This is a genomic window from Streptomyces sp. NPDC001156, from assembly GCF_053598275.1.
The window spans coordinates 1-46,404 of record NZ_JBSFJX010000063.1; the positions used below are offsets into that span (position 1 = coordinate 1).

Consider the following 46,404-nt stretch of genomic DNA (forward strand, 5'->3'; position numbering starts at 1 on the left):
CTGGTCATGGTGGAGACGTCTCAGCCAGACCCGGGCCCGCAGCAGCCACTACAAACGCCGAGGCCACATCCTGCAACTGTGATTGCAGTACTAGGCGTCCGCGATGCCTCCGGTGTCCCGTGTGCCCTTCGGTTCCTCGTCCCGCCCGGCCTGGGCGTCGGCCTTCGCGTCCCGCGCGGCCTTCTCCTCCTCGGTCAGCGCCTTGAGACTCAGCACCAGTTCGTCCTTCACGACATCGGCGATGACCGTGTCGCCCGGGTTCAGCGTGCCGTCCAGCAGCATGTTCGACAGCCGGTTGTCGAATTCCGACTGGATGGTCCGGCGCAGCGGCCGGGCACCGAACTCGGGCTGGTAGCCGCGGTCGGCCAGCCACTCCTTGGCCGCCTCGGTGACCTCCAGCCGGACCCCCTGCGCATGCAGCCGGCGCCGGGTCCCCTCGAGGAGCAGGTCGACGATCTGCACCAGGTCCTCGCGGCCCAGCGAGTGGAAGACGATCACTTCGTCGATCCGGTTGAGAAACTCGGGGCGGAAGTGCGCGTGCAGCTCCGCCATCAGATCGTCCCTGATCTCCTCGATGTCGCCGGTGTGGTCGAGGATGTGCTTGGAGGCGATGTTGCTGGTCATGATGAAGACGGTGTTGCGGAAGTCGACCGTGCGCCCCTGGGCGTCGGTCAGCCGCCCGTCGTCCAGCACCTGCAGCAGCAGATTGAAGACGTCCGGGTGGGCCTTCTCCACCTCGTCGAACAGCACGACGCTGTACGGCTTGCGGCGCACCGCCTCGGTGAGCTGGCCCGCCTCCTCGTAGCCGACGTAGCCGGGTGGGGAGCCCACGAGCCGGGAGACGGTGTGCTTCTCCTGGAACTCGCTCATGTCGAAGCGGATCATGCGGTCGGGGTCGCCGAAAAGGAGTTCCGCGAGCGCCTTGGCCAGTTCCGTCTTGCCGACTCCGGTGGGGCCGAGGAAGAGGAAGCTGCCGGTGGGGCGGTCGGGGTCGCCCATTCCGGCCCTGCCGCGCCGTACCGCCTGGGCCACTGCGGTCACCGCCTGGTCCTGGCCGATGACGCGCTCGTGCAGGAGCTCCTCCAGCTTCATCAGCCGCTCCCGCTCGGTCTCGGTCAGCTGGGAGACCGGGATACCGGTGCGCGCGGAGAGCACCTCGGCGATGTCGTCGACGGTGACGACGGAAGGCGTCGCCACCCCGCCCTCACCGATCCCGGACAGCTGCTGCTCCGCCTCGGCGATCCGCCGTTTGATCTCACTCGCCCGCTCGTAGTCCTCGGCGTTCACCGCCTCGTCCTTCTCCCGGCGCAGCCGGCTGAGGACTTCCTCCAGTTCCACGGCTTCGGTGTCGCCGACCATGCGCAGCGAGACACGGGCTCCGGCCTGGTCCATGAGGTCGATGGCCTTGTCGGGCAGGAAGCGGTCGCTGATGTAGCGGTCGGAGAGGTTGGCCGCGGCGTCCAACGCCTCGTCCATGTAGCGGACTTGGTGGTGGGCCTCGTAGGAGTCGCGCAGCCCGCGCAGAATCTCGATCGTGTCCTCGACGGTGGGTTCGGGCACCATGACGGGCTGGAAGCGGCGTTCGAGCGCCGCGTCCTTCTCGATGTGCTTGCGGTACTCGTCGAGGGTGGTGGCCCCGACGACGCTGAGGTCGCCCCGTGCGAGCGCGGGCTTGAGGATGTTGCCCGCGTCCATGGAACCCTCACCGGTGGCGCCCGCGCCGACGACCTGGTGCATCTCGTCGATGAAGAGAATGACGCCCTTCTTGGCCTCGGTGACCTCGTCGATCACCTTCTTCAGGCGTTCCTCGAACTGACCGCGGTACTGCGACCCGGCGACCAGGCCCGCCATGTCGAGCGCGACCACCCGGCGGTCCTTCAGCGTCCTGGGCACCTCACCGGCGACGATGCGCTGGGCCAGTCCCTCCACGATGGCCGTCTTGCCGACGCCCGGATCACCGATGAGCACCGGGTTGTTCTTGGTCCGGCGGGAGAGGACCTCGACGGTCTGCTCGATCTCGCTCGCCCGGCCGATCACCGGGTCGAGCCGCCCGCTGCGCGCCTCGTCGGTGAGGTCGCGCCCGTATTCGTCGAGCGTCGGAGTGTCGGGATGTCCGCCTGGCGCCTGCCCTTGCCGGCCGACGCCGCTCAGCGCGCCTGGGGAGGCACCCTCGGACCGGAGGGTCTCGGCGAGCGGGGAGCGAGCGTCGTCGAGCAGCGCCGAGAGGATGTGCTCCGGGCCGATGTAGGAGGAACCGGCCTCTTGGGAGCGGGCATGTGCGGCCAGCAGGGCGCGCTTGGCCGCCGGAGTGAGCGCCGGTTCGCCGGTGCCGGTACCCGAGGGCAGCGACGACTCCAGGTCGGCGGCGAGCCGGTCGGGATCCGCGCCGGCCTGTTGCAGCACCTGGCGCGCGGTGGGCACCTGGGTGGCGGCCCACAGCAGGTGCACCGCGTCGAGATCGGAGCCGTCCTCGGCCGCCCGCGCTCCCGCGGCGGCGAGGAGCTCGTGCGCGGACTCGCTGAGCAGACGTCCGATGGGCACACGTTGCACGGCCGGCGGCGAAGTGGCCGGGCTCGTGCCGAAGAAGCGGTTGAAGAGATCGGAGAACGGGTCACCTGACCCGAAGGGCGAGATCGTCACGATTGACCACCCGTCCGGCAGCGACACACGGCCGCATCGCCGTAGTCGATTTGCCCTTACTCGCCCAGTCTTCGCCAGGTAGCACAGCATGACAAATGGGGAGCAATCGATGAATCGGGGAGATTGAGGAGGATACGGTACTCGGCGGCGCTGTCACGCGGGGCTCCCTCACCGATGAGTTCTCCCGTCCCCGCCGGTCATGCCGGTACAAGGACCGTCGGAAGCGGAGGAACGCATGAACGCGAACGGGCCGCTGGACGAGCGGTTCACCGCCGTCCTGCGCAGGAGCGAGGCCAAAAGCGGCTGGACGTACGTTGTTTGGCCGAGGTCCGTCGAGTTCTTCGGGACGCGTGGACCGGTCAAGGTGCGCGGCACGATCGACGGGCACCCTTTCCGCAGTTCATTCATGGCCCTGGGCGACGGCACCCACAAACTGCCGGTCAAGGCTGACGTCCGCAAGGCGATCGGGAAGGAGGAGGGCGACACCGTGGCCGTCCACCTCGAGGAGCGGCTCAGCCCGTGACGCCGGCCCGCGCAGCGTCCCGGTAGCGCCTGGGCCGTAGCGCCTGGGCGAAGCCCACGGTTCGCTTGAACCGTTGCTGAAGGCGTTCTCGGAGCTGTAGCCGGCTCAGTACGGGCGCCTTGGTCGCGGCGGCCTGCATCCGGACCAGCTCCCGCAGGACCCGGCGCAGCAGGTCGGGGCTGGGCGGCGTCTACGGGGAGAACTGCGGCATCAGCCCGCTGGTGGTCGAGGAAGACGAGACGACCTGGCGGGCCCGGGGCGAGTGGGCAGCGTTCTCGGTTACGCGGTCGACCCGGAGGCGGCCGCCCGCCTCCGGGAGTGAGTGGACGCCTCACGGCTTGATCGCCTCGCGGACTGATCGCCGCACGGACTGATCGCGGAATGAACGCCTCGCGGCGGCCGGGGCCACCGCCCCAGCCGCCGCCAGCATGGCCGCGCCGTACGCCTCGCGGCCTCGCCCCGCGGCGGCCGCGGGGCGATCTGGCCCGGAGCGCTACGCCTTGAGGACCGCGTCGATCCGCGCCAGCTCCTCGTCGTCGAAGTCCAGGTTGCGGGTGGCGGCGACACTGTCCTCCAGCTGCCGAGGGCTGCTCGCCCCCACCAGCGCCGAGGTCACCCGGCCGCCGCGCAGCACCCAGGCCAGGGACATCTGGGCCAGCGACTGGCCGCGGGACCTGGCGATCCCATCGAGCGCACGCAGCTGACCCACCAGGTCCTCGGTGAGCGACTCGGCGGTCAGGGACGGGCTGTCGCTGGCGGCCCGGGACCCCTCCGGGATGCCGTCGAGGTAGCGGTCGGTCAGCAGTCCCTGCTCCAATGGCGAGTAGGCGATGGAGCCGGTCTGGAGCTCGTCGAGCGTGTCCAGCAGCCCGTCCTCGGGGCGGCGGTCGAGCATCGAGTAGCGCGGCTGGTGGATCAGCAGCGGGGTGCCCAGTTCGGCGAGGATGCGGGCCGCCTCGCGGGTCTCCTCGGGCGAGTAGTTGGACACGCCCACGTAGAGCGCCTTGCCCTGCTGGACCGCCGAGTGCAGGGCGCCCATCGTCTCCTCGAGCGGAGTCTGCGGGTCGGGGCGGTGCGAGTAGAAGATGTCGACGTAGTCCAGACCCATCCGCTTCAGGCTCTGGTCGAGGGACGACAGCAGGTACTTGCGGGATCCCCACTCACCGTACGGGCCGGGCCACATCAGGTAACCGGCCTTGGTCGAGATCACCAGCTCGTCGCGGTAGGGCGTGAAGTCCGCATTCAGGGCGTCGCCGAGTGCGCACTCGGCGGCGCCGGGCGGCGGGCCGTAGTTGTTCGCCAGGTCGAAGTGCGTGACCCCGAGATCGAAGGCGCGGCGCAGAATCTGCCGCTGGATCTCCACCGGGCGGTCAGGGCCGAAGTTGTGCCACAGACCGAGGGACAGCGCGGGCAACTGCAGGCCGCTGCGTCCGGTGCGGCGGTAGGGCATGGCCTCGTAACGGGCGGGATCTGCCGTGTACAACGTGCACTCCAGGATGGCGTTCCTCGATGACGCGGTCCACTCTCGCCTGCCCTCGCACCGGCGGTCCAACAGAGGTACCGGATGGAATTCAGCGTCTACGCTTCTCAATCATGGAATTGCGCCATCTACAGCACTTCGTCGCCGTCGCCGAGGACCGGCACTTCACTCGGGCAGCGGAACGCCTGATGGTGTCGCAGTCGGGCCTGTCCGCGTCGGTCCGCGCCCTCGAGCGGGAGCTTCAGGCCCCGCTGTTCGTACGCACCACCCGCAGCGTCACGCTCACGGAGGCGGGCCGTGCCCTGCTGGTGGAGGCCGAGCGGATCCTGGCCCAGGTGCGTGCGGCTCATGAGGCGGTGGCCGCCGTCCAGGGCGTGCTGCGCGGCACGCTGTCCCTCGGCACCGAACAGTGCATCGCCGGGGTGAACGTCGCCGGGCTGCTCGCCGCGTTCCGCCGTCGGCACCCCGACGTGGAGATCCGGCTGCGGCAGGCGGGGTCGGGCGCGCTGGCCGAGGAGGTCGCCGCGGGCCGGCTGGACCTGGCGTTCGCCGTGCGCACACAGGCGGACACCGACCAGCTGCGGTCCGTGTCGCTGACCAGCGAGCCGATGACCGTGCTGTGCCACCCGTCGCACCCGCTGGCGGAGGGTGGCGCCGTGACCCCCGAGGATCTGGGCGGCGAGGCGTTCGTCGACTTCCACCCCGACTGGGGTCCGCGCCGCACCACCGACGCGGCGTTCGGGCAGGCCGGCGTCCAGCGGACCGTGACACTCGAGGTCAACGACGTGCACAGTCTGCTGGACCTCGTCCACGAGGGGCTCGGCGTCGCCGTGGTCCCCCGGCACTTCGGGCAGAAGCGGGAGGCGGCGACCCTCGTGTCGCTTCCGGTCAAGAGCGACGCCCTGTACGAGACCCTCGCCCTGCTGCCGCCGGACGAGGCGACGAGCCCGGCGGCCCGGGCGCTGATGGGCCTTCTCACGGCGGCCGCGCACGAGGCGCCGGAGGCGGCAGGATGACCGGCGCGCGGCGCACGTTCGCCTCACGTCGCCGGCCGCGATGCGCGATGGTGGACCCATGCATGCGAAGGACATCCTCATCGACGCGTACGACCGCATCCAGGAAGAAGTCCATGCCGCCGTCGAGGGTCTGGGCCCGGACGAGCTGAACGCCCGGCCCGCCGATGACGCCAACTCGATCGCGTGGCTCGTCTGGCATCTCACCCGGGTGCAGGACGACCATGTCGCCGACGCCGCCGGCCTGGAGCAGGTCTGGCTCTCACAGGGGTGGGAGAAGCGTTTCGGCCTCGATCACCCGAGCCGGGACACGGGGTACGGCCATACCCCGGGGAAGGTCGCCAAGACGCTGGTGGAGTCGGCCGACCTGCTCACCGGCTACTACGACGCCGTGCACGAGCAGACCCTCGGCTTCCTGCGCGGGCTGGTCGCCAAGGACTTCGAGCGGATCGTGGACGAGAGCTGGGATCCACCGGTCACCCTGGGCGTACGGCTGGTCAGCGTCCTGTCCGACGATCTGCAGCACGTCGGACAGGCCGCCTATGTGCGGGGGCTGCTTCAGAGCGCGGCCTCGTAGCCAGGCAGGATCACGTCCCGGATGAGGGCGTTCCGCTCGTCGAAGGCGATGAACGCGCTCTTGACGGCGTTCACCGTGACCGTGCGCAGATCCTCGACCGTCCAGCCCGCCTCCTCGACCAGCAGGGACATCTCCCGGGTCATCGTGGTGCCTGAGACCAGCCGGTTGTCGGTGTTCAGGGTGACCCGGAAACCGAGGTCCTTCAGCGTCGTGATGGGGTGCCCCGCGATCGAGGAGGCGGCGCCCGTCTGGAGGTTGGAGGTCGGGCACATCTCCAGCGCGATGCGGCGGTCGCGCACCCAGCCGGCGAGCCGGCCGAGCTTGTCGTCGACGATGTCCTCGGTGATACGCACACCGTGGCCGATGCGTTGGGCACCGCAGACCTGGAGGGCCTGGTGGATGCTGGGCAGGCCGTGTGCCTCGCCCGCGTGGATGGTGAACGGCACACTCTCGTCGCGCAGGTACTCGAACGCGGCGAGGTGGTCGGCGGGCGGGAACCCGTCCTCGGCGCCCGCGATGTCGAAGCCGACCACGCCCGCGTCGCGGAAGGCCACCGCGAGGTCGGCGATCTCCCGGGTGCGGTCGAACATGCGCATGCCGCACAGCAGGGTGCCGACGCGGACAGGGGTGCCCGCTGCCGCCGCCTTCGCCATACCGGCCGCGAGACCCTCCTGCACGGTCTCCACGACCTCGGACAGGGTGAGACCGCCCTTCAGCATCAGCTCGGGCGCGTAGCGCACCTCGCCGTAGACCACGCCGTCCGCGGCGAGGTCCAGGACGTACTCCTCGGCGGTGCGCAGCAGGCCCTCGCGGGTCTGCATGACCGCCAGGGTGTGCTCGAAGGTGGCTATGTAGCGCACCAGGTCACCGGAGTTGGCCGCCTCGTAGTACCAGTCGGCGAGCGCCTGCGGATCGGTGGTGGGCAGGACGTGCCCGACCTCGTCGGCGAGCTCCACGAGGGTCGCGGGGCGCAGACCGCCGTCGAGGTGGTCGTGCAGGACGGCCTTCGGGAGGCGGCGGATGGTCTCGATGTCGATGCGCGGGGCGGTCATTGTGCGGTGGTTCCTCGGCAGATGGTTCTGGGGGCGGGTCACGCGGCAGGCTGGAGCAGGTCCCAGCGGTTGCCGTACAGGTCCTGGAAGACGGCCACGGTTCCGTACGGTTCGTGCCGCGGTTCCTCCAGGAAGGTCACGCCGGCGGCGGTCATCCGGGCGTGATCGCGGGCGAAGTCGTCCGTGTGCAGGAAGAGGCCCACGCGCCCGCCGGTCTGGTCGCCGACCCGGGCGCGCTGCGCCTCGTCCTTGGCCCGGGCGAGCAGCAGCCCGGTGCTGTGACCTGCGGCGCCGGGCTCCACGACGACCCACCGGGAGCCGTCCGGCCGCGGCTCGTCGGCGGTGAGCCGGAAGCCGAGTGCTTCGGTGTAGAAACGGATCGCCTCGTCGTAGTCGTCGACGACGAGGGTGACCAGGGCGATACGTCTCATGGGGCCTTCCGGGGAGTGCGGCGGTGCGGGTTATACGTAACACGTAGGGTACGACATTCCGGCACGTGCACTCGTGGGGTGGCGAAGGCGGCGGGGGCTGGCCCAAGTCCTGCCACTCCCGGCCACAGGCCGGGAGTGGCAGGCGGCGCTCCTGGCGATTCGGTGGCGTTCCGCACCCTGGTCGCGCGGGTCGTTTCGGCGGCCCGTCTCGCCCTGGTGGCCCAAGCCCTGTCGGCGGCCGTCCTCGCCCTGGCCGCCCATGCCGTTCAGCGGCCCTAACCGCCTACGTCGTTCGTTGCTCCCGGCCACCGAGGCCGTTCAGCGGGCCGCCTCGCCCTGTGCGACCTCGACCTGGTGATGGAAGCCGATGACTCCGGTCGCCGAGGCGCAGGCGGAGAGCGCGGCGCAGGCGACCAGGAGGGCGGTGATCCAGGAGACGGCCCGGTGCGGCGTGCGGGGGGTCGCCAGCAGGGCGGCGACCCGCTGCGGCACCGGTCCGGTATTCACGGCGGCCGCGAAGGAGGGCCGCTCCCGGTGGCCGGCGCGGGCGGCGAGCGCGGCTCGACCGATGGCACGCGCGGTCAGCCGCCGGTCCCCCACCACCGCGGCGGCGGCCTCGTCCGCCGTCCGCTCGACCGCGAGCCGGATGACCGCGGCCGCGGTACGCAGCGCGGGGTGGCAGTGGGCGGCCAGCTCGGCGAGGGCGAGAAAGTAGTGGTGCCCGCCGGCGTTGTGGGCCCGCTCATGGGCGAAGAGCGCCTCCCGCTCGTCCGGGCCGAGGCTGCGCAGCATGCCGGTGGTGACGACGATGCGGTGCGGCCTGCCGGGAAGAGCGTAGGCCTCCGGGTGCGGGGCGTCGATGACGCAGAGGTCACCCGCCGTGGAGCGGCGGTCCGCCTCGCTGGTGGCGGCGCGGAAGGCCCTGGCCTGGCGCAGCACAGCATGGGCCACGGCCCACAGGCAGACGGCGAGCGCACCCACCGAGAACGCGGCCGCGGGCACCACGAACAGGTCCGACCCGGCGCGGAACGGACGGACCAGTGCGCCGAGCGCGGCGAACAGCGGCAACTGGAGCAGCCCGGTCAGCACGAAGGCGCCGAGCGCGGTCAGGGAACAGAACGCGAGCACGAGCGTGGAGCCCGCCACCAGCCAGAGCGCGGTCGAGGGCGCGAGCCGTGCGAGAGCGCGCCGTGCGAGCGGGGGCGTCGCGAACGGCAGGGCCAGGGGTACGAGCAACAGGAAGGTCACTGCTCACCCGATTCCAGCAGGTCCCGCAGGACACGCTCGTCGTCCTCGCTGAGCTGGGCGACGAACCGGGCCAGCACCGTGTGCCGGTCGCTGTCCCGGTTCAGCTCGGTGTGCATGCGCCGGGCGGTGAGCCCGTGGGCGTCCTGGACCGGGAAGTAGGCGTAGCCGCGGCCCTGGCGCGCGCGGCCGACGACGCCCTTCTCATGCAGCCGGGACAGGATCGTCGTCACCGTCGTACGGGCGAGTCCCGTGCCGAGGCTCAGCTGCACCTCGCCCGGGGTCTGGGGAGCGCCGGCGGCCCAGAGGGCGGCCATGACACTCGCTTCCAGCTCACCTGCCGGGCGGCGCTCGTCCTTCGCTTCGGCCATGGAACCTTCCTCACCCCGCCGTCGTCTACATTGCCGTAGACCGTCTACAAGATTGTAGTCTTTATGTGGTCGGGCCGGGCCCGGACCGCATGTCCATTATGGAAGGGGCTCACCACTATGGGCGCAGCTTCGCGCACCAGGCCGCCGAACGCGCCCGCCGTGAGCAACATGCCGTGGTGAGGCGGCAGGACAGGGCCGACCTCGCCGGTTCGACGGCGGTGGGCGCCCTGGTGGCGTTCGTGTTGCTGGCCCTGAGCGTGAAGGGACGCGGCGGCGCCCCACTCTTCGGTGACCAGGATCTGCTGGCCTGGTCGGTCGGCCACCGCCCGCCGGTCGGAGTCTCGGTGGCAAGGGCGGTGACGTACACGGGGACGGGGCTGGTGCCCTATCTCCTGGCCGCCGTCGCCGGTCTCCTGATCGGACGCACGCTGCGGCAGCGCGTGGTCGCCGTCGCCGCCTGCCTCGCCTGCCTGGCCATGGGACAGACCGTGCGCTACAGCGTGATGTCACTGGCTGCACGCCCCCGCCCCGCGGCAGAGAACTGGGTGACGCACCCGTCGGGCTGGTCGTTCCCCTCGGGCCACACGACGACGTCCGCGATGGCCGCCGGGCTGCTGGCCCTGGCAATCCTGGTGCGCGCGCCGCGGGGCCGGGCCGGCTTCGTGGCCGCTGCCCTCACCTGGGGCGCCCTGGTCGGCCTGAGCCGGGTGTATCTGGGCGTTCACTGGTTCTCCGACGTGCTGGGCGGCTGGCTGCTGGCCCTGTGCTGGCTGAGCCTGTGCACCTACGCCGCCATCCGGTTGGTGCGGCGTACCGGCACCGCCACACCGGAGTCGACCGAGTCCCCGGCCCCCTGAACGACGCCGTGCGCCGCGGTCGCACCCGGCACATGCTCGAACATGCCGAGCGAGAAGTAGGTCATGTTGGCCACCCCGTGCTCGAGTGCGGCTTCACCTCGAACAGAACCAAGGCCGCACAGCCCCCGGCGTCGTCGCCCGCGTCATGCAGCGCTCCTCACGCTGACCACCACCATCTGGCACCACGACCAGAGCGGACAGCCGGCCCTGCGCTCACTGACCGCCTACGACCGCTAACCCTTCGGGCGGATCATCTAGTTGGGCGGTGCCAGGGTGCGCAGGACGTCGAACTCGTTGCCCTCGGGGTCGGCCATGACCACCCAGCTCCGGCCAGGGCCCTGGCCCACGTCCACCTTGGCGGCGCCAAGGCCAAGGAGCCTGGCCACCTCGTCGTCGGTGCTGCTGTCGATCGGGCTGACGTCCAGGTGGAGCCGGTTCTTCACGGTCTTGCCCTCAGGCACCCGGATGAACAGCAGGGTGGGCGGCATCTGGCGGGCCCGGACCTCCTCGACGGTCGGCTCCCAGGAGCCGATCTCCACCTTGCCCTCGCTCCGGTCGATCACCTTGAAGTCCAGGACCGCGCACCAGAAGGCCGCGAGGAGCTCCGGATCGTGGCAGTGGACAACCAACTCGGTGAACCTACTGGTCATGACTCCCCCAGAGAGTGCGGACGGGGGCTCAGCGTATGGGGTCCCGCCATCTGTCCGGCAAGTCCAGGATCGCTACGACCACTGACCCTTGGCATCGATCGTCCAGGACAGCGGCTCACCATTGAGGCCCATCCGGCTGACGGCGTGCGGCGAGAACGTCATCGGCCCGATCCAGTCCCGGCGGACGAGGGCGATCTGGGACGGCAGCGGAGCCACCGGATCGATGGCCCTTCCTCGTGACCAGTTCTGGAACAGCCCCTCTGTCGTCTCGACAGCGGACACCACCATGGTCACCTTCAACTCCCCGTCGCTCCAGGTGTTCCACAGTGCCCAGCCCTCAGGCCTGGGCTCGACGCCGATGCGCACACACCGCCTCGTACCGTTCCTCCACTCCGGTCGGCATGGTCCCGGGCTTGAGCACTGTGGCTCCGACGACTCTGACCCGGGGCCGGTCCTCCTCCATACATCCATCGCCCTCGAAGTGGTAATGGCGGAGAGCCCGAGCAAGTCCATTCACGCTGCGCTGGAGGGGTGTCGAATCTTCTGGGTCTGCCTGAAACGAGAGCCATCCTTCGTCGGATGCCTCCGAGCAATGCTCAGGACTTGTGGATCAGCCCTGGGTGGGACGCGGAGGGCGTACCTTCCCGAATGATCCTGTGATGGTCACCGAGTAGGCCCGCGTTCGCAGCGCGGGTCGGGAAGGCACGCCCGTGCTCAGCGTAGTGAACGCCGACGGCTCCACCGAGTCCGGCTCCCTGATCGACGAGATCGTCCGCGAGGGCGCCCGTCGGATGCTAGCCGCCGCGCTGGAGGCCGAAGTCAACCAGTACATAGTCGAGTTGGCGGCCGAGCAGGACGAAACGGGCCGGCGCCTGGTGGTCCGCAACGGCCACCACCGGCCCCGCACCGTCGTCACCGCGGCTGGGCCAGTCGAGGTCACCGCGCCCCGGGTGAACGACCGCCGGGTGGACGAGGCCACCGGGGAGCGGATGCGGTTCTCCTCCAAGATCCTGCCGCCGTGGTGCCGCAAGTCGCCGAAGGTCTCCGAGGTGCTGCCGCTGCTCTACCTGCACGGACTGCCCTCCGGGGACTTCGTGCCCGCGCTGGAGCAGTTCCTCGGCTCGGCGGCCGGGTTGTCGCCGGCAACCGTGACCCGGCTGACGAAGCAATGGCAGGACGACCACGCGGCGTTCCAGGACCGGGACCTGTCGGACCGCGACTTCGTGTATGTGTGGGCGGACGGGGTGCACCCGAAGGTGCGACTCGGGCAGGCGCACTCGTGCGTGCTGGTGCTGATGGGTGTGCGCCTGGACGGCAGCAAGGAGCTGATCGCGCTGGCCGAGGGCCTGCGGGAGTCCACCGAGTCGTGGGCCGACCTGCTGCGCGACTGCCGCCGCCGCGGCATGCGTGACCCCGAGCTGGTCATTGGCGACGGCGCGATGGGTCTGTGGAAGGCCCTGGCCGAGGTGTTCCCGGCCGCCCGGCACCAGCGGTGCTGGGTCCACAAAGCAAGGAATGTCTCGAACGCCCTGCCGAAGTCCACACAGCCGGGCGCGACGAAGGCGATGCAGGAGATCTACAACGCTGAGGACCGCGCACACGCCGAGAAGGCGATCGAGGCTTTCGCGAAGACCTACGGCGCCAAGTTCCCCAAGGCCGTCGCGAAGCTCACCGAGGACCGGGAGGAGTTGCTGGCGTTCTACGACTTTCCCGCAGAGCACTGGATCCACCTGCGCACCACGAACCCCATCGAGTCGACCTTCTCCACCGTCAAGCTCCGCACCAAGGTCACCCGCGGCGCCGGCAGCCCGGCCGCAGCCCTCGCGATGGTGTTCAAACTCGTCGAATCCGCCCAGACCCGCTGGCGCGCGATCACCGGGGCCCACCTCGTCGTCCTGGTCCGCTCCGGCGCCAAGTTCGAGAACGGCGTCCTGGTCGAGCCGCAGGACCAAGCCGCATGAACCCCTACGACGCCCCGCAGGAAGGGCCGGCCGAGCACCTGCGTTTCGCTGCCTACCTTCGCGAGCTCGCGCAGGTCACCGGCTGAGGAGACGGCTCCAGTCAAGAAGGTCCTCACCGATCCAGACCAGACCCTGGCCCAGTCCGCCGTACTGCGGCACCTGGACCGCCGGGCCATCGCCCTCCGCCCTGGCCCCGCCTTCGAACTGTGGGCCGGGCATACCTTCCCGGATGATCGTGTGATGGTCACCGAGTAGGCCCGCGTTGCAGCGCTTCCAGCCCGTCGAGGATGGCCTGGAGGCCGAACTGGAAGGTGTTGTCGGGCGCCGCGCCGTAGTCGGCGCTGTGGGTGTCCAGGCGGGCGCGCAGCCGAGGGAACTGTGCGGCAATCTCACGGGCTTCGGCCTTGGCGTTGCCGATGACCTGTTCGGCGTTGCTGCTGCCTTCGCGCCGCAGTTTGCGGGTGAGTGAGGCTGCTGCGGCTGGGCCGAGGGCGTTGCCGAGGACGAAGGTGAAAACGGCGGCCGCGGCCTGGTCGGCTGCGGGGCCGGCGAATCCCGCGGCCTCGTAGATGGCGAGGAGGTGGTCGTCGTGGCGGGCCTTGCCGGGGCCGAACATGAGGAAGGAGCCGAAGGCCTGCAGCAGCCACGGGTGGCGGGTGAGCATCGCATGCAGGTCGGTGGCCATGGTGGTGGCTGCGGTGCGCCAGTCGACCAGGTCAGGGTCGGGCAGCGTGATTTCGTGCCACAGTTGGTCGCTGGCGAGGGCGATGAGGTTGTCCTTGCTTCCCACGTGCCAGTAGACCGCGGTGGCCGCCGAGCCCAACCGCTGACCCAGTGCCCGCATATTCAGGCCCTCCAGCCCTTCGGTGTCCAGTAGAGCGATAGCGGCGGTGAGGATCTGTTCGCGGGTCAGCGTGTTGCGGGGCATGAATTCACGATAGCCGTCGACTTGCACGACGTTCAAGAAACCTCTTGCACTGCGTTCAAGTCGTTCGCTAGCCTTCACTTGAACAAAGTGCAAGTCACCGCGACGCCCGGGGGACTCGGGGTCGTGCGCGAACCACACCGACCGAGAGGGAATCGAGATGTCACGCGATGCGCTGGCGGAGTTCGTCGAGGCGAAGGCCAAGGAGTTTGACATCCCGGGTGCAGCGGTGGGGGTCTGGGTGGACGGACGGGAACTGACTGCCTGTCACGGCGTGACGAGCATTGACAACCCGCTGCCCGTCGACCGGGACACGCTGTTCGTGCTGGGCTCGGTCACCAAGACCTACACGGCGACCGCGATCATGCGCCTGGTCGAGGCGGGGCGAGTCGAGTTGGAGGCGCCGGTCCGCCGCTACGTTCCCGAACTCCGGCTCCCCGACGAGGATGCGGCCGCGCAGATCACCATCCTGAACCTGCTCAACCACACCGCCGGACTGGACACTCGGATGGTCTTCGACAGCGGAGACGGAGACGATGCGCTGGCCGGCGAGGTGGCCAAGATGGCCGAGGTGACGCTGATCGGTCCGGTCGGCGGCCGTGCCTCCTACAGCCAGCTCGGCTACAACCTGCTCGGCCGGGTCATCGAGAACGTCACTGGCCTGACCTACGAGGCCGCTGTCGCCTCACTCGTCCTGGAGCAGGTCGGCCTGGCCAACAGCGTCTTCACTGCCGGACAGGCCATCACCCGCCGGTTCGCTGTGGGCCACAACCTCAGTGCAGGGGCGCTCAAGGTCGCCCGGACATGGAAGGACACGCGCGGCAACAATCCGGGCGGCGGCCTGGTGTCCTCGATCTCCGACCAGCTGCGCTGGGCCCGGTTCCACCTCGACGGCGGTGACCTGGCGCGGCGGATGCAGGAGCCGACGGTGGAGCTGCACGGCTCCACGCTCGGTGACGCCGTCGGCCTCGGCTGGTTCCTGCGCGACGTGGACGGTGTGCGCACCGTCGGGCACGGCGGATCGACCAATGGGCAGTTCGCCAACCTGCTGCTGGTTCCGGAGCGGGGCTTCGCCGTCGTGGCGGTGTCCAACGCCGGCCCCGACAGCGGGCTGGAGTTCAATCAGGCCGTGCTCCGCCGGGCGCTCGAGCACTACCTCGGCGTGGTCGAGTGCGACCCCGAGCCGCTCCCGTACGACCCGCAGCGCGCTCAGGAGATCATCGGGCACTACGAGAACGAATTCATGACGCTGATCATCGACACCGACGGTGACACGATGACGGTTGAATGCCGGATCAAGCCGGAGATCCGCACGGCGTCCGAGAAGGAACTGCCGCCAGACCTGCCGCCGGCCGGGCTCGGCCTGCTCCCCGGAAGCGGCGACGAGTACATCGTCACCGGCGGCGGCTTGATCGGCCAGCGCGGTTTCCTCACCCGCGACGCCGACGGCGCAATCATCGGGGCGGACCTGGCCGGACGGCTCTTCAACCGGGCTCCGACACCCGCCGAGTGACACCTGCGTACCCCCGGAGAGCACCGCAGGCGAGGCCGGTGACCGGCCTCGCCTGGGTACACAACATTTGATGACAATTACTCCGCGCAGAACAACGATTCCCGCTTCAAGTACGACGGAGAAAAGTTGCCAATCAATACAGCAGTGGAGTAACCATCGCAGTCCAGCCATGTCCCATGGAGGCTTCGACGCGACCGCTATGACCCTCGCTGACCTATCCATAGAGATCTACGGATCAGAAGGGCGTCATTGCGGCTACGAGTCTTATCGACGGGCAGGGCCACGGGTGATGAGCCAGTAGACGAGGGCCGCTGGCGGGCAGAAGCACAGGAGTAGGATCAATACCTGCGAGTCCGTCTCGGCGGCAGCCTGACCTGATGTCTTCCCCTCCGCCGGTAGATCCGCGGTGATGGCGCCGAGTTGCGCGGCGGTGGCTGCCTGGTATGCGATGGCGACGCGTTCTTCAAGCTCGGATAAGGTCAGTCGGCCGACCGCGTTGTGGTCTTTCAGTCGGTCCACAACTTCATCGCGCTCTGCGTGCGAGACTTTGATCGCAAGCCTGTCTTGGGATTCTTCAGCACGGGTCATCTGGGCCTCCGGGCGATGGCGTGTTGGACGACGGGCGATCGTGCAGGTCGACCACCGTGATGACGACCCGGGTCCAGACTCCCGGGGCGTCGTGGTTTCCGAACCGAGAGGCAAGTTCCTCGATGCGCCCGCGTAGCTCGGCAAGTGCCTCGTCGGTCAGCCGCAGGGCACCGCGATGCAGGTCAACCTCTCGCCGCCGGCCGGCCTGTCTTGCTTGGTAAGCGGCGTTGATGTCAGCCCGGGTCGCGTCGAGCATGGAGCCCAGGAACGCCGCCTGCTCTTCTGGAGTCGCGCCATCCGCTGGCGGCTCTGTGACCGCGGGAGCGTAGACCCGTTCGACCTTGCCGCGTGCCAGCGGCCGGTATTCGGCGATCTCGATGAGCCCGGCACGCTCCAGCTGGCCCAGGTGGTAGTAGAGCCGATCAACTGGCAGCCTGACGCAGTCGGCAAGTTCGCGAGCAGAGCGCGGCATCTCCCACATGGCCTCCAACAGCCGGATGCGCAAGGGGTCCGCCAGCGCCTTGTGTACTCCATGCCACCGCCGGGACGAAGGGGACGAGCCTTCCGCACTCATCGACGATCAATCCGCATGTTGAAGATGACTCCAGTTATTGGAATTTTCTACAACGATCCGCCACTCAGCGACAGTTCGCAAGAGAGGCACGCCAGATCCGCGGCAGGCAGAGGGGGAAACATCAGGCAACATCGCGCTGACCTGGTTAATTGAACTGCTGGTTCGGCCAGACCAAACCGGCGCCGAGCCAACCAACTACCCGAAGCGAACCGGGGGTTCGCCAGCCCAGGTCGGAGTCCGGACCGGTGATCTCCACCAGGGCCGCGTGCTCGCAGCGCGCTCACCCGACTTCACACCTCTCCCGGATGGTGAGGACCACGGCGGCGCAGCCACCTGAGCGCGACCAAGAAAGCGCGGCCACGGTCAAAACAGTGCCTTCGGCGGGGGATCGGCTGGCACGGGGATGCGGAGGGCGCCGCCTCCGGCCGCGGGACCGTAGTGGCGGGAGCAGAATGCTCCCATCCCGCACACACCATCGCCCCAGGCAGAGCCGAGCAGACGCGGCCCATGGCGTCACAGTCGTTCGTACAGTGGCGCGCTCCACCTGGACGCCATGAACCACGCCCGCTCCACGGTGTGTGGGTCGATGGCGGACGGGATGGGAGCTGGGGAGAGTGGTGGGCGGGTGGTCGAGATACGGTGCGGGCCATGGACGAGCCTCGCATCAAGGTCATGGGCGCAGGAACCGTGCTCCTGTCCACGGACGGGCGTTCGCGGGAAACCGCTAGCCTCGACGCGCGCGGGAGAGCCCCGTGGGGGAGGGAATTGTGATGCGCAAGCGGCGAGGGCTGACCATAACGGCCTGGCTTCTGGGGACCTTGGGGCTGCTGCTGCTCGTCGGGTCCGTCACGTTCTCGCTGGCCAGCTACTCCACCGCCACGGTGTCGAGCGACAGCATGGCGCCCACGTACACCATCGGCCAGCGGATCGTGTTCGAGCGGGTCGGTGGGGACGATGTCCGACGGGACGATGTGGTGCTGTACACGGCACCGGAGCGCTACCAGTTCAACGAGAGCGTCATGCAGCGCGTCATCGCTGTAGGCGGCGATCACGTCTCGTGCTGCACGGGGCTCGGGACCCCTCAGGAGCGGATCACCGTCGACGGCCGGCCGCTCGAGGAGCCGTATGTGAAAGACGGCGTCGCCGACGGGATGCACCGCTCGTACGAGGTGACGGTGCCCGACGGACGACTCTTCTTGCTTGGTGATCACCGCGTTAACGCGCGGGACTCCCGCTTCTTCACCTCGGACCACGGCGGTACGGTGCCAGCCACCGCCGTGCAGGGCCGGGTGATCGACAACTACACGGTTCCGGTTCTGCTCGGGGTGGCCGCGCTGCTCGGGCTGCTCCTCGCGCTCGCCGGGCTTGGCTTCGGGATCGGCGCATGGGCTGTACGGCGGCGAGCGACTCCGCCGCTGCCACCGTGGCCCGTGCAGGCTTAGCGGGCGGCCCAGTTGCCGGCGGCCGGTCCCGGTCCTCCGGACTTCGCCTCGGAGCCGGGTCGCCGCCTCCGCCTCGCTGTAGATGTCCCGCTCCAGGTAGATGAAGTTGCCCCGGTTTGACAGACACCGATGGACTTGCGGTCGGGATCCGTGGCTGGGCCGTCTCTGGGTCGTCCGGGGGCGGCCGATGACACCAGCGTCTGACACCAACGATGGTGGACAACGGGGGGCGTCGCGGCTCCTCGCGGTCGCCATGAGTAGTGGGCTGCCCCGGCCACGACCGCCCGACCGACTCCTAATGCGGTGGGCAGACGCCGTTACCGCCGACGCAGTGACAGCAACGCTGACGGCAACGACGGCGGACACCAGCGGCACTCAGCAGCCCGGCACGGTGCCGGCAGCGTGTTGGCTGACCGCCACCCCACCATGTACCCGCAACTTCCGAGCACTTGGCCGCAGGTTGCGGCGGTCATGGAGTCGGCCGCCCCGACAACAGGCGCCGGGGGCGCCCGAGACGAAAGCCGAACCGGTGGGAGTATGAGGCGGCTCGCAGGGTGGTCGTACGAGCGTGACGCGCGATCGGCGTCCTGAGTAGTCCCCACCGGACCTCGGCTGTACAGCAGAGAAGTACAGCAACCCCAGCAAACGGCAGTGCCCCGCACCGGCCTCACGAGCGCCCGGCAGCCTGTATGACCTTCAATGACCGATCTCTGTAGAGCTACGGATCAGACCGTGCCCCATCGTACGGGCAACCGCGGGGAACCATGGTGGCGAGCAGACATCACGTAACGGCGACTCCTGACCGTTGCGCCTGGGCGGGACGGTTCCCCTGCACCAAGGCAGTGGGATTCGATCCCACGATTTCGTCCCCATGCAATTCGACCACCCGCTCCGGCCCCACTCTCCAGTGAAGCCGGACCGGGCTGGCCACTGGGCAAACGCGAAATCCTTCTATCCGAACTCTCCCTCGCGGACCCCGTCTCGGAACGCTGCCCATTCCTCCGCAGTGAACCGCAGAGAGGGCAGGTCTTTCCGCCTCGAGTCACGGATCGCAACGGCTCCGCCACCAAGGTCTGCTACCTCTACGCAGTAAGGCCTATCCATGCTCCTGCTGCTCTTGACCCAGCGCGCATCCGTCAGGTCAAGCGTGTAGAGTTCAGCCTTCTTTGCAGTCATCGGGCTATCCCTTCGATGCTCAATCGAGCCTCACTAACCACCATCACCCCAGGTCAGCAGATGTGCAACTGGCAAAGCGGGGACCTTCAATCGCCATGACTGCCCGCCGTCGAACCGTCTCGGCCAGGTGCCGGGATCGTGTACTGGAACCAGAGGGGCTGCCTGTCGAATCCGTGTCGAAGTCCGCCGCTGAGCACTGAGTTGCGATGAAGACACAGGTCAACAGGAGGAGAGGGTTCAACCCGCAAAGCGCTTCGAAACCCCCTGGGCGGTCCGACCGTCACATCGATGGCACGGGCGTCCCAACCCGGCTTGCTAGGCTGACGTTCCCGGCTCCTCCGTCCCCCAACTGGTACTCGAAGCGGGTGACGCCACGTCGCCGGCAGCCAGGCGTCCATCGTCCAGGGGGAGTTGGCCGTCGAACACGGTAGTGAACGCAGGGTTGGCGCTGACGGAGTCGCCGAGGTCCTTGAAGAGGCGCACGCGAATGGGCTCCGACTATGCTCTACCGCGGACGACGGCGACCGGGCAGTGCGCGTGGTGCAACAGCGCCTGGCTCACCGAACCCAGGAGCATCCCGGCAAAGCCGCCGCGCCCCCTGGCTCCGACGGCCATCAACTGGGCGCCGCTGCTCGCCTCGATCAGGACCTCGCGGGTTTCGCCGCTCAGAACTTCCTGTCTGACAGTGACGTCCGGGTACCTCTCCCGGCGACCGACGACTGCCTGGGCCACCAGACGCTCCGCGCTCTCCACGCCCGTACCGGCCGGCGCATAATCCGGCAGCCACGCATGCGCGGCGATGATCTCGGCTCCCCGTAATGCCGCCTCGGTGAAGGCGAATTCGATTGCATTCTCACCTTCGGGAGAGCCGTCGACAGCCAGCACGATCGGCCCAGCGTCATCCGGTTCCTCGCTGACCACGATCACCGGACACTGGCTGTGGGCGGCCAGGGAGACCGCAGTCGAACCCAGCAGCATGCCGACGAAGCCCCCGATGCCCCGGCGGCCGACGACCACGAGGTCCGCGTCTCGCGATTCGGCCACCAGCACCGGTACCGCACCGCCGGTCATCACGGTATCGGTGACCTCCATCTCCGGCGCGACGCTCCGAGCTAGCTCCGCGGAGTCGTGTACCAGGCGGTTGAACGGCGAGGGGTCCATCGGCGCATACATGGGCCCCACGGGCCAACTGAAAGCGTGCACCACACGAAGCGTCGCACGACGCCGCTGGGCTTCCCGGGCGGCCTGTACCACTGCCGCATCACTCGACGACGAGCCATCCACTCCTACGACGACCAGGCTGCCCACTGCTCCTCCATAGTCACATCAGACTTCGCTTCCCCATGAGCCGCTTCGGTCTCCAAAGCTTTACTGCCACCAGGCCTGCCGCCCGCCGGCCGGGCGACTGGCGACGATGACGCATTTCCACGACCGGAAATGCGAGGCGTGCTCCCCCGCCACTCACTTTGATCGAGCCACATGCCGGGTCTTCCATCAGTCGTATCAACGGCACGGACGTCCCAACCCGTCCGGCTTGCCCATCACAAGCTCCTGGAGCCGAACGTGTGAACGATCTCCCATCGTCCCGGCTCGAGTTGCTTCACTTCGCGCGTCGGATCGTCATGCAGCAGGTCACGCCTGCGCTCGCGCAGATCGACGCATGGATCGCGCAGCAGGAGTAACGAGAAGGGCCCCGCCGACGTGCCAAGGAAATGCGACCACCTCCACCACGGTGGCTGATCGAGTGCGGCTTACAGAAGACGAATCTTGTGGCAGTGCACGTGGGTGGCTGCTGGACGGTTCGCAAGAGCAGCAGATGCATTGGGGTATCGCAGGCTCAGGCGCTGGATGCGCTGCGTCAGCGGGCGCCGGCATGTACGTACTGCTGCCGGGACACTGTGTCGGGCTTCCTGGAGTCGGCCCGTGCCGGAAACCTCCCGACTGATCTGAGGGGACACCAGGCCGCACGGTGTCACGCCCAGCCTGAACCGGCAGCAGGACGACAGCCACCCGGAGCAGCCAAACGGGTACCGCACTGCGGTGTCCTCGTCGGCCTGCATCAGCTTCGCGATAACCGGCACCCGGTTCCCGCCGACCGAAGCCGGCAGCATCATCGCCCGCCGGAACCTCACCGAACCGGTACTCCCCCGCCGCACGATCTGCTGCAGCCTCTGCCCCTCCTGATCGGTCAACCGGTGCACACGGACAGGCTCAGCCCGCCACACCTCCAGCCATTGGATCGGATGCCTTCGCCGATCCAACCGCCGCGGCCACCAACCCGGCGAACCATCCCGGTCACAGCACTGGCGAACCCAGCTCATAGCGGAGGCCCAGGGGACGACGAGGATCAGTTGAGGTGAGTCAGCGAAGGCCGCTTGTGTAGGGAGGAGCGTCTTCCCGGGTGGCAAACGGCCGCGTCAGCAGAATTCTCCGGTTGCGCTGCGCACGGGCGTGATGATCTCGTCGGCGAGCCATCGCCCGATCTGTGAGGGATATGGACTCCGTAGGCTCAGCACGATGTGCGTCACGCCCGCGGCGATGAGGTCTGTGATGGCCTTGCGGTCGGCGGCCGGGTCGTCGTAGGAGACCATGTACTGGACGGAGCGGGTGATCCTCCGCGGATCACGGCCGATGGCCGCGCAGTGGTCGTCCAGAACGGCACTGCGCTCAGTGATGTAGTCCAGTGTGTTGTGCGGCGGTCCGGGGATGTTCCAGATGTCGGCGTGCTCGACGACCAGGCGAAGGGTTCGGTTTCCCCAGCCGCCGATCAGCAGGGGCGGGCCCGGCTGCTGGACGGGTTTCGGCTCGTTGCGGTTGCCGGTCAGGGCGTAGTACCGCCCGTGGAAATCGAACACGTCCCGCGTCCACATGCCACGGAGGATGGCGATGGTCTCCTCCAGGCGGGCGATGCCTTCGGCGGGCGGGACAAGGGTGAGGCCGTAGGCTGCGAACTCGGCGGCGGCGGGGTTCTCGCCGGCGATGCCGCCCGTGTCGGGTGGCTGCACGGTGCCGCCCACGCCGAGGCCCATGATCAGGCGGCCCCTGGAGATCACGTCGACTGTTGTGGCGATTTTGCCGAAGAACATCGTGCAGCTGACGCCGGCCGGACGGGAGCGCCTGCACGACGCCGAATTGGCCCGCGAGGAGATGGAACGCCGCTTCCTCGCCCCGCTCTCCAACGCAGACGCCAAGTTTTTGGTCCGCGCCCTGCAGTCCCTCGTCGGAGCCCCGATGAGAGCCGGCCAGGCGTCTGACTCGTAATGACGGACGGTGACGGTGGACCCCATCCGCAACCCCCCGCAGGCGCTGGTGGCTGTGCGGTCAGCCTCGGTCGCGGGCGTAGCGGTTCGCGTAGTAGCTCGCGTCGATGGCTGGGTTACGCAGCACCGCCCAGAAATGGTCGTCCGGCATGGGCGGTATCGGTGGGTTGCCGAGGTCGGCGAGCAGTTCGGCGCGCCAGTCGAAGCTCAGTCGGCTACGGGTGGTTGCGATCTTGTACAGCGCCTGATGCGGCGAGCCCCAAACCGCGTGCGCCATCGTTTCCGCCGCCCATCTGCGAAGGTCGTCCCGTTGCGCGCCGGCCTGGACGATCACGTGGCGCAGCCGCAGGCTCAGTGGGCTGAACTGGCCCCGCGGCGGTACAGCTTCGCCTCGCTCCAGCGCTTCCAGGGCCGTGCCGACTTCGGTGTACTTGGCCAGCCCGGTCTCGACGGCCAGCTTGCGCATCTGCTTCCGCGCAGCCTCGGCCACGCGCTCGCGAGGCAGTGTGGCGACCAGCGCGCCGAGCTCCTGGAGTCCCAACAGGTAGCCCACCATGAGAGGTTCCGCCGGGTCGCCGGGCAGAGCCAGCGGTGGTAGCTGCGCCTCCGGCCCGGGAAACGGGCCGTCCGGGCTGCCCCATTCAGGGCAGGCAGCACTTGGCGACTCCCAGATCAGCCGACCGTTGAACGCCACCGCGCGCGGGTTCTTGTCGCCTTCCAACTGGTCCGCCAACTTCGTCAAATAGGCGCCCAGCGAGTCGGCGCACCCGAAATCGGTCCCCGTCTCGTCGAAGAACCGTCCGATCGCACCGCGAGAGCCCCGCCCTGGGCGGCAGTCGATGCTGAGGCCGTCGGAAGTGACCCCGTAGGAACCGATCTTGAGGTACCCCTGGTGCCAGTAGTGCTCGCGCTCCTCCTCGTCCAGGTCGGCGGCGATGCCCCTCAGGCCTCTGGTCGCCTCGACGATCTCGCGCACGCCGAGCAGCCGGTCATGCGTGGTGAACTGGAACGCCTCCACGCCGCCCTGCGCCCCGTTGTGCCGGCGCAGAGACGCGACCAGGTCGGGAGGAAAAGTGAGGTCGAGTTCCGCCTCCGCCGCCCGGATCTCCTCGTCTGTCGCGGGCGGGCCGAGCGAGGCGAAGGTACGCGGGGCGTACTCACGCAGCCACCTGTCGATGCGATCCCACGAGGTCTGAACGAGGTCGGTAGTCATGCGGCTGACCCTAGAGGCGCGGACTGACAGAAGAGCGCGCCGAGCGTACATCGCTGCCCGTCGCCGCCGTCTTCCAGTGATGCGGCAGTGGCGGGCCGAGCACACGGTCGGCACCACTGACCGCTGGCTCGCCGGCCGGGCTCTCGATGTCTCCGAGGCATCCGACATCCACCTACTCACCGCCGTGGGCCGCGCGAAAGAGGCCCTGAGCCCGAGGGCCACGAGTGCAGCCCCCTTGCAACGAGCCTTCGGTTCCAGCGGCGACCTTCCCAACCCGCACTGCGGCGCAAGGAACTCCCGACTGATGCCCCGGCGGCTCACAAGGCCGCCCGGGCGCGCCGTTCTGGTACAGCTGGCAGCACGCTTCCGCTTGTGGCATGTCAGCGCGCCGCGCGATCGTCGCTGGGACACGACTCAACGGGTACGGCCCCTTCGCGGCCACTGCGGAGACCGACCCGCTGGCGTACTCCGCTCGCCAGAGCACACCACAGAGGCCGAGGGCCTACGGATACGTGTACGTATTCAGCGTGTTCACGGCGGCGGCCGGGTTGCCCAGGTCGTAGCGGTCGACGGCAAGGAAGTTGGGCTTCTTGCGGGCGGCCGGCTGGCAGAACCGCTGGGCACGGTCGGCGAGTTTGGTGTTGTCGGTCTGCGCCGTGGAGGCGATCGCCGCGTCCCGGAAGTGGTTCATGACGAACAGCGGGCGGAAGCCCGGCTCCGTGCGGGTCAGCGGGATGTTGGTGTTGGCGTCGTACCAGCGGCTGTAGCAGGACCAGTCGGAGGAGCCGATACCCGAGCCCATGGACCAGTAGTTCTCCACCGTCCAGTCCTTCTGGTACATGACGCCGAAGCTGTCACGGGTGAGGCCGGCGGACTCGTCCGAGGAGCGGCTGTGGTCGGTGAAGATCAGCAGCCTGTGGTTCGCGGCGATGAGGTCGGCCATCTTCGGCCAGCCGTTCTGTCGCACCCCGGTCTGGTCGGGCCAGTAGAGAACGTCCGACAGCCCGTTCACACGGGCCAGTTCACTGCGCAGGACGCCCGGGTCGACGTAGTCCTCGAGGAAGACGGTGATGAACTGATCCGGATGCGCCTTGAGGAAGTCGACGATCCGCTGGACGTCCACCCAGAGCGCGACCGGGCTGCTGACCAGGGTGCAGGTGTTGTGGCACAGGATCGCGCCGTCGGGGGTCTGGTGGATGTCGAGCATGAAACCGCGTACGCCGTCGGCGAGTTGCTGGTTGATGCCGCGCGTCTGGTTGGGCACCAGGTTCACGAAGGGCGGGGCGAAGCCGCCGTCGACCCCGTTGGCGTAGGCGTTGTGCGCGGTGAGGAACGTGACCTGGTCCAGGGTGCGCTGATCCGCGGGCGGCATGGGACTGGTCGGTGAGGTGGCCGGGGTGAGGTACCAGGCGGCGAGACCCCCCGAGGAGCCGATCGCCAACTGGGCGGGGTAGTTGGCGCCGGCGGCCTGGGCAGCCACGGTCAGGTAGCGATCTGATCCCGGGACTTTGAGTGCGTACTGGTCGCTGCCGCTGGCCGTGATGTCCCAAGCGGCGTCCGCGCTCGTGCACGAGACGGTGCGCGCCTGGTCGCCCGACCGGCCCAGGCAGCTGCCCGCGGTGTCGGCGCTTTCCAGCAGGTAGGAGGAGCCGCTCGTTCTCAGGTTCCACTGCTGGCGGTCCTCGTTGCCCTTGGGGTTGTGCTGCTCGACGGCTCCCCCATTGTCGGCCGCGTTGAGTCCGGTGACGGCGCTCTGGACGTAGTAGGCGCCACCGGAGGGAATCGCGGCGGCGGCGTGGGAGGGCGGAGCCACGACCGCGGCGACGAGCGCGGTGGTCACGGCGAGCAGGGCGTGGGGGGTTCGCATGAGGTGGCCCTTCGTGGTCGGCGATAGGCAGGTGCATGACATCAAGAGCGGTGGTCGGGAGTCGGCAGGCAAGGTTGCCGCTCGGTGAAACTCCGACGAGGTCGCGCACGGCCGCCCCCGGGCAAGGACACGCGAAGCAGGACCTGACACGCACGCGCCGGTGGGGGCGGCCCGGTGGGGGGTTGTGGAGGCACACTCAACCGTCCTGGTCTTTACCAGTCAAGAGTGTCAATCGGTCAACCAGCCCGAAACGTCGCTGAGTTGGCCCCGGTCGTGGGCACGGCACGCGGCCGACCTCCGCGCCGGACCTGGCCGCGGCAGACGAACGGCCAATCGGACCTGGACGTGGCCGACCCCCACGCCGAACCAGACCGAGATGACCGGAACAACAGAGGTCGGAAGGCCCCACCACTCGCCCCCGTGCCGTCAGCCCCCGCTGCCCTCCGCCGACTCCCGTCGCCGCTGCTCCAGGAAGGCCCGCTCCGCCGGGCTGTCCGTACGCGCAGCGGCCGCCTCGTAGGCCTGCACCGCCTCGGCGTCGCGGCCCAGGCGACGCAGCAGATCGGCGCGGACCGCATGGAACACGTAGTAGCCGGCGAGGTCCAGCGCGTCGACGAGTTCGAGGGCCTCCCCCGCGCCCCGGACCTCGGCCACGGCGACCGCACGGTTCAGGGCGACGACCGGGCTCGGGGTGAGCGCCGTCAACTGGTCGTACAGCCGCAGGATCTGACCCCAGTCGGTGGCGCCGGCCGTCGGCGCGTCGCTGTGTACGGCGTTGATCGCCGCCTGGATCTGGTACGGACCCGGACGGCCACGGCGCAGGCAGCGGCGGACGAGTCCCTGCCCCTCGTCGATCAGGGCGCGGTCCCAACGGGAGCGGTCCTGCTCGTGCAGCGGCACCAGTTCATCGCCGTCCCCCGTCCGGGCGGGCCGGCGCGCCTCGATGAGCAGCATGAGCGCGAGCAGGCCGGTGACCTCGGGTTCGTCGGGCATGAGGTCGTACAGGAGCCGGCCGAGACGTACGGCTTCGGCGCACAGGTCGTGGGAGCCGGTGTAGCCCTCGTTGAAGATCAGGTACACCACGGCCAGCACGCCGCCGAGCCGGTCGGGCAGGTCGGCGTCCCGGGGCACCCGGTACGGAATGCCCGCGTCGCGGATCTTGGCCTTGGCGCGGACCAGCCGCTGGGCCAGTGTGGGCTCCGGCACCAGGAAGGCGCGGGCGATCTGTGCCGTGGAGAGTCCACCGAGCAGCCGGAGCGTGAGCGCCACCCGCGCCTGGGGAGCCAGCGCGGGGTGGCAGCAGGTGAAGATCAGCCGGAGCCGGTCGTCTCGCACGGGTCCCTCCTCGGCCGGTGCGTCGGGGGCGTACAGCCGGGCTGCCTCGGCGTGGCGGGCCTCCCGGGAGGACTCGCGGCGCAGCCGGTCGACGGCGCGGTTGCGAGCGGTGGTGATGATCCAGCCCGCCGGGCTGGGCGGCACGCCGGACTCGGGCCACCTCTGAAGGGCCGTGGCGAAGGCGTCCTGCACCGCTTCCTCGGCGGCGTCGATGTCGCCGAGGAAGCGGACGAGGACGGAGACCGCGCGACCGTACTCGGCCCGGAAGACCGACTCGACGTCACTGGCGCCGGGCATCAGTCCTCGGCCGGATGCATGAACGGGCGCACTTCGATGGGGAGGGTGGTGGCCCGGGTCGCCCTGCGGCCCCACTCCAGGGCCGCGTCCAGATCGGGGGCCTTGATCAGGCAGAGGCCGCCGAGGTACTCCTTGCCCTCGGCGTAGGGCCCGTCGGTGATCAGTACGTCGCCGCCCTTCGGACGCAGGACGGTGGCCGTCTCCGGGCCGTGCAGTCCGCCGGCGAAGACCCAGGCCCCGGCCTCTCGCAGCTCCTCGTGGAAGGTCTCGACGTTGTGCATGATCTGCGCGAGCGCCTCGGCCGAGGGCGGCTCGCCCTCGCTCGGCTGGATCACGCTGAGCAGGTAGTACTTCATGGCGTCCTCCTTGGCGCCCGGGGTGTTCTCTCACCTCCTACACGAACGACGCGTCCCCGGATCGACACCTCACCCGACGACATCGGGAGAATCTTCTTCATGACCACCACGGCACACCCGCTCATCGCCCGCGCCCGGCAGCTCGCCGCGGAACTGCTGGCGCCGAACGCAGAGCGCGTCGACCAGGAGGGCGTGCCCCCGAGCCATGTCGAGGAGATCAAGCGTTCGGGGCTGCTCGGGCTGAACGCCCCCAAGGAGTACGGCGGCGCGGACGCTCCCACCCCGGTGGCCCGCCGGGTGGCGGAGATCCTGGCCGGGGCCTGCTGTTCCACATGGTTCGTGCAGACACAGCACCACACTCCGGTGACGACTTTGACGAAGAGCGAAGGGGCCGTACGGGAAAGGCTGTTGGGACCGCTGGCGCGCGGTGAGCTGATGTCCGGGGTGGCGTACGCCCATCTGCGCTCCTACCCGCGGACACCGGTACGGGTCGTGCGGCAGCGGAACGGCTGGCGGTTCGACGGGACCGTGCCCTGGTACACGGGCTGGGGTCTGAACGATGTGATGCTGCTCGCCGGCTGGACCGACACCGGCGAGGCGCTCTTCGCGTTCACCGAGGCGCGCGAACAGCCGGGACTGCGCGCCTCGGGGCCGATGCGGCTCGCCGCGCTCACCGCGGCGCGCACGGTGTCGCTCGAGCTGGACGGGCTGTGGCTGCCGGACGAGGCGACGGTCCTGCGGATACCGCACGAGCAGTGGCTCGCCGCCGATCGCGCGAGGACCATGAACGCCTCGCCCGCGGCGTTCGGCGTCGCCGAGGCGGCGCTTGGCCTGCTGGACGAGGACACCTCCGGACCTCTGCGGGCCCGCCTCGACGAGGTGCGGCGCCGCGCCTACACGCTGGCCGACCGCTCCGCCCCGGATGAGTACGACGAGGAGCGGCTGGCCCTCAGGATCCAGGCGTTCGAGGTGATGCAGGAGGCCACCACCGCGGCGGTGGTGGCCGGCGGCGGCCGTGCGCTGACCCTCACGAGCAAGGCCCAGCGATTGGCCCGCGAGGGGATGTTCCTCCTGGTACAGGGACAGACGGCGGAGTCCCGCCGGGCCCATCTCGGCGTCCTGGCCGGTAACGCCCGTTAAGCGCCCTACCGTCGGCCGGCCCCGGCGAACGCGCGAAACAGGGCGTGGCGGCGCTGCCTCGGCAGGGGCTGGCTGCCGCCCCGCACCGTCCGCTGTCCGGAACCGACCGCCGCCCCGCACCAACCGCAAACCCCGAACCGGCCGCCATCCCCTTCCGGCCACTGTCCCGAACCGGCCGCCGACCCGTTCCGGCCTCCGCCGGGCCGCGGACGCCGGCCGCCGACACCAAGCAGCCCCGAAGGCGTCCGCCCCTAGCTCGCGAACGTCACCTGGGAGGAGGAGGCGTCCGGCTTGTCGAGCGGATGCCGCCAAAGCCCCTGTGCGGCCAGCAGAGGCAGCACGCCCTCCCCGAACCAGTACGCCTCCTCCAGGTGCGGATACCCGGACAGTACGAACTCCTCGATGCCGATGGCCGCGTACTCCTTGATCCGTGTCGCGACCTCCTTGTGGCTGCCGACCAGCGCCGTGCCCGCCCCGCCGCGCACAAGGCCGATCCCGGCCCACAGGTTGGGGTGGATCTCCAGTCCGTTCCGGCCGTCGCCGTGCAGTGCGAGCATGCGCTGCTGGCCCTCGGACTCGCTGCGGGCCAGGCCGGCCTGCACCGACTCGACGGTCTCGGGATCGAAGCCGTCGAGGAGCCGGTTCGCCTCGGCCCAGGCCTGTTCGGAGGTGTCGCGGGTGATGACGTGCAGCCGGATGCCGAAGCGCAGGGTGCGACCCTGCCGGGTGGCGAGCGCCGTGATCCAGGCGATCTTCTCGGCGACCTGCCCGGGCGGCTCGCCCCAGGTGAGGTACACGTCGGCGTGCCGGGCCGCTATCTCTCCCGCGACCGGCGAGGAACCGCCGAAGTACACCTCGGGGACCGGGTCGGGCACCCGGGCCAGCTTCGCGTCCTCGACGCGCAGGTGCTCGCCGTCCAGGTCGACGGTCTTGGCGTCCCACAACTCCCTGACGATGCCGAGGAATTCGCCGGTACGGCGGTAACGGGCGTCCTTGTCCAGGAAGTCGCCGTACGCCCGCTGCTCATGGCTCTCGCCGCCCGTGACGACGTTCAGCAGCAGCCGTCCGCCGGTCTGCCGCTGGTAGGTGGAGGCCATCTGCGCGGCGAGGGTGGGCGAGACGGACCCGGGCCGGAAGGCGACGAGGAACTTCAGGCGTTCCGTGTGCTGGCTGACCATCGCGGTGGTCAGCCACGCGTCCTCGCACCAGGCGCCGGTCGGGGTGAGGGCGCCGACGAAGCCGAGATCCTCGGCGGCGCGGGCGATCTGGCTCAGATAGCCGACCGTGGGCGGCCGGTCCCGTCCGGAGGCCGTCACCGGAGTGCCGTGACCGCCACCGACGACATCGCGGCTGTCGCCGTTGGTGGGAAGGAACCAGTGGAAGGTGAGGGACACGTCAGGTCTCCGATCTGGAACGTCCGTCAGAGCGGGCCGGGGCGCGGCTTCGTCCGTTCAGCACGTACCGGAGGTCGGGCTGGAACTCGCGGCGGGGAGCGTGGAGTGTGTGGGTGCGGGCGTCGCGCCGGTGGTGTGCAGGTTGAGAGAGTCACATGGGCGGTCCGGGCAGTCGTGGGGCTCAGCCGACCGCCGCGAGGAGCGGGGTGCGGTCGAGGACCGCCGAGAACTGGTCGACGACCTGGGTCAGTGCCTCGGTGGCGGCCGCCGCCACGGTGAGCGAGCCGTCCTCGTGCACCGTGAGGTCCTTGTCGAGGGTGAACCAGCCCTGCACTATGTGGCCCGCGCCCATGGAGTTGAGAACGGGACGCAGCGCGTAGTCGATGGCCAGGACGTGCGCGGTCGTGCCGCCGGTGGCCAGCGGCAGCACGGTCTTTCCAGCGAGCGCGTACTGCGGGAGGAGGTCGAGCAGCGCCTTGAGGACCCCGGAGTAGGACGCCTTGTAGACGGGGGTGCCGACGACGATGCCGTCGGCACGTGCGAACAGCTCGGTCGCCTCGACGATCGCCGGGTGGCGGAAGTCCGCGCCGAGGAGGGCCTCCGCCGGCAGGGTGCGCACGTCGAGCGGGATCACCTGGTGGCCCTGGGCGATCAGCCGCTGGTCCAGATGGCGCAGCAGACGGGCGGTGCGAGAGGAGGCGGAGGGACTGCCGGAGACGGACAGAACGATGGCCATGAGTCCTCTTTCGGGACGGAGCGGGCCTTCACCAAAGGCCCCGTGGGACGAGCGGTCGGGCGGGCACGGGGAGCGACTCGGGCTCGGACCCCATCCCCGGAAGCCGGAACTCCGGATCCCCGGCGAGGGCCGACACCCGCTTGCCGAAGTCCTCGATCTCCTAATGGAAATGCAGAAAGTCGAGGCCGAATTGAGGCGTGTCCCCATTGCATTGGAGCCGGGTCACTGAATTGGGGAGTGGAATGGGCACATCAACTGCCCTATGACAGAGGCGCCACGGGAACACGTCCGGGAGCGACCGGCGGACGTGTGAGGTGGAAAGCGGCGGACCGGAGGGGGATCAGGCCGCGGTGCGACAGGACGCGCTGGAGACGCGCGCGAGGTCGACGTGGCGTCGCCGCGTGAGGTCCAGTCGCTTCTTCATGCCGTCGATCGTGGCAGCCGCCCGCGCGAGCAGTCAAGAAAAACCCGGCCGGTCTCGTATCGCGGACCCGTGAACTTCACGAAGGTGTGACAGGGAAACCCTAGAACTCCCCCTGCGCGGGCCCGCATTGTGCGGCGGCGCGGATGGAACAACCGGAATTCGTCGCCGCGGTCACCGGGCTCGGCGCGTTGTGCCGCGCGGCCAGGGAACTGCGCCTGCCACAGCCCGCGTTGAGCGTGATCCGGGGGTCACGAAGGACCCTCACGAGATGTTGGTGTGGACGGCGCGGGAGCCGGGCGTGGCGCGCACCCGCCGCGAACCGCCGACGGGCACAGCGGCGCCCCGTCCCGTACGTCCGCCCGGTCAGTCGTCCTCGCCTGCCGGAATCACCACGAGGAACGCGTCCGACTTCAGGTCCATGACGACCTTCGCCGGCTCACCCTCGGCACGGCGCTTGGCCGCGTACTCCTCCGCCGGCCACGCCCCGCGCGGAGCTCCCGCAGAAAACCGCTCCAACACCTTCGCGCCCATAGCGGCAGACACCTCCGTCGTCGACTGTCGACTCGAACCGACACTTCTCCTGGAACCCGCCTGCCCCGACTCGACGCGGACATGCCGGGTCCAGTCGAGATCGGCCGGGCTCGCCCACGTCCCGAGCGGCGCCGGAACCGTCCCGCGCGCCCCGTCACGAAACCACCGACCCACGGCCAGGTGACCACGGAAGCCCCCGTCGGCGCATCCGAAGAGGGCCCAGAAGTGGAAGTGATCACTGGGGAGACAATGACACGGAGGAACGAGAGCTGATGAACGGCGACGACACCACACCGGGCCTGCGCTGCCTGGTCACGGGCGCCACGGGGTACATCGGCGGCCGGCTCGTCCCCGAGCTGCTCGCCGCGGGCCACCGGGTGCGCTGTCTGGCCCGCTCCCCGGAGAAGCTGCGGGACCATCCATGGGCGGGCGAGGTGGAGACGGCGACCGGGGACGTCACCCGGGCCGACTCGGTCGCCGACGCCATGCGCGGCATCGACATCGCGTACTACCTGGTGCACGCCCTGGGCAGCGGCCGCGGCTTCGAGGAGACCGACCGCGAGGCCGCACGGACCTTCGGACAGCAGGCCCGCGCCGCCGGCGTACGGCGCATCGTCTATCTCGGCGGCCTCACCCCGGCGGGTGTGCCGGACCGGGAGCTGTCCCCGCATCTGCGCTCGCGCACGGAGGTCGGCCGCATCCTGCTGGACTCGGGTGTGCCGACGACCGTGCTCCGGGCCGCCGTCATCCTCGGGTCCGGATCGGCCTCGTTCGAGATGCTGCGCTATCTGACCGAGCGCCTGCCCGTGATGGTCACCCCGAGCTGGGTGCACACCCGCATCCAGCCCATCGCGGTGCGGGACGTGCTGCGCATCCTCGTCGGCAGCGCGCGTATGCCGGACGACGTCAACCGCTCCTTCGACATCGGCGGTCCCGAGGTACTGACGTACCGGGAGATGATGGTCAGGTACGCGGCGGTCGCGGGCCTTCCGCCTCGGGTCATCGTCCCCGTCCCGGTCCTGACCCCTCGCCTGTCCAGTCTCTGGGTCGGTCTGGTGACCCCCGTGCCCGCGTCCATCGCCCGGCCGCTCACCGAGTCGCTGCGCCACGAGGTCGTCTGCCGCGAGAACGACATCACGCGGTACGTGCCCGAACCCCTCGGCCACCCGATCGGGTTCGACGAAGCGGTCGGTCTCGCCCTGCAGCGGGTTCGGGACGCCCAGGTCACCACCCGCTGGTCGTCCGCCTCGCTGCCGGGGGCCCCCAGCGATCCGCTGCCCACCGACCCCCAGTGGGCGGGCGGCAGCCTTTACACGGACCGGCGTGAGCTGGGGGTCGACGCCTCGCCCGAGGCGCTGTGGCGCGTCATCGAGGGCATCGGCGGCGACAACGGGTGGTACTCGTTTCCCCTCGCGTGGGCGGCGCGTGGATGGCTCGACCGGCTGGCCGGCGGGGTCGGCCTGCGCCGTGGACGACGCGACGCCCAGCGACTGCGGGTGGGCGACTCGCTGGACTTCTGGCGGGTCGAGGAGATCGAACCGGGGCGGCTGCTGCGCCTGCGCGCCGAGATGCGGCTGCCGGGACTCGCCTGGCTGGAGATGTGCACCGGCCGGGACGACTGCGGGCGCACCCGCTACCGCCAGCGCGCGCTGTTCCATCCGCACGGGCTACTCGGTCACGCCTACTGGTGGGGAGTCTCCCCCTTCCATGCCGTCGTGTTCGGTGGCATGGCCCGCAACATCGCCAAGGCCGCGGCGAGGGCCCCGCTCACCAGGGAGGCGGAACACCCACCTGCCCGCTGACCGCGCATCCGCCCGGCCTGCCCGGCGCGAAGCAGCTCACGGCCCACCCACCCGGCGTCCCGGAGTCCGTCCCATGAACGTATCGGTCGTCCTGTTCACCGCAGACCTGCGTCTGCACGACCACCCGCCGCTGTGCGCCGCACTCGAGGGCCCCCGCCAGGTGGTGCCTCTGTTCGTCCGCGACGCGGCCGTCGATGCGGCGGGATTCACCGCCCCGAACCGGCTGGCGTTCCTCGCCGACTGCCTGGGGGACCTCGACGCCGGTCTGCGCGCGCGGGGCGGCCGTCTCGTCGTCCGATCCGGGGACGTCGTGGAGGAGGTGTGCCGGGTGGCGGCCGAGGCGGACGCCGACGAGGTGCACATGGCGGCCGATGTCAGCGCCTATGCGCACCGGCGCGAGACGCGGCTGCGCCGGGCACTGGAGGGCGAGGGACGCCGACTGCATGTGCACGAGACCGTGACGACGGCCGTTCCGCCCGGAGGGGTGACCCCGGCCTCCTCCGACCACTTCGCCGTCTTCACACCGTACTTCCGTCAGTGGTCGGCGCAGCGGCTGCGCGACTCTCTCGGCGCACCGCGCACCGTGCGGGTGCCGGACACCGTCGCGTCCGGGGAACTCCCCACGCGCCGAGGACTCCCGGACCTCTCGGAAGGGCTCGCGTCCGGCGGCGAGACCGAGGGCAGGAAGCGGCTCGCGGCCTGGTTGCGCGCCGGTGTCGCCGACTACGCGGACCGCCATGACGACCTGGCGGGCGACGACACCTCCCGCCTCTCGCCCCATCTGCACTTCGGCACCCTCTCCCCCGTGGAGGTCGTCCACCGGGCACGCCGGGCGGGCGGCCCGGGTGCCGATGCCTTCGTACGGCAGCTCGCGTGGCGGGACTTCCACCGTCAGGTCCTTGCGGTCCGGCCCGACGCCGCCACCACCGACTACCGCACCCAGCACGACCGCTGGCGCTCCGAGCGCACGGCACGGGAGGACATCGAGGCGTGGCGCGAGGGGCGTACGGGCTATCCGGTGGTCGACGCGGCGATGCGCCAACTGCGGCACGAGGGCTGGATGCACAACCGCGCCCGGCTGCTCACCGCCAGCTTCCTTGCGAAGACCCTGTACGTGGACTGGCGGGTGGGCGCCGAGCACTTCCTCCGGCTGCTGGTCGACGGCGACCTCGCCAACAACCAGCTGAACTGGCAGTGGATGGCCGGAACCGGCACCGACACCAGACCGAACCGAGTACTCAACCCCGTCGCGCAGGGCAAGCGTCACGACTCCGACGGCGCGTACGTACGCCGCTGGGTACCGGAACTCGCGGGGCTTGCGGCGCCCGCGGTGCACGAGCCGTGGAAGCTGCGCGGCACGGAGCGCGCCGAGTACGACGCGTACCCGGATCCGATCGTGGACCTCTCCGAAGGTCTCGCCCGCTTCCGGCAGGCGCGCGGACGGGACTGAGGAGCCGTCTCGCCTCTACGGCCGCACCGGCTCGGACCCCGGTTCGCGTCTGGGCGCCGGCGGACCCGAGCGGACGCACTCAGCCGGCGTGCGATCCGTGCACGGCGTGCTGGACCAGCCGCCCCACGCGGAAAAGCCGCGCGGTGACGCACGCCCTGACGTCACGGCGACGGCCCGGAGACGACGCGGGCGGGCTCACCGGCCCCGCTCAGCTCACGGCCGGCTCGGTCCCGTACCCGGCGGCCAGTGTGGCCAGCGCGTCGCGCAGACCGGCCGGCCGGAGCAGCCCGTGCGTCGCGCGTCCCGCCCAGCCGGGTCCGCCCAGCATGACCACCGGCTGCCGGCGCGCCCCGCGCACACCCCACTCCGTGGCGGCCACATGCCGGGCCAGCGGCACGCTCGCCGTCGATCGCGCCTGCGCCCACAGCACCACGACCGCGGGGCCGAGTCGCCGTACCGCCGCGGTGAGCGCCTCGGCCGGCACCGCGCCACCGAACATGCGGGTGGCCAGGCGCAGTTCGCTCAGCCCCGCGTTGAGCGCCTCCAGCGCGAGGGTGTGTTCCTCACCGGGAACGCAGGCCAGCAGCACCGGCCCCGCGCCGGCGGCGTCGGCCGCCGCGGCCGACCGGGTGCAGCGCCTGAGCGTGGTGGAGACGTGCCACGACAACAGGTGCTCGACCTCGACGTAACGGTCCACGGAGGACGCCCACTTGCGTCCGACGGCGTGCAGGGTCGGCACCATGACCTCCTCCCAGGCGACGGTGAGGCCGTGTTGCTCGACGGCCGAGGCGAGTTGCTCCTCGACGGCCGCCGCGTCCAGCCGTACCGCGGCCCGGGCGAGGCCTCGGCACTCCTGACGCACGTCCCCGAGGGGCAGGGTGCCCGCCGCCCGCGACCGGGTTTCCGGCTCGGGTGGCGGTACCGGCGCGGCAGGCGGTGCGGAGCCCGCTCCTTCCTTCGCGATCCGCGCCGCCTCGGCGGGCGGGACGCCGACGGAGGTGAGCCGGCACATGGTCTCCAGCAACGCCACGTCCTGGGGAGTCCAGCGGCGGTGCCGTCCGTCGGGCCGGACCGCGGGCCCGAGCCCGTATCTGCGGTCCCAGGACCGCAGCGTGGTGGGCGACACGCCCAGGCGGCGGGCGAGCGCGCCCGTCGTCAGTCCAGGATCCGACCGCTCGTGGGCCGGTCGAGGTCGCTCACCGCCGCTCGGGACGGCTCCGGGCTTGTCCACCGCACGACTATACGACGCAGAATCGATGCAAGTTGTGGGCAATCCCGTCCACCGCGGACGATGGCGACACACCGGGACGGGTCGGCCCGTCCCGGTGACAGGCCCACTCCGGACCGCACACCGCGATCCGGCCGCCCCGCGGGCGAGCGGGACGGTCGCCGCCCGACGCGAGGAGCCGTCGTCATGCCCGTTCACCAGCACTCCGGCGACGACTGCGGTGTTCAGGGGGGCGCGGGCGTCCTTGTCCGTCCTCATGGGCACACCGCTCCCCCGGCGGTGCGCACGGAGGGGTCCTGGCGGGATCGGGTCCCCGGTTCGCTGGCGGACGAGGAGTTGGCCGAGGGCCTGGTGGCGGGTGACGAGGCCTGTCTGACCGAGACCTATCTGCGCTGGTCGGCCTTGGTGCACACATTGGCGTGGCGTTCGCTCGGGGACGCGAAGGAGGCCGAGGACGTCACCCAGCTGGTCTTTCTCGGCGTGTGGCGCGGGCGGGGCGGCTACCGGCCCGATCGCGGCGCGCTGCCGGGCTGGATCGTGGGCATCGCCCGGCGCAAGATCGCCGACGCGCTGTCGGCCCGAGCGCGCCGCAGCGACCTGGTCGCCTCGGCGGGGTCGCGCCTGAACCCGGCCGACCAATCCGCTGCGCAGCCGGAGTCCGTCCTCGACCGCGTGGTGGTGGGGCGGGCGCTGTCCCGGCTTCCCGCGGCCCAGCAGCGGGTACTGCGTCTGGCCTTCTACGAGGACCTGACCCAGACGCAGATCGCCGCACGGACCGGCTGGCCCCTCGGCACGGTCAAGAGCCACGCCCGGCGCGGGCTGCACCAGTTGCGCCGCTGTCTGCAACAGCAGGACGGCATCTGACAGGGCATCGCGATCGGCTCTCCGATGAGATATTCGATGCGAGAACAATGCACTTCGCGTTCGGCGGGGTCGCCCCTTTCCTGCGCCCGGGTGATGCAGTGGCCTTTCGTCCGCGACTGCGGGAAGGCGGTGAGAGACGGGTCCGCCGCTCGGGACCACGCGACGACCGGACGGCGGCGCGGACGGCCGCGCGCGACGCGGCACGGACGGAAGGACGGCCGTGGACGGACACGCGTCGCTGTCTCACCGGAGGCGATCATGGCTACGGCGGGTCGGCGCCCACTCCGGAGCGGGCGTGCGGCCGGGTGCCGCACGCGCGGCAGCCCGGCTCCGCCGCTCGGGGCCGGTGCTGTGGGAGGCGTTGCGGCGCACCCCGGTGGCGATGTGGCGGGACGATGTGTCGGACTGGGCCGCGGCCCTGACGTACTACGCGATCCTCGCCCTGCTGCCCACACTCCTCATGACGCTCTCACTGATCGGCGCGATCAGCCCGCACCTCAACGACGCGCTGACCGCCCGCGTCACGACATGGGCGCCGGCCGAGGCGGGCTCAGCCCTGCACAGCACGCTGCTCCGGCTCGCCGGGGAGCGGTCGGCCGCGGTCACGGTGGCCGTGGGCGGCGGGGCGAGCGCACTGTGGTCGGCCTCCAGCTATCTGGCGGTCTTCCGCCGGGCCCTGCACGACCGGCACGGCGTCGCCGACACCCGGCCCGCCCTGCGCAAGGCGCACCGCATCCTGCTCACCGCCGTCACACTGCTGGCGCTGTTGTTCTGCAGTGCGCTGCTGCTGGTTCTCGGCGGCCCCATGGTGCGGGACCTGGGCCGGTGGGCGGGGCTGGGCGAGGCGGGGACGGCCGTGTGGGCGCTGATGCGCTGGCCCGCACTGGTGGCCGTGGTGGCGCTCCTGGTGCTCGTCCTCTTCCGGACCGGACCCCCCGAGGCGCGCGCGTTGCGCCATGCGCTGCCGGGCGGAGTGCTCGCCGCGGCGCTGTGGCTGGCCGCATCCTTCTGCTTCACCGCGTACGCCGCCGGACTCGGCACCTACAGCAGGCTCTACGGGTCCCTCGCGGGGGTGGTGGTGTTCCTCGTGTGGCTGTGGATGTCCCATCTGTCCCTGCTGGCGGGCGCCCAGTTCACCGCCGAACTGGCCCGTGGGGCGTCGTCCCGGGCCGGGAACACTCCGGGGCGCTACACATAAGGAAAAAATAAGCGCAGAATGCCTTTATGTGGCGCTTACCGCGCATCGCACCAGAAGCGGTCAGGCTGCGGAGCCGAAGGAGACGAGTCATGGCTGACGTCTCGCACAGCAGAGGTGACATCAGCGCCCATCCTGATGTCCATGAGATGCGGGCCCGCTATGCCCGCATGCTCGGTTCTCGCGATGTGGCGCTCGTGGACGGGCCGGTGTTCCTCCTCGGTCTGTACTGCGCCGCGTCCCCGTGGATACTCCACTACACGAAGAGCCAGCCGGCGATCGCTACGCACAACCTCATCATGGGCATCGCGTTCGGGCTGCTGGCCCTCGGATTCACCATCGTGCCGGAGAGGATGTACGGCCTGAGCTGGGCCATGTGCGCGATGGGCGCATGGATGATCATCTCGCCGTGGATCGTCGGCGCCGCCCCGGACACTGGAGTCGTGGTCAACAGCATCGTCATCGGCGCCCTCGGCGTGGTCCTCGGCACGCTCTGCGCGGGGGCGGCGGTGAGGAGCAACCCGCCCGCATAGCCTCCGCGACGCCCCCGGTCGCCAGGTACGGCGAGCACGGAAGGAGACCGGTGGCCGGTCCGCTGCGGACCGGCCGCGCTGTACCCGGACAAGCCCCGCCACGCGTGCGTCAGCGGTTCGGCACGAGCCACGGTTCCTGCGGCAGCGGACTGCCCGTCTCGAGCAGCGACTTCAGGTTGGACAGCACGGCCGCCCAGCCTCCGGCGGCGTCCGCGCGCGCCGTCTCGTCCGCCAGGTCTTCATGGGTGACGGTCAGTTTGACGATGTCGGCGTGCGGCTGGACGTCGAAGGTGACCTTGGAGCATGTGTCCTTGCGCCCTTCGTCCTCAGGCGCGCTCCAGGTGGTGACGAGGCGGGTGGGCCGTTCGCTCTCGATCACCTCTCCGACCACGTCGGCGATGCCCGATCCGTCCGTGCGGACGTGCTCCCAGCGGGAGCCGGGCTTCCAGTCGGAGACATTGCTGTGACCCCAGTACGCGGCGGTGAGGCCGGGGTCGGTGAGCGCGTCCCAGACGGCCTCGGGTGTGCTCTCGATATAGATCACGTACACGAACGTGGGCTTGTCGGCCATGGCTTCCTCGGCTTTTCGCTTCAGGGTGCTCAGCGCGCGCAGACGCGGGCGCTCGAACTTGTCGATCCAGCGCTCCTGGATCTCGTGCAGCGGCACCGGATTGAGGTAGTGCAACTTCTCCCGTCCACGCCGCACGGTGCTGACCAGGTTGGCTGCCTCCAGCACGGCCAGGTGCTGGGTGACGGACTGACGCGTCATGTCGATGTGTGCGCACAGCTCGCCGAGCGTCTGCCCGCCGCGCTCGTGCAGCCGGTCCAGCAGCCGCCGGCGCGTGGCGTCGGCCAGCGCCTTGAAGACCTGATCCATCACGGAGTCGCTCTCTGCTCGCACACTCAACGTTATGCAGGCAAATACTTGCCTGTCAAGGAGAGCGCCCGCCCGCACACTGGCCCGGTGAGCCGAACCGTCAGTGCGTGGGTGACCGCGGGTGAGGACGTCCTGGGCGTCGTCGGACCCTTTCCCGTGGAGGTGCCGTGGTGGCAGGAGGTCGAGCCGGTCATCGGCCGCCTCGAGGGGATGCTGGGTGTGCAGGTGCTCGTGCTGCGGCTGCTGACGGTGGACGGAGGTGAGGGAGGGCGGGACGGTCACGCGACGTACCACGTCGAGGCGTCGCGACGTCCGGCCCCCGGACTGCTGGAATCCCGTCCCCTCGACGGGGGTCCGCTGACGCGGGACGACGCGCTCCGCGCCCCGTGGGCCCGCGCCGAGGGCCTGCGGGAACTCATCGACTGGGCAGGCCGCACCCTGGAGGCGGCGGGCCGTCCCGTCACCGGACGTGTCGAACAGCGGCGGACCTGGAACCTGGCCGGCCTGTTCCGGTTGCCCACCGCGAGCGGACCGGTCTGGCTCAAGGCGACCCCGCACTTCGCGGCGGACGAGGCGGCCACCATGCGCGCGTTCGCCCGTGTGGATCCCGGACTGGTGCCGATCGTGCTCGGCGGGGGCGAGCAGCGGATCCTCATGGAGCACATACCCGGCGAGGACTGCTATGGCGCTTCATCCGCGACGGCGGCGGCGGTGATGGAGCGGTTCGTCGCGGCACAGGCATCCCTCGCGTCGAACCGGCCCGCCGGTCTGCGGGACTGGAGTACCGCGGTGCTCCCGGACCGGGTGGAGGCCTTGCTCGACGGCCCGGCCGCGGCCGAGCTGACCTCTCAGGAGCTGGCGACGGTAAGGGGGTTGGCGGGCGGCTGGCGGCATCTCGCCGAGTGCGGGCTGCCCGACACGGTGGTGCACGGCGATTTCCACCCGGGCAACTGGCGCAGTGACGGCCGCCGTCCGGTCGTCCTGGACTTCGCGGACGCCCACTGGGGCAACCCGGTGGTGGACGGCCTGCGCGCCCATGACTTCCTCCCCGAGCCCGCCCGGGCCACGGCGGCCCGCGCCTGGGCCGAGGCCTGGAAGGCCCACGCCCCCGGAAGCGACCCGGTCCGGGCCCTGCGGCTCGCCGAGCCGCTCGCCCAGCTCATGTACGCCGTGCGCTACCAGGAGTTCCTCGACGGCATCGAGATGTCGGAGCGGCCGTACCACGAGGGGGACCCGGCTTCGGCGCTCCGCAGCGCGGCGCGGCGCGCGACACACCCGAGCCCGTCCCTCACGGACCTTCGCCTCGGGCAGCCCGGGGCCGGGACGTCCGGGGAGTTCCGCTAGCCCACTCCGGTCGAAGCGCGCCGTGACGACGCCTCCGGGCCCGCACCGGCGTCTCCTGCGCCGCCGCGGCACCCGATCGCCAGGGCGTGCTGAGGGGCCGCCAGGCGGGCCCATGCCCGATACGGGCGAACGGTCGTGAGAACCGGCATGCGTCGTGCGGGTGGCCGGCCCCACACCCCCGGCGGGCCGGCCACCGACGGGCGCCGCGGGCGCCCGCCCCTCTGTCACGGCTCTGCGCTCAGGCTCCGGCCGGTTCCGGCGCCGGAGCGTCGAGGTACTCCTCCGCGATCTCCTTCGGGCCGAACGGCCAGACCTTCTCCAGACGGGCCCAGATCACGAACGCCACGCAGCCGAGCGCCAACCAGGCCAGCGACCACTCGATCGGGTGGCGGCCCGGGGAGTTCTTGTCCGCGTAGCCGTAGATGACCAGCCAGCCCACGAGGGCCACGATGCTCGGCACGGGGTACAGCCACATCCGGTACGGCCGCCGCAGCGTCGGCTGCCGCTTGCGCAGGACCGTCAGGCCCACGATCTGTGCCAGCGCCTGGACCAGCACCATCACCGTGGTGAGCAGCTGGATCAGGGTCGCCAGGTCGGTGTGACGGCCGATCAGGAAGCCGATGGCCGTGATCACACCCATGGTGGCCAGGCCCAGCGTCGGGAAACGGTGCTTCGGGTGCAGCTTGCCGTACGGGCGGAAGAAGACGCGTTCGCGGGCGGCGTCGTAGGGAACCCGGGAGCCGCCGAGCAGCCCAGTGAACACCGAGGCGAAAGCGGTGATGAGGATCAGGACGGTAACGGTGTCCGCCGCGCCCTTGCCCCAAGTCTTCTCCAGCACCGCCGATGCCACCGACGTGGACGCGATGTCGTTCGGGTCGGTCATACGGTGCCAGTCGATGACACCGAGCGTGCCGATCTGCAGGAGCAGGTAGATCGCCATGATGCCGAGGATCGAGAAGACGATCGACCGCGGGAGGGTACGGCCCGGGTCCTTGATCTCGGCGCCCATGTACGCGGTGGTGTTGTAGCCCAGGTAGTCGTAGATGCCGATGGTCAGACCCGCCGCGAAGCCGATCCAGAAGTGGTTGCTCGCCAGGTCGAAGGCGTGCGCCGGGTAGGTGAAGGCCAGGTGCGGGCTGAAGTCCGAGGCCGCCGCGACGATCACCAGCAGCACCGAGGCGATCATCACGGCCCACATCACCGCCGTGATGCGGGCGATGTTCTCGATGCCCCGCCACAGCAGAAGGATCACCAGGACGATGACGCCGAGCCCGATCAGGTCACCGGCGGTCTTGTTGAGGTCCGGGGCCAGGTAACCGAGGTACTGGACGAAGCCCACCACACCGGTGGACATGATCAGGGGGATGAAGAGCATCGCCGTCCATACGAACAGGAACGGCATCAGACGTCCCGAGCGGTACTGGAACGCCTGGCGCAGATAGACGTAACTGCCGCCGGAACCGGGCATGGCCGCGCCCAGTTCGGCCCAGACGAGCCCGTCGGCGAGCGCCAGCAGCGCGCCCGCGATGAAGCCGATGACCGCCTGGGGGCCGCCGAACGCGGCGACCATCAGCGGGATGGTGACGAACGGCCCGATGCCGCACATCTGGCTCATGTTGATGGCGGTGGCCTGGAACAGGCCGACTCGGCGGACGAAACCGCCGTTGGGCGGCGGATTGGCGGACACGGGACCTCCTGAAGCGGGACGCGGGGAGATGTACGGACTGTGTGCCGGCGTCGAGCGGCGGCAGACGGATCAAGGGCGGCGGGTATCCGGCCGGCGCTGGGCTCCCCTTGGCTCGCCCGGCGAGGCTGACTGGGCGATAAAGTTAAGGAGCCTTACTAGACGCGTCAAGAGCGCGTCAGGAATACGTGAGAATGGTGCGATGCCCGCGCGACAACCCGCAGATCAGCCGGAACAGACCTGGAGCCGCCAGCGGCTGCGCAGCACCAACGAGCGGCTGCTCCTGGACCGGCTGCGCGCGGCGGGCAGCGCCTCGCGAGCCCAACTCGCCCGGGAGACGGGCCTGTCGAAGCCGACGGTCTCCAGCGCGCTCGCGGCCCTGGCGGACGCCGGCCTGGTCCGCGAGGTGGGCACGCACACGCCCGAGCGCGGTCGGATGGCGGTCCTGTACGCCCCGGACCCGGCCGCGGGGTACGCGCTCGGCATCGACATCGGACGCGGCTGGCTGCGAGTTGCGGTGGCCAACCTCGACGGCGAGGTGGTCGCCCGGTCCGATGTGCGCAATCGGGCCCGCACTTCGGGAGCCATGGCCGAACTGGTCGTCGACACCGCCCGGCAGGTGGTCGCGGGCTCGGGGGCCGGGCGTGGCGAGGTGGCGCACGCGGTGGTGGGCACTCCCGGCGTGTACGACGAGGAGCGGCGCCGGGTGCGCTACGCGATGCACCTGCCCGGCTGGGGCCGGGCCGGGCTGTTCGACCGGATGCGCGAGGAGCTGGGCATCCCGCTGGAGGTGCACAACGACGCCAATCTGGCCGCGCTCGGCGAGTACACGTACGGCGTCGGCGCGGGCAGCCGGCTGTTCGCGTACATCCTGATCGGCACCGGGCTCGGCATGGGCGTGGTCAGCGAGGGACGGCTGTTCACAGGCGCACACGGCGGGGCCGGGGAGATCGGTTTCCTGCCGTGGCCGGGGCGGCAGAAGCCGGAGACGCTGGAGGACGCGGTGTCGGGTGTGGCCGTTGTCGAGTCGGCGCGGGCGTTCGGCATGACGGGCCAGCTCACGGCGAAGGACGTGTTCGAGGCGGCCCGGAAGGAGCATCCCGCCGCGATCAGTGCGGTGCGGTTGGAGGGCGAGCGGATCGCGCACACGGTGGCGGCCGCGGCGGCCGTGCTCGACCCCGACCTCGTGGTGCTCGGCGGCGGGCTGGGCCACAGCGTCGACCTGCTGCTGCGCCCCGTACGGGAGACGCTGCGCGCACTCACTCCACTGCGCCCGAAGATCGCACCGAGCCGGCTGGGCGAGGACGCGGTGCTGCTGGGCGCGCTCGCGACGGCGCTCGGGACGGCGCGGGACGTGGTCTTCGAACGCCGCTCGGCCTCTTGAACGGTCCGACCGGAAGCCACGGCGTTTGACGCAACTGCGGCCGCGCTCCAGCTTGTTCGCGGCTAGTAAAGTTTGCTTACTTTCACCCTGCGGGGCGCCACCAACGGAACGGCCCCCCTCCTCGGCATCACCCGCAAGGGGTGGGCCCGTTCACCGGGCCCACCCGTCGAGGCGTCAGCTCACATTGAGCGCCGTGTCGTCGACGACGAACGACGTCTGAAGGGTGGAACCCTCCGTGCCGGTGAACTTGAGCGTGATGGTCTGCCCGGCGTAGCTCGCCAGGTTGAAGCTGCGCTGGGTGTAGCCGCTCGCGGCGTTGAGGTTGGAGTACGTCGCAAGGGTGCCCAGCACGGTCCCGGAACTGTTCAGGACCTGGACCTTGAGCGTGTCGTACGCGGTGCTGGTGGTGGTCTCCGCCGTGTCGATGTGGAGGTAGAAGCTCAGGGTGGCGGAGGTGCAGCCGGAGGGGATGGCGACCGACTGGGACAGGGTGTCGGTGTGCGCGGAGCCGTAGCCGTTCAGCCAGGCGTAGTACGACCCCGTACGGGGCGACTCACCGGTGTCGTTGGTGATGACGCCGCTGCTGGCGCTCCAAGTGGAGGCGCCGGACTCGAAGCCGTTGTTGCCGAGGAGCTGAGCGGCGGTGCAGGTGGAACCACCGCCCCCACCGCCCCCGCTGCTGCCGCTCGCGCCGGAGAGCCATTCGGTGGCGTTGAGGGCGAGGGCCGCGTTGGTGGCGCCGGAGTCGTTCCAGCCGTCGTACAGCGTGTTGCCGGACTGCCCGGTGCCGTCGTCGATGGGCGAGCTGTCGCCCCAGAACGCGACGCGGCCGCTGCCGAAGGTGCTGGTCAGGAAGAAGGCTCCGGTGTTGCCTGAGTAACCGCTGCGGTAGACCAGGCCCTTGACGGAGGAGTTGTCCGACGGCTTGAGGGTGGCGGTGGTGCCGTTGGCGATGAGGCTCTTGGTCACCGTGCCGAACGAGCCGTGCAGGACGGGATCGGTGGCGGAGCTGATGGCGGCCGGGTAGTCGGAGGTGATGTTCAGCGAGTCGATCGAGAAGCCGAACGGGTCCGTGGAGTCGACGCTGTTGTTGGTCATCAGGTCGTTCAGGATCTTGAGCGCGTCGTTGCCGTCGTTGTTGCGGTCGGCTCCGGTGTGATCGGAGATCATGAACAGGCCGCCGCCGTTCTTGACGAAGTTCATGATGGCCGTCTTCTCGGCCGTCGTGAACAGCGTGTTCGGCTCCGGCAGGACCAGCGTGTCGAACTTCGACAGATCGGTGGCGGACGAGCCCCCGTAGCTCAGGCTGGAGCCCGAAGGCAGCGTCTTGAGGCTGTAGTTGCCCGTCTTCTGCAGGGCGACGCCCCAGGAGGAGAGAGCACCGGTCCAGTCCGTCTCGGCGGACGGCGTGGAGTCCTGGCCGAGGGGGTCGGGCTGGCTGGTGGAGATGATCCAGTCGGCGTTGCCGGCGGTCTCCGCGTGCGCGTTGTCGAACAGGACGCGGTGGGGGGTGGCCGCGTGGGCGGGCGTGGCACCGGTGGCCGCCTGGACGGCGGCGCCCGTGGCGAGCAGCCCGAACACGGCGAGCGCCGTGGTGAGTCTGTGACGTGACTTGGTGAGTCCGAGCATCCGGCGGACCTCCGTGTGGGGAGTCGGGGAAGGAGCGTGCGGGTGCCGTCCGTCTTCGCGCGGAGAACCGCGTCATCGCTGTCTGCGCGCGTAGATCTCTCTTTCTACGCCGCCCGCGCGACGGACTGTTGAACGGTACATGGCAGAACGAGGGCGGAACAGCGGAGCGCCCCTACGGCAGGCCGAGGATTGACCCGGCGTTGACCGGAGGTTGAAACGGAACGGACTGTTGCCGCGCGTCCCGGGCAGACGAAGTACTGCAGAGGCCTTCACACCAAGGGGCGAAGATGGAGATTTCGAGCATCATCGGTGCACTCGTCATCGGGCTCATCATCGGTATCCTCGGACGGCTCGTCGTGCCCGGACGGCAGCGCATCGGCATCCTGTGGACCATCCTCGTCGGCATCGTGGCGGCCTTCATAGGATCTGGGATAGCCGCCGCCATGGGAGTGGCCGACACCAAGGGCGTCGACTGGATCGAGTGGCTCATTCAGATAGGCCTGGCGGCGCTGGGCGTCGCGGCTCTCGACCGGGCACAGGCGCACCGCTGACCACGCTGCGCGCTCGTACCGGATCCCGGTGCCGTGGGTAAGCCGTGGCGGCTGGTTGCTACCGGCCTCGGAGCCCCGCACCCCCGCCACGGACTCCCGCCACGGACTCCCGCCGGGCATCGCGGCTCTGGGCACCGCGACTGCGGACCGGGCGGGGGCGCACCACGGCGCACGGTCCCGGCGGACGCCAACGCGCCGTTCACCAAATGCCTCCGAGGACGCCCCGGCCTTCAGGCCGGGGAGGAATCGGACCCCTGCGGAGCAGGGCAGGAAACGGGGTTTCGCCCCCAGG

General features: G+C 70.1%; 43 protein-coding genes and 3 pseudogenes. 19 read left to right on the top strand and 27 right to left on the bottom strand.

Going from position 1 to position 46,404, the window contains the following annotated elements; translation table 11 throughout:
- Positions 1 to 90: 90 nt before the first annotated feature.
- Positions 91 to 2,640, bottom strand: a complete 2,550-nt coding sequence (locus ACWDA7_RS26330; protein ID WP_450606815.1) for an ATP-dependent Clp protease ATP-binding subunit — start codon at positions 2,638 to 2,640, stop codon at positions 91 to 93.
- A gap of 235 nt (positions 2,641 to 2,875) precedes the next feature.
- Here ACWDA7_RS26330 and ACWDA7_RS26335 point away from each other — a divergent pair, with 235 nt between their 5' ends.
- A complete protein-coding gene (locus ACWDA7_RS26335) occupies positions 2,876 to 3,163 on the top strand; it encodes a DUF1905 domain-containing protein (protein WP_450606817.1) in 288 nt (95 codons plus the stop codon).
- A gap of 493 nt (positions 3,164 to 3,656) precedes the next feature.
- On the opposite strand, the gene mgrA is transcribed toward ACWDA7_RS26335, so the two are convergent.
- Complete coding sequence (mgrA, locus tag ACWDA7_RS26340) at positions 3,657 to 4,646, bottom strand: L-glyceraldehyde 3-phosphate reductase (RefSeq protein WP_450606819.1); 990 nt, start codon at positions 4,644 to 4,646, stop codon at positions 3,657 to 3,659.
- A 110-nt stretch (positions 4,647 to 4,756) separates the two neighbouring features.
- On the opposite strand from mgrA, the gene ACWDA7_RS26345 reads away from it, so the two are divergent.
- Complete coding sequence (locus ACWDA7_RS26345; protein ID WP_450606821.1) at positions 4,757 to 5,659, top strand: LysR family transcriptional regulator; 903 nt, start codon at positions 4,757 to 4,759, stop codon at positions 5,657 to 5,659.
- A gap of 58 nt (positions 5,660 to 5,717) precedes the next feature.
- Positions 5,718 to 6,233, top strand: a complete 516-nt coding sequence (locus ACWDA7_RS26350) for a mycothiol transferase (protein ID WP_450606823.1) — start codon at positions 5,718 to 5,720, stop codon at positions 6,231 to 6,233.
- Here ACWDA7_RS26350 and ACWDA7_RS26355 read toward each other — a convergent pair.
- From ACWDA7_RS26355 to ACWDA7_RS26370, 4 genes are all read right to left on the bottom strand, one after another.
- The gene (locus tag ACWDA7_RS26355; protein ID WP_450606825.1) at positions 6,215 to 7,285 is read right to left on the bottom strand and encodes an adenosine deaminase; all 1,071 of its coding nucleotides are present in this window, start codon (positions 7,283 to 7,285) and stop codon (positions 6,215 to 6,217) included. The genes ACWDA7_RS26350 and ACWDA7_RS26355 overlap by 19 nt on opposite strands.
- Before the next feature lie 38 nt (positions 7,286 to 7,323).
- Positions 7,324 to 7,716: a VOC family protein gene (locus tag ACWDA7_RS26360; protein WP_450606827.1), complete on the bottom strand. Its 393-nt coding sequence runs from the start codon at positions 7,714 to 7,716 to the stop codon at positions 7,324 to 7,326.
- Positions 7,717 to 8,034: 318 nt separating this feature from the next.
- Complete coding sequence (locus ACWDA7_RS26365) at positions 8,035 to 8,964, bottom strand: M56 family metallopeptidase (RefSeq protein WP_450606829.1); 930 nt, start codon at positions 8,962 to 8,964, stop codon at positions 8,035 to 8,037.
- Complete coding sequence (locus ACWDA7_RS26370) at positions 8,961 to 9,332, bottom strand: BlaI/MecI/CopY family transcriptional regulator (RefSeq protein ID WP_450606831.1); 372 nt, start codon at positions 9,330 to 9,332, stop codon at positions 8,961 to 8,963. Before ACWDA7_RS26370 ends, ACWDA7_RS26365 begins: the two co-directional genes overlap by 4 nt.
- Positions 9,333 to 9,421: 89 nt before the next feature.
- Here ACWDA7_RS26370 and ACWDA7_RS26375 point away from each other — a divergent pair, with 89 nt between their 5' ends.
- Together ACWDA7_RS26375 and ACWDA7_RS26380 are read left to right on the top strand one after the other, a co-directional pair.
- Positions 9,422 to 10,189: a phosphatase PAP2 family protein gene (locus tag ACWDA7_RS26375; protein ID WP_450606833.1), complete on the top strand. Its 768-nt coding sequence runs from the start codon at positions 9,422 to 9,424 to the stop codon at positions 10,187 to 10,189.
- 88 nt (positions 10,190 to 10,277) lie between these two features.
- Positions 10,278 to 10,426 (top strand): annotated as a pseudogene (locus tag ACWDA7_RS26380) (IS982 family transposase); the annotation flags it as partial.
- Positions 10,427 to 10,443: 17 nt separating this feature from the next.
- On the opposite strand, the gene ACWDA7_RS26385 reads toward ACWDA7_RS26380, so the two are convergent.
- Both ACWDA7_RS26385 and ACWDA7_RS26390 read right to left on the bottom strand, forming a co-directional pair.
- Complete coding sequence (locus tag ACWDA7_RS26385; RefSeq protein WP_450606835.1) at positions 10,444 to 10,839, bottom strand: VOC family protein; 396 nt, start codon at positions 10,837 to 10,839, stop codon at positions 10,444 to 10,446.
- Between the two features lie 72 nt (positions 10,840 to 10,911).
- A complete protein-coding gene (locus tag ACWDA7_RS26390; protein WP_450606837.1) occupies positions 10,912 to 11,205 on the bottom strand; it encodes a hypothetical protein in 294 nt (97 codons plus the stop codon).
- 344 nt (positions 11,206 to 11,549) lie between these two features.
- Here ACWDA7_RS26390 and ACWDA7_RS26395 point away from each other — a divergent pair, with 344 nt between their 5' ends.
- Complete coding sequence (locus ACWDA7_RS26395; RefSeq protein WP_450606838.1) at positions 11,550 to 12,800, top strand: IS256 family transposase; 1,251 nt, start codon at positions 11,550 to 11,552, stop codon at positions 12,798 to 12,800.
- 244 nt (positions 12,801 to 13,044) lie between these two features.
- On the opposite strand, the gene ACWDA7_RS26400 is transcribed toward ACWDA7_RS26395, so the two are convergent.
- Positions 13,045 to 13,728, bottom strand: coding sequence for a TetR/AcrR family transcriptional regulator (locus ACWDA7_RS26400; protein WP_450606840.1), 684 nt, complete (start codon positions 13,726 to 13,728; stop codon positions 13,045 to 13,047).
- Between the two features lie 157 nt (positions 13,729 to 13,885).
- Here ACWDA7_RS26400 and ACWDA7_RS26405 point away from each other — a divergent pair, with 157 nt between their 5' ends.
- Positions 13,886 to 15,238, top strand: a complete 1,353-nt coding sequence (locus tag ACWDA7_RS26405; protein ID WP_450606842.1) for a serine hydrolase domain-containing protein — start codon at positions 13,886 to 13,888, stop codon at positions 15,236 to 15,238.
- A gap of 264 nt (positions 15,239 to 15,502) precedes the next feature.
- On the opposite strand, the gene ACWDA7_RS26410 is transcribed toward ACWDA7_RS26405, so the two are convergent.
- Both ACWDA7_RS26410 and ACWDA7_RS26415 read right to left on the bottom strand, forming a co-directional pair.
- Positions 15,503 to 15,826, bottom strand: coding sequence for a DUF1707 SHOCT-like domain-containing protein (locus tag ACWDA7_RS26410; RefSeq protein ID WP_450606844.1), 324 nt, complete (start codon positions 15,824 to 15,826; stop codon positions 15,503 to 15,505).
- On the bottom strand, positions 15,813 to 16,331 hold the full coding sequence (locus tag ACWDA7_RS26415; protein ID WP_450606846.1) for a helix-turn-helix domain-containing protein: 519 nt from the start codon (positions 16,329 to 16,331) through the stop codon (positions 15,813 to 15,815). Before ACWDA7_RS26415 ends, ACWDA7_RS26410 begins: the two co-directional genes overlap by 14 nt.
- A gap of 821 nt (positions 16,332 to 17,152) precedes the next feature.
- Between ACWDA7_RS26415 and lepB the strand changes: the two genes are divergently transcribed.
- Positions 17,153 to 17,842 (top strand): signal peptidase I, encoded by a 690-nt coding sequence (gene lepB, locus ACWDA7_RS26420; RefSeq protein ID WP_450606848.1) that lies wholly within the window; start codon positions 17,153 to 17,155, stop codon positions 17,840 to 17,842.
- Between the two features lie 951 nt (positions 17,843 to 18,793).
- Here the strand turns inward: lepB and ACWDA7_RS26425 are convergent.
- Both ACWDA7_RS26425 and ACWDA7_RS26430 read right to left on the bottom strand, forming a co-directional pair.
- Complete coding sequence (locus ACWDA7_RS26425; protein WP_450606850.1) at positions 18,794 to 19,018, bottom strand: DUF397 domain-containing protein; 225 nt, start codon at positions 19,016 to 19,018, stop codon at positions 18,794 to 18,796.
- A gap of 498 nt (positions 19,019 to 19,516) precedes the next feature.
- Positions 19,517 to 20,326 (bottom strand): universal stress protein, encoded by an 810-nt coding sequence (locus tag ACWDA7_RS26430; RefSeq protein WP_450606852.1) that lies wholly within the window; start codon positions 20,324 to 20,326, stop codon positions 19,517 to 19,519.
- A 404-nt stretch (positions 20,327 to 20,730) separates the two neighbouring features.
- Here ACWDA7_RS26430 and ACWDA7_RS26435 point away from each other — a divergent pair.
- Positions 20,731 to 20,895 (top strand): annotated as a pseudogene (locus ACWDA7_RS26435) (DUF6233 domain-containing protein); the annotation flags it as partial.
- 162 nt (positions 20,896 to 21,057) lie between these two features.
- Here the strand turns inward: ACWDA7_RS26435 and ACWDA7_RS26440 are convergent.
- A pseudogene (locus tag ACWDA7_RS26440) lies at positions 21,058 to 21,243 on the bottom strand (IS630 family transposase); the annotation flags it as partial.
- Positions 21,244 to 21,435: 192 nt separating this feature from the next.
- Positions 21,436 to 22,071 carry an LLM class flavin-dependent oxidoreductase gene (locus ACWDA7_RS26445; protein ID WP_450606853.1) on the bottom strand — a complete coding sequence of 212 codons (636 nt, stop codon included), beginning with the start codon at positions 22,069 to 22,071 and terminating at the stop codon, positions 21,436 to 21,438.
- Between the two features lie 10 nt (positions 22,072 to 22,081).
- Here ACWDA7_RS26445 and ACWDA7_RS26450 point away from each other — a divergent pair, with 10 nt between their 5' ends.
- Positions 22,082 to 22,279: a hypothetical protein gene (locus ACWDA7_RS26450; RefSeq protein WP_450606855.1), complete on the top strand. Its 198-nt coding sequence runs from the start codon at positions 22,082 to 22,084 to the stop codon at positions 22,277 to 22,279.
- Between the two features lie 60 nt (positions 22,280 to 22,339).
- Here ACWDA7_RS26450 and ACWDA7_RS26455 read toward each other — a convergent pair whose 3' ends face one another.
- The 4 genes from ACWDA7_RS26455 to ACWDA7_RS26470 form a co-directional block, all read right to left on the bottom strand.
- Complete coding sequence (locus tag ACWDA7_RS26455; protein WP_450606856.1) at positions 22,340 to 23,491, bottom strand: SMI1/KNR4 family protein; 1,152 nt, start codon at positions 23,489 to 23,491, stop codon at positions 22,340 to 22,342.
- A 502-nt stretch (positions 23,492 to 23,993) separates the two neighbouring features.
- Positions 23,994 to 25,358, bottom strand: a complete 1,365-nt coding sequence (locus ACWDA7_RS26460; RefSeq protein WP_450606858.1) for an RICIN domain-containing protein — start codon at positions 25,356 to 25,358, stop codon at positions 23,994 to 23,996.
- A gap of 426 nt (positions 25,359 to 25,784) precedes the next feature.
- On the bottom strand, positions 25,785 to 26,990 hold the full coding sequence (locus ACWDA7_RS26465) for an RNA polymerase sigma factor (RefSeq protein ID WP_450606859.1): 1,206 nt from the start codon (positions 26,988 to 26,990) through the stop codon (positions 25,785 to 25,787).
- A complete protein-coding gene (locus ACWDA7_RS26470) occupies positions 26,990 to 27,346 on the bottom strand; it encodes a YciI family protein (RefSeq protein WP_432935763.1) in 357 nt (118 codons plus the stop codon). Before ACWDA7_RS26470 ends, ACWDA7_RS26465 begins: the two co-directional genes overlap by 1 nt.
- A 99-nt stretch (positions 27,347 to 27,445) precedes the next feature.
- On the opposite strand from ACWDA7_RS26470, the gene ACWDA7_RS26475 reads away from it, so the two are divergent.
- Entirely contained in the window at positions 27,446 to 28,486 is a 1,041-nt protein-coding gene (locus tag ACWDA7_RS26475; RefSeq protein ID WP_450606862.1) for an acyl-CoA dehydrogenase family protein, read from the top strand.
- A gap of 251 nt (positions 28,487 to 28,737) precedes the next feature.
- Here ACWDA7_RS26475 and ACWDA7_RS26480 read toward each other — a convergent pair whose 3' ends face one another.
- From ACWDA7_RS26480 to ACWDA7_RS26495, 4 genes are all read right to left on the bottom strand, one after another.
- Positions 28,738 to 29,880, bottom strand: a complete 1,143-nt coding sequence (locus ACWDA7_RS26480; RefSeq protein WP_450606864.1) for an LLM class flavin-dependent oxidoreductase — start codon at positions 29,878 to 29,880, stop codon at positions 28,738 to 28,740.
- A gap of 181 nt (positions 29,881 to 30,061) precedes the next feature.
- On the bottom strand, positions 30,062 to 30,616 hold the full coding sequence (gene ssuE, locus ACWDA7_RS26485; RefSeq protein ID WP_450606865.1) for an NADPH-dependent FMN reductase: 555 nt from the start codon (positions 30,614 to 30,616) through the stop codon (positions 30,062 to 30,064).
- A 340-nt stretch (positions 30,617 to 30,956) separates the two neighbouring features.
- Positions 30,957 to 31,040: a putative leader peptide gene (locus ACWDA7_RS26490; RefSeq protein WP_359401602.1), complete on the bottom strand. Its 84-nt coding sequence runs from the start codon at positions 31,038 to 31,040 to the stop codon at positions 30,957 to 30,959.
- 363 nt (positions 31,041 to 31,403) lie between these two features.
- On the bottom strand, positions 31,404 to 31,571 hold the full coding sequence (locus ACWDA7_RS26495; RefSeq protein WP_359401553.1) for a hypothetical protein: 168 nt from the start codon (positions 31,569 to 31,571) through the stop codon (positions 31,404 to 31,406).
- Between the two features lie 272 nt (positions 31,572 to 31,843).
- On the opposite strand from ACWDA7_RS26495, the gene ACWDA7_RS26500 reads away from it, so the two are divergent.
- Positions 31,844 to 33,373: an SDR family oxidoreductase gene (locus ACWDA7_RS26500; RefSeq protein WP_450606867.1), complete on the top strand. Its 1,530-nt coding sequence runs from the start codon at positions 31,844 to 31,846 to the stop codon at positions 33,371 to 33,373.
- A 73-nt stretch (positions 33,374 to 33,446) separates the two neighbouring features.
- Positions 33,447 to 34,823: a cryptochrome/photolyase family protein gene (locus ACWDA7_RS26505; protein ID WP_450606869.1), complete on the top strand. Its 1,377-nt coding sequence runs from the start codon at positions 33,447 to 33,449 to the stop codon at positions 34,821 to 34,823.
- A 208-nt stretch (positions 34,824 to 35,031) separates the two neighbouring features.
- On the opposite strand, the gene ACWDA7_RS26510 is transcribed toward ACWDA7_RS26505, so the two are convergent.
- Positions 35,032 to 36,054, bottom strand: coding sequence for a MerR family transcriptional regulator (locus tag ACWDA7_RS26510; protein WP_450606871.1), 1,023 nt, complete (start codon positions 36,052 to 36,054; stop codon positions 35,032 to 35,034).
- Between the two features lie 183 nt (positions 36,055 to 36,237).
- On the opposite strand from ACWDA7_RS26510, the gene ACWDA7_RS26515 reads away from it, so the two are divergent.
- The 3 genes from ACWDA7_RS26515 (at position 36,238) to ACWDA7_RS26525 (ending at position 38,643) form a co-directional block, all read left to right on the top strand.
- Entirely contained in the window at positions 36,238 to 36,915 is a 678-nt protein-coding gene (locus tag ACWDA7_RS26515) for a sigma-70 family RNA polymerase sigma factor (RefSeq protein ID WP_450606873.1), read from the top strand.
- 220 nt (positions 36,916 to 37,135) lie between these two features.
- Complete coding sequence (locus ACWDA7_RS26520) at positions 37,136 to 38,113, top strand: YihY/virulence factor BrkB family protein (protein ID WP_450606875.1); 978 nt, start codon at positions 37,136 to 37,138, stop codon at positions 38,111 to 38,113.
- Between the two features lie 89 nt (positions 38,114 to 38,202).
- Positions 38,203 to 38,643 (top strand): SPW repeat protein, encoded by a 441-nt coding sequence (locus ACWDA7_RS26525; RefSeq protein WP_450606877.1) that lies wholly within the window; start codon positions 38,203 to 38,205, stop codon positions 38,641 to 38,643.
- Between the two features lie 109 nt (positions 38,644 to 38,752).
- Here ACWDA7_RS26525 and ACWDA7_RS26530 read toward each other — a convergent pair whose 3' ends face one another.
- The gene (locus ACWDA7_RS26530) at positions 38,753 to 39,520 is read right to left on the bottom strand and encodes an ArsR/SmtB family transcription factor (RefSeq protein ID WP_450606888.1); all 768 of its coding nucleotides are present in this window, start codon (positions 39,518 to 39,520) and stop codon (positions 38,753 to 38,755) included.
- An 87-nt stretch (positions 39,521 to 39,607) separates the two neighbouring features.
- Between ACWDA7_RS26530 and ACWDA7_RS26535 the strand changes: the two genes are divergently transcribed.
- Positions 39,608 to 40,864 (top strand): aminoglycoside phosphotransferase family protein, encoded by a 1,257-nt coding sequence (locus tag ACWDA7_RS26535; protein ID WP_450606879.1) that lies wholly within the window; start codon positions 39,608 to 39,610, stop codon positions 40,862 to 40,864.
- 238 nt (positions 40,865 to 41,102) lie between these two features.
- On the opposite strand, the gene ACWDA7_RS26540 is transcribed toward ACWDA7_RS26535, so the two are convergent.
- Positions 41,103 to 42,551 carry an APC family permease gene (locus tag ACWDA7_RS26540; RefSeq protein WP_450606881.1) on the bottom strand — a complete coding sequence of 483 codons (1,449 nt, stop codon included), beginning with the start codon at positions 42,549 to 42,551 and terminating at the stop codon, positions 41,103 to 41,105.
- Positions 42,552 to 42,750: 199 nt separating this feature from the next.
- Here ACWDA7_RS26540 and ACWDA7_RS26545 point away from each other — a divergent pair, with 199 nt between their 5' ends.
- Positions 42,751 to 43,932 carry an ROK family protein gene (locus ACWDA7_RS26545; protein ID WP_450606882.1) on the top strand — a complete coding sequence of 394 codons (1,182 nt, stop codon included), beginning with the start codon at positions 42,751 to 42,753 and terminating at the stop codon, positions 43,930 to 43,932.
- A gap of 174 nt (positions 43,933 to 44,106) precedes the next feature.
- On the opposite strand, the gene ACWDA7_RS26550 is transcribed toward ACWDA7_RS26545, so the two are convergent.
- Positions 44,107 to 45,561 carry a hydrolase gene (locus ACWDA7_RS26550; RefSeq protein ID WP_450606884.1) on the bottom strand — a complete coding sequence of 485 codons (1,455 nt, stop codon included), beginning with the start codon at positions 45,559 to 45,561 and terminating at the stop codon, positions 44,107 to 44,109.
- Between the two features lie 287 nt (positions 45,562 to 45,848).
- On the opposite strand from ACWDA7_RS26550, the gene ACWDA7_RS26555 reads away from it, so the two are divergent.
- Positions 45,849 to 46,112, top strand: coding sequence for a GlsB/YeaQ/YmgE family stress response membrane protein (locus ACWDA7_RS26555; RefSeq protein ID WP_450606886.1), 264 nt, complete (start codon positions 45,849 to 45,851; stop codon positions 46,110 to 46,112).
- Positions 46,113 to 46,404 lie beyond the last annotated feature (292 nt).

Bases quoted from the DNA above. Each gene is read 5' to 3' on its own strand.
- ACWDA7_RS26335 (WP_450606817.1), top strand. From the start codon at position 2,876: ATGAACGCGAACGGGCCGCTGGACGAGCGGTTCACCGCCGTCCTGCGC.
- ACWDA7_RS26345 (WP_450606821.1), top strand. From the start codon at position 4,757: ATGGAATTGCGCCATCTACAGCACTTCGTCGCCGTCGCCGAGGACCGG.
- ACWDA7_RS26350 (WP_450606823.1), top strand. From the start codon at position 5,718: ATGCATGCGAAGGACATCCTCATCGACGCGTACGACCGCATCCAGGAA.
- ACWDA7_RS26355 (WP_450606825.1), bottom strand. From the start codon at position 7,285: ATGACCGCCCCGCGCATCGACATCGAGACCATCCGCCGCCTCCCGAAG.
- ACWDA7_RS26360 (WP_450606827.1), bottom strand. From the start codon at position 7,716: ATGAGACGTATCGCCCTGGTCACCCTCGTCGTCGACGACTACGACGAG.
- ACWDA7_RS26370 (WP_450606831.1), bottom strand. From the start codon at position 9,332: ATGGCCGAAGCGAAGGACGAGCGCCGCCCGGCAGGTGAGCTGGAAGCG.
- ACWDA7_RS26375 (WP_450606833.1), top strand. From the start codon at position 9,422: ATGTCCATTATGGAAGGGGCTCACCACTATGGGCGCAGCTTCGCGCAC.
- ACWDA7_RS26385 (WP_450606835.1), bottom strand. From the start codon at position 10,839: ATGACCAGTAGGTTCACCGAGTTGGTTGTCCACTGCCACGATCCGGAG.
- ACWDA7_RS26400 (WP_450606840.1), bottom strand. From the start codon at position 13,728: ATGCCCCGCAACACGCTGACCCGCGAACAGATCCTCACCGCCGCTATC.
- ACWDA7_RS26405 (WP_450606842.1), top strand. From the start codon at position 13,886: ATGTCACGCGATGCGCTGGCGGAGTTCGTCGAGGCGAAGGCCAAGGAG.
- ACWDA7_RS26410 (WP_450606844.1), bottom strand. From the start codon at position 15,826: ATGACCCGTGCTGAAGAATCCCAAGACAGGCTTGCGATCAAAGTCTCG.
- ACWDA7_RS26425 (WP_450606850.1), bottom strand. From the start codon at position 19,018: ATGACTGCAAAGAAGGCTGAACTCTACACGCTTGACCTGACGGATGCG.
- ACWDA7_RS26455 (WP_450606856.1), bottom strand. From the start codon at position 23,491: ATGACTACCGACCTCGTTCAGACCTCGTGGGATCGCATCGACAGGTGG.
- ACWDA7_RS26460 (WP_450606858.1), bottom strand. From the start codon at position 25,358: ATGCGAACCCCCCACGCCCTGCTCGCCGTGACCACCGCGCTCGTCGCC.
- ACWDA7_RS26465 (WP_450606859.1), bottom strand. From the start codon at position 26,990: ATGCCCGGCGCCAGTGACGTCGAGTCGGTCTTCCGGGCCGAGTACGGT.
- ACWDA7_RS26470 (WP_432935763.1), bottom strand. From the start codon at position 27,346: ATGAAGTACTACCTGCTCAGCGTGATCCAGCCGAGCGAGGGCGAGCCG.
- ACWDA7_RS26475 (WP_450606862.1), top strand. From the start codon at position 27,446: ATGACCACCACGGCACACCCGCTCATCGCCCGCGCCCGGCAGCTCGCC.
- ssuE (WP_450606865.1), bottom strand. From the start codon at position 30,616: ATGGCCATCGTTCTGTCCGTCTCCGGCAGTCCCTCCGCCTCCTCTCGC.
- ACWDA7_RS26490 (WP_359401602.1), bottom strand. From the start codon at position 31,040: ATGAAGAAGCGACTGGACCTCACGCGGCGACGCCACGTCGACCTCGCG.
- ACWDA7_RS26495 (WP_359401553.1), bottom strand. From the start codon at position 31,571: ATGGGCGCGAAGGTGTTGGAGCGGTTTTCTGCGGGAGCTCCGCGCGGG.
- ACWDA7_RS26500 (WP_450606867.1), top strand. From the start codon at position 31,844: ATGAACGGCGACGACACCACACCGGGCCTGCGCTGCCTGGTCACGGGC.
- ACWDA7_RS26505 (WP_450606869.1), top strand. From the start codon at position 33,447: ATGAACGTATCGGTCGTCCTGTTCACCGCAGACCTGCGTCTGCACGAC.
- ACWDA7_RS26515 (WP_450606873.1), top strand. From the start codon at position 36,238: ATGCCCGTTCACCAGCACTCCGGCGACGACTGCGGTGTTCAGGGGGGC.
- ACWDA7_RS26525 (WP_450606877.1), top strand. From the start codon at position 38,203: ATGGCTGACGTCTCGCACAGCAGAGGTGACATCAGCGCCCATCCTGAT.
- ACWDA7_RS26530 (WP_450606888.1), bottom strand. From the start codon at position 39,520: ATGGATCAGGTCTTCAAGGCGCTGGCCGACGCCACGCGCCGGCGGCTG.
- ACWDA7_RS26545 (WP_450606882.1), top strand. From the start codon at position 42,751: ATGCCCGCGCGACAACCCGCAGATCAGCCGGAACAGACCTGGAGCCGC.
- ACWDA7_RS26550 (WP_450606884.1), bottom strand. From the start codon at position 45,561: ATGCTCGGACTCACCAAGTCACGTCACAGACTCACCACGGCGCTCGCC.
- ACWDA7_RS26555 (WP_450606886.1), top strand. From the start codon at position 45,849: ATGGAGATTTCGAGCATCATCGGTGCACTCGTCATCGGGCTCATCATC.